Origin of the sequence: Herbaspirillum sp. YR522, from assembly GCF_000282575.1 — a bacterium.
Lineage (GTDB): Bacteria > Pseudomonadota > Gammaproteobacteria > Burkholderiales > Burkholderiaceae_D > Herbaspirillum.
This window is the reverse complement of record NZ_AKJA01000152.1, coordinates 1-49,515: the sequence shown is the minus strand read 5'-3', so window position 1 is coordinate 49,515 and position 49,515 is coordinate 1. Positions and strand designations below refer to the sequence as shown.

Genomic DNA, 49,515 nt, shown 5'->3' with positions numbered 1-49,515 from the left:
CGGCGGCCGCGTCGGCCGCCGAGCGCTCGGTATCGCGCATTTTCGGCGCCAGCTGCCAGATCCCGCTGGCCGCCTATGCCACCGTCGACGGCGAGCGCCTGCACCTGCGCGCCATGATCGCCACACCGGACGGCAGCCGCAGCGCCGCCGCCGAGGCGCGAGGCCTGGCCGCCGCGCCCGAGGCGCTGGGCGAGCAGGTCGCCGCGCTGCTCAAGGCGCAGGACGCCGACGCCATCCTGCAGGCCTGCAAGGCGCAGGCCGATGCCGCACAAGCCTGAATCGAGCCGGCCCCGGCCGGTGGTGGTGACCCGGCCGCTGCAGCAGGCGAGCACCTTGGCCGACCAGGTCAATGCGCTCGGGCGCGAGGCGGTGGTGTTTCCGCTGCTGGTCATCGAAGCGCTCGAAGACCGCGCCGAACTGTGCGCGGCCATGGCGCGGCTGCACGATTACGCGCTGGTGGTCTTCGTCAGCCCCAATGCCATCGACGCCACCTTTGCCTGTCTCGAGCGCTGGCCGAGCGAGGTGGCCATCGGCGTGGTCGGCCAGGGCAGTCGCACGGCATTGCGCGCGCACGGTGTGGAACAGGCCGATGCCACCATCTACGCGCCGCGGCGTCCCGACAAGATGGACTCCGAGGAATTGCTGGCGGCCTTGCCGCTGGCGGCGCTGCGCGGGCGCCGCGTGCTGGTGGTGCGCGCCCAGCAGGGCCGCGACCTGCTGGGCAACGCCTTGCAGCAGCATGCCATCGAGGTCGATTTCGTCACTGCCTATCGGCGCCTGGCGCCGCCGATGACGCCCGAGCGCAGCGCTCGATTGCTGGCCCTGCTCGATGACGGCGCGGACTGGGTGATCACCAGTTCGGAAGCGCTGCGGAACCTGTTGCAGATGGCAAGACTAGCCGGCGGGGCGGATCGTGTGGTAAAACTGCAACGACAACGAATCTACGTTTCGCACCATCGGATCGCCCGCACTGCCGAGTCGCTCGGTTTTGGCACCGTGATCCTGACTGGTTCGGGCGACGAACGACTAATTGCCGCGTTACAATCGACCCCATGAACGAACAGCAATCCACCCCCGAGTCGAACCTGCCGGAGCCCAAGCCGCAGGCCACCTACCAGAGTGCGCCCGCGTCTTCCTCCCCTTATATTTCCGCCCCCGATGGTACGGCCGTATTGCGCCGGCGCCAGCGGCTGCTGACGTTGCTGTTGCTGCTGGTCATTGCAGCGCTGGTGGCGCAATGGTGGTTCTCGTCGCGCGAACTGCATGGCCTGCGCGCCGAGGTCGCCCAGCGGCTGCAGACGGGCGACAACAGCAGCAACGAACTCAAGGGCGTGCTCAAGCTGGTCCAGGAAAGCACCAAGGAACTGCAGGCCAAGGTCAGCGTACTCGACAGCAAGCAGGCCGAGTCGCAGAGCCAGCAACTGGCGCTGGAGCAGATGTACCAGGACCTGAACAAGAATCGCGACGACTGGGCCCTGTCCGAGATCGAGGAAGTGCTCTCGACCGCCGACCAGCAGCTGGAATTGGCCGGCAACGTGCAGGGTGCCCTGATCGCGCTGCAGAACGCCGACAAGAGCCTGTCGCGCTCGGACAAGCCGCAGTTCATCGCCATCCGCCGTGCGCTGGCGCGTGACATCGACCGTCTCAAGGCACTGCCCAGCGTCGATATCGCCGGTATCGCCGTGCGCCTCGACAGCGTCATCGGCCAGGTCGACAGCATGCCGCTGCTGATCGATGAAAAGCCGGTCGAGTCGGCCAGCCAGCCCCGCGCTGCCCAGCCGGCGCGTACGGCCAAGGCCGCCGCCGACAAGCCTGCCGGCGCCGAGGCATCGGCCTGGTCGACCTGGCTGGCCGGCGCGCAGGACACCTGGCAGAGCATGAGTACCGAGATGTGGGCCGAGATCAAGCAGCTGGTGCGCATTCGCGAGGTGCAGACGCCGGAAGCGATCCTGCTGTCGCCGAGCCAGGCCTATTTCGTGCGCGAAAACCTCAAGCTGCGCCTGCTCAATGCCCGCCTGGCCCTGCTGTCGCGCAACGAGTTCGCCTTCCGCAACGACCTGTCGGCCGCGCAGGACTCGATTGCCAAGTACTTCGACACCCGCGCCAAGCAGGTCCAGAACACCCAGTCGTTGTTGAAGCAGGTCCAGGGCAGCAACCTGGCCATCCAGATGCCGACGCTGGCCGAGAGCATCAATGCGGTGCGCAACTACAAGGCTCGCCAGTGAGCGCATCGAGAAGAATCGCGACATGAAAATACTGCTCTGGCTCCTTACCCTGTTCGCCTCGGCCATCGGCCTGGCGGTGCTGGCCCGTTTCAACCCCGGCAACGTGGTGCTGTTCTATCCGCCTTACCGGCTCGACCTTTCGCTCAATTTCTTCATCTTCCTGGTACTGGCGGCGTTCCTGACGATCTACGTCGTCATTCGCGCCGTGCGCCTGACCCAGAAGCTGCCCGGCCGGGTGATCGCCTATCGCCGTGCCAAGCGCGAGCACGAAGGTAACGCGGCCCTGCGCGAATCGCTCAAGGCCTTCTTTGAAGGCCGCTTCGGCCAGGCCGAACGCTTGGCCACGCGGGCCTCTGAATTGCCCGAGAACGCCGGCATCTCGGCCCTGATCGCAGCGCGCGCGGCGCATCGCATGCGCCAGGGCGACCGGCGCGACATCTGGCTGGCCACCACCGAGGTCGATCCCACCCTGAAGGCGGCGCGCCTGATGACGGCGCTCGAATTGCAGGTCGACGAGCACCAGTTCAAGCAGGCCCTGGAAACGGTCGAGCAACTCAACGCCAACGGCACGCGCCACATCCAGGCGTTGCAGTGGTCGCTCAAGGCCAACCAGCAGGCCAAGAACTGGCCCGAGGTATTGCGCCTGGTGCAGACGCTGGACAAGCGCAATGCCTTGCACCCGGCATTGTCGAACCGGCTGCGCGAGATGGCCTACGACGCCTTGCTGTCGGACCGCGTCCACGACGCCGAATCGATCCGCGCGTTCTGGTCGGGTATCCCGGGCAGCGACAAGTTCAAGCCCTATATTGCGGTACGTGCGGCGCAGGCCTTCGCCAGCCGCGGCCTGCATGACGAAGCGCGTACCTTGCTCGAGCGCGCGTTGGCCGCCGACTGGGATATCCGCCTGCTGCGCGCCTATCGCGACTCGACCGGCGAGGCCGGTTCGGCCGCGCTGCTGGCCCAGATCGAACACTGCGAAGCGTGGCTGGCCAAGAACCCGACCGACGCCGAGCTGGCCTTGACGCTGGGCATGTTCTGCCTGCGCCAGAAGTTGTGGGGCAAGGCCCAGCGCCATCTCGAGCAGGCCCTCTCCGACGCCATCGAGCCACGCACCGTGCGCGAGTCGCACCTGGCGCTGGCGCAGCTGCACGAGGCGCTCGACCAGCCGGAACAGGCCAGTGCGCACTACAAGCAATGCGCCTTGGCGACCGCCATCCGCTAGACCCCGGGCAATGCTGGAGTCGTCATGGAAAGTCGCTATAATTGCGGCTTTCGACGGTTCCGGCGCGCCCGCTAGCGCCAATCGTTGCACCGATTTCTTTCCCCCGATTTCTTTCCCCTTAGCGAGAAACTCCCATGAGCCTGAACCACGTCCCCGCCGGCCGCGACCTGCCGAATGATTTCAACGTCGTCATCGAGATCCCGATGAACGCCGATCCGATCAAGTACGAAGTCGACAAGGAAAGCGGCGCCATCTTCGTGGACCGCTTCATGGGTACCGCCATGCACTATCCGTGCAACTACGGCTACATCCCGCAGACCCTGTCGCAGGACGGCGACCCGGTGGATGTGCTGGTGATCACGCCGTTCCCGCTGTTCCCGGGCGTGGTGGTGCGCTGCCGTCCGATCGGTGTGCTCAAGATGACCGACGAGTCGGGCATCGACGCCAAGCTGCTGGCCGTGCCGGTGGACAAGGTGCTGCCGATCTACAAGAACCTGCAAAAGCCGGAAGACTTGAACGAGCTGACGCTGAACCAGATCAAGCACTTCTTCGAGCACTACAAGGACCTCGAGAAGGGCAAGTGGGTCAAGGTCGAAGGCTGGGAAGGGCCGGATGCCGCGCGCGCCGAGATCGTTGCCGGCGTCGAAGCCTTCAAGAAGGGCCAGGACTGATCGCAGGCGATCGTTTGCCTGGTTGAAAAAATGCCGCCCGGTGCAGACCGGGCGGCATTTTTCGTATTGGGTCGTGCGCCGGACCCTGGCGCTGAGCAGACCCCGGGCAGGCCCGGGGTGCGGTGGCCGATTCAGTCCAGCCTGGCCGCATGCTCCCGGGTGGCATGAAACACGACGTCGGGCCAGCGTTCCTGGGTCAGGCGCAGGTTCACGCCCGAACTGGCCAGGTAGGCCAGGTTGCCGGCGGCGTCGACTGCCAGGTTGGCGCCGGCCGACGACTTCTCGAAGTCCGCCAGCTTTTTCTTGTCGTCGCAGGTGACCCAGCGCGCGCTGCTGATGCTGGTGCCTTCGAAGACGGCATCCACTCCATATTCGTTGAGCAGGCGGCTGGCCACCACTTCGAACTGCAGCACGCCGACCGCGCCCAGAATCAGGTCGCTGCCGGTGACGGGCTTGAAGACCTGCACCGCACCTTCTTCGCCCAATTGCTGCAAGCCCTTGTGCAACTGCTTGATCTTGAGCGGGTTGCGAATGCGGGCCACCCGGAAGAAGTCCGGTGCGAAGTAGGGGATGCCGGTGAATTGCAGCAATTCACCTTCCGAAAAGCTGTCGCCGATCTGCATGTTGCCGTGGTTGGGCAAGCCGATGATGTCGCCGGCATAGGCCTCTTCGACCTGTTCCCGGCTCGACGCCATGAAGGTCACCACCGATGACACCTTGATCTCGCGGTTCAGGCGCAGGTGCTTGAGCTTCATGCCGCGTTCGAAGCGCCCCGAGCAGACCCGCAGGAAGGCGATGCGGTCGCGGTGGGCCGGGTCCATGTTGGCCTGGATCTTGAACACGAAGCCCGAGAACGGCTCTTCGGTCGGATTGACGCTGCGCACGGTGGCGTCCCGCCCGCCCGGGCCGGGCGCCCAGTCCAGCAGCGCATTGAGGATCTCGCGCACGCCGAAGTTGTTGATCGCCGAGCCGAAGAACACCGGGGTCTGGATACCGGCCAGGAACTCGTCCAGGTTGAACGGATGCGAGGCGCCATGCACCAGTTCGACCTCCATCTTCAACTGCTCGATCTCCAGCGGGAACATCTCGGCCAGCTTCGGGTTATCGATGCCCTTGATGATCTCTACATCGCCATTGGCCCGTTCCTCGCCCGCCTTGAACAGCATGATCTCGTCGCGCAGCAGGTGGTACACGCCGCGGAAGTTCTTGCCCATGCCGATGGGCCAGGTCACCGGCGCGCACTGGATCTTGAGCACCGACTCGAGCTCGTCGAGCAGTTCCAGCGGATCGCGGGTTTCGCGGTCCATCTTGTTCATGAAGGTGATGATGGGGGTGTTGCGCATGCGGCAGACGTTGAGCAACTTGATGGTCTGCTCTTCGACGCCCTTGGCGGCATCGATGACCATCAGGGCGGAGTCGACCGCCGTCAGCACCCGGTAGGTATCTTCCGAGAAATCCTGGTGGCCCGGGGTGTCGAGCAGGTTCACCACGTGGTCGCGATATTCGAACTGCATCACAGAGCTGGCCACCGAGATGCCGCGCTGCTTTTCGATTTCCATCCAGTCGGAGGTGGCGTGGCGGCCGCTCTTGCGCGCCTTCACGGTACCGGCCAGCTGGATCGCGCCCGAGAACAGCAGCAGCTTTTCGGTCAGCGTGGTCTTGCCGGCGTCGGGGTGGGAGATGATGCCGAAGGTGCGGCGGCGCGCCACTTCGCGCGTGATCAGGTCGGCCGGCGCACGGCGGCTGCCGGCCTCGGACACGTCAGGCGTCTGGTCGGCGCCGTCGGCGGCGAGGTCTTGCTCGTTGCTGGGTTCTTGCATGTCGGATCAATCGGTTCGGGCAAAGCGCGGCAACCAATGAAAAAAGGGCGGGAAATCCCGACCCCCGGTTGGCCATGCCGTGCGTGGCCTTCAAGCCGGCGCGGCTTTGCGAAATGTGCTCTGGAAAGAGCGCGATTATAACTGATCCACCCACGCCGCCGCAGCTTTGAGGGCACCATGCGAGCGCCGCGGCCGGCGTGGCCTACTGCCGATCCTGGCGACGATCGTCGTTGTCCCGCTCGCGTCGATGCTCCTGTTGCCGCTGCTGGTGCTGGCGTTCCTGCTGTTGGGCTTGCTGTTGCCGCTGAAGTTGCTGTTGCTGCGCCTGCTGCTGGTGTTGCTGGCGTTCTTGCTGCTGTGCCAGCTGGTCTCGCTGCTGCTGTTCGCGTTGCTGTACCTGCTGTACCTGCTGTACCTGCTGTACCTGCTGTGCTTGTTGCCTTTGTTGCGCCTGCTGCTGGCCCTGGCGTGCCTGTTCTGCCTGTTGCTGTCGTTGCTCCTGGGCCTGGCGACGATCCTGTTCGCGGTCGCGCTGCTGCTGCTGCTGCTGGTGCAACTGCCCTTGCTGGGCCGCCTGCTGTTCGCGCTGGCGCGTCTGCGCCTGGATGCTGCGCTCGCGCTCGGCGGTCTGTTCGCGCACCATGCGTTCCCGCTCGCGGTCCTGCTCGATGACGCGTTGTTGCGGCGTCACCCCGGGCGCCGCTTGCGGACGGGAAAAATCGCGATCCGCTGGCCGTGGCGGCGGTGGCGTGCCGGCCACCGGTGCCGGTGGATGGCTGGCGGGGCGGCCATCGGCGCGGGGCTGCTCACGCCCGCCTGGCTGGCGCGGGTCGTGATGCCACACCACGGGCCGCTGGTTGATGGTGACATTGCGGTTGACGGTCACATTGTTGGTGACGTTGCTGACATTGTCGATGCGGGTGCGGGTCACCAGCACCTGGCGCTGGCGCCAGTCCGGGCGGGCGTCGCCGAACGCGGCCCGCAGCACCCCGATACCGCTGCCGAAGCTGATGCTGGCAGTGACACCCGGATCATAGTGGGGCGGTCGATAGCGCGGTGGCGGTGCCCAGTACACTGGCTGGGCGGCCGGCCACCACCAGTTGCCGTAGGCGACCACCGGATTGTAGTAGGGCACATAGACCAATTGCGGATTGACCGGCTCGATGATGATGGTGCGTTCCTCCACCAGCACCCGCTGCTGTGGGCCGGACTGCAGCGTACCAGCCATCTGCGCCCGCTCGCGCAGTTGCTGCACCGTATCCATGACCAGCGGCTGCTGCGCCAGGAAGGCCTGGCCCAACTGCTGCATCCAGTCCAGTCGGTCGTTCATCATGGCCAGCACCGACGGAAACTGCACCAACGCCTTCACGCTCGGGTCCCATGGCATGGGCGCCACGGCGCGCGCCAGGCCATCGCCCTGCAGGCCTGGGCGCGCTTCAACGAAGCGCTGTGCCTGCACCACTTCGAGGGGATAGGTCGACGCCATCAAAACCTGCGCCAAGAGCGGATCCGGGTATAGCGCCACCGGCGCCAGCATCTGGTCGAGTTGCTGTTGGGTGTAGGCAGCGGGTGGGGGTGGCGGTGCCGGGTAGGCCGATTGCGCTTGTGCCATCGGCATGCCTGACACCAGCGAAAACAGCAGGCAGGCGCTCCAGGCCAGGGATTTCTTGTTCACGTCGTTTCTCCTGTCATTGTGCAAATGCGCCGGCAGACATATTGTCGGCTATAGCATCTGTTGATGTGGTCATGGTCCGACAAGCTGATGCCATGAGGTGTAACTGAATTGCAAGCGATGTTTCAGTGCATGGACTGCGGGGGCAATATGATGATCGTCTGCGACGCTGCATGAAGCGGCTCAGCTGTGGCATGATTTCGAATATTTGCGAATGCAGCATAAGTCAGCGTTCCGACCTTTACCCTAGGGAAACCCATGAGTGAACACCTGATCTGGCGCCGCGACGAGTTTGTGATCGACACCGACCCCGCGCGACTGGATATCCCGCTGATTCATAGCGTACTGACGCGCTCGAGCTGGGCGCCCGACATCGACATCGACACGGTACGCACCTCGATTGCCCACAGTCTCTGTTTCGGTCTCTACCGCGGCAACGAGCAGGTAGGCTTCGCGCGGGTGGTGACCGACCATGCCACCTTCGGTTACCTGTGCGATGTGTTCATCGTCGAAGGCTTGCGCGGCGACGGCCTGGGGCGCTGGATGATCGAATCGGCCAACCTGCATCCGACGGTACAGAAGCTGCGCCGCGTGATGCTGACCACCAGCACCGCACCATGGTTGTATGCGCGCTGTGGCTTCGAGGCGATCAACCGGGGTGACCTGGTATGGCAGATATCGCGGCCGGATATCTATACGCTGCGCCTGAAGGCCGAGCAGGGCGAGGACGCCGCGAAACAGTAGCAGGGCGGCGGGCCGGCAAGGCCCGCCCGGCGTCGGCTGGTGAGGCTAGTGATCTGGATGGCGCGGCTGCGGCGGGCGTATGGAATATGCCATCGCTACTCGGGACGCGCCCGGTGCCTGGACTGCAAGAAAAAGTATCGGGAAAGTTGGCCTGCCCTAAGGGAATCGAACCCCTAACCTACGGCTTAGAAGGCCGTTGCTCGTTGGCTTGCATCCCTTGCGGGACGCGGCGCAGTATGCGGTTGGGCATCTGTAGTCACACTTTAGTCACACTCCGAAACCTGCAGTGGTTGGAGTGCAAGCGTGGCAACAATCAGCAAGAGAGGTAACAAGTGGCTCTGTCAAGTTCGTAGACCGGTTATCCGGCCCAAACCAAGACATTCGATACTGGCCGATGCCCAGCAATGGGGCCGAGAGATTGAATCCCAAATGGCCCGGCAACTGTTCATCGGTTCTGTCTCGGGGCAGACTATGACAGTCCGGGAAATGCTGCAACGGTATCTCGATGAGGTGTCCAGCACCAAGGCCCGCCCGAAGGACGACGTGTCCCGAGCCAAGCCGGTAGCCTTGTCGCTACTCAAGGAGATGGCCGGGGTCAAGACGGGGCCGGGGAGGGACGGCAAGCTGGAGGAGCGGGTGTTCTCACTAGCACCGGATTCAGTGACTCAAGGCTCTTCAAGCGTGCGGCGGTGCGCGTCCTGATGGGAGCGATTAATTTCCACGACCTGTGGCATGAGGCGACGAGTTGGTTGTTCGAGAAGGGACTGAATGTCATCGAGGTGGCCCGAATCACTGGGCATAAGACGCTAGCGATGTTAGATCGCTATACACACCTCGACGTGTCCAAGCTCGTGCAGAAGTTGGGTTAATTTACTCTTCGGCGGGGACTTTTGGGGTAGCGGCAGGTGTCATATCGGCACGCTTTTCATGCTTCCCCTTCGGTAGCCCCGCTTTAGCGATTTCAATAAATTTATCTCTCAGGTCGGGGACTGTTTCCATTGCTTTTTGGAACGCAGGCGAGCTAATCAGCTCATGCCATGGACTGCCATGGGTGTCATTTTCTACAAGGCGCAAAGGGGCCTCTTCAAGACGAGTGAGCGCCGACGCGAATAGTCGAGCCGCAAAGGCTTCATCAATTTTTGCCGCTTCTCTTCGATAGCCTTCATAGGCCTTAGCGACAGATGCTTTGAATGCATAGTCTTCTGCCAGACGGAAGCGCTGCCCAATTTGTTTGGTTGCTAGCCACGAGAACCATAGCGGAGAGCCAATGCTAAGGACTGAGAGAACAATGTGCATCCAAATGATGCTCCATTTGGGGTCGTCTGAGCTTACTGCGCTGGAAAGTAACGACACTCTTTCAATCCCTAGGTATGCACCGGTACCCAGAGCTACCAACAGCCCAGCTACCCATATCCACATTGAAATACCGAGTCTGAACGCTCGCTGGTCAAATGCTGCCGCGAGTCCCTTGGTCGTGGTGATACGGTATGCTTCTTCGCATTGGGAAACTAGTTGAGCTGCCTCAGATTCATACTCCATTAGCAAATCTGCGGTAGAGGCAGCTTCCTCTGAGCGGCTGCTTATCTTTGCCAACAGAGCCGCCGATTCGTCCGATATTCTCGCCACTTCCGCCCGAGCGGCTGTCAGCATCTCCAGATCAGATGGTAGTGTCTCGGCCGCTTCCACAGCATCTCGAATCAGAGTCAATTGGTTCGAGAGTGCATCTCTGTCTGGACTAAGCTGCTCTATCTGCGCGTTAATTGACCGAAGCCGACGAGCAATTCTTGGAGGTAGGAGGCTGTTATCAACCTTTTCCCATCCGAAAAGAGAGGCCACTTGTGCTTCAATGTATTCCATGGTGCAAATATATGCCGGGGCAGCTTGTGCACAATTGCCATTGAAGAGAAACGGAACCGTTTGGCTTTGTAAAAAAGTCAGTTGTTTAGGAAGGCCGAGAACTAGCTTTTCTAAGGCAGGTGATAGCGTTTCCGCGCCCGTTGCTCGAAGCCGCTCTGAAAGTCCAGAAGCGACAGCCGCCAGATCGTGTCTTGTTAGGGCTGGGCAATTCCAGCCCCAAGCCTCCGTCATTGTCCTTTCCTCTGTGGACTGAGCTAGTACCGCTCCAGCAAGGCCGTCCAAAGAGACACACAATTTTTCTAGTGCACTGTGCATAGTATTGTCCTTTCCCCGTTGTTTTTGTTGTTCAGCTAGATAACATACCACGTCGCTATCGGACAATAGAAAACGCGAGGGGAGGTGAGGCTGAAGAGGCAAGGACTATCGCCCGTACCGGCTATGCGTGCTGTGCTGCCTTCATGATGGTCGGATGCGATACGCCTTACTCCTTCGCCAGGCCTCGGGCTGTGGCTCCCGCTACGAGCTTCCCGCGTATTTCCTCATGCAACTTGGACAGAGCCACCCCGCGCTTCTCTGCCAGCACGGCAAGGGCATCCCTGCGGCCCAGTGTCTTGCCCTCTGCCTTGGCCCGAGCAAGCCCGGCATGAGTACGCTCTACCAGTTGATCCCGCTCGAACTGGGCAAAGGCGGCGAACATCCTGCGCACCAAATCCCCGGCTGCACTAGTCACTTCCATCACCGGCAAATCAAGTACCACGACCCGGACGCCCAACTGCCGCAACATCTCGACCGTGCGGTCAATATCTGAGGCATTCCGACCAGCCGATCCAACTTGGCGACCACCAACGTGTCATCCTCCTCAAGTGCAGACACAAGTTTGGCGAACACGGGCCGTTCCGTAGCTGGAATGGTACCGCTGATCGTCTCCGCCCGGACACGCTTAGGCTCTATCTCGTACCCGGCCTGTTTGGCGAGGAGCAGTTGATTGTTTGTGCTCCGGTCTACTGTGGAGACGCGGGCATAAAGGAAGGTGCGGGAGGTATGAGCAGTCATGGTCTTCCACGGAACGCTACTCTGATGCGTGTGCCATACCGGTGCGGGTGCACGGGGGCGTAGCCGCAAGCGCGTGGCGCAGTAGTCCCCACGAAAATCTGGATCAAATTTCGGTCTTGCCGCGAGTTTTTGCAGATAGAGAACTTAACTTGCTTCTGCACAGTAGTGAACCGGAGCGACAGCCGAGAAGGTCACGGTAAGGTATTACACTGTAGGCAAATAAGACAAGAAGATGATTCAGTGGGGGTATAGGACTTGAGGAAGATTTCGTTAAGTAGTTTGTCGCAGCGAGTTCGAGAGGATTTGATCTTGATTGAGGGGCACATCGCTGATGATGCTGGCTGCGACAGCTTTAGCCTGACAGATATTGAAGCGGCGGTTCTCGTTTTGGAAGATCACCGATATCTCGTACATCGAGGCATCGACTTTCATTCAGTGCTGCGTGAGCTAATCCGAATTTTCCTACGACAGCGACATGGAGGCGCGAGCACTATTGAAATGCAGTTTGTTAGGACATGCACTGGATTTCGTGAGAAAACGGTGAAGCGAAAGTTATATGAGATGCTGTTGTCTTATATTATCGCAAGGAAGTTTGGAAAGCGGCGAATCCTCAAGTCTTATCTTTCTTGTGCCTATTTTGGTACTGGATTGGAAGGGGTGGAGAGTGCATGTGTGGCCCATTTTAGTAAGGCATCTGCACAGCTCATGAAGGCGGAGGCATTGTTTGTTGCCGCCACTTTGGTGTACCCGCGCCCACTTGTTCTAACTCAAAAGTGGCGAGACAAAGTGGAGCAGCGTGCCGCTTATGGAGAGCGCGTGTATTGCCGATTAAAGAGTAAAGAAGGGTAGATATGTTTACATGGTCAGTCGTGTTTGGTCAGACGGCGGATAAGTTTTATGAACAATTTTGGCCCGGTCTAGCGGCGACTATGATCGGAGGCATTCTTCTCGCACTGCTGTTCTTCTTTTGCCGAGAGCGTTTGTGGTCCATTCCAGTGTTAGCCGGGGTTTGGGAGTGCGAGTACACGGTTGAAAGTACTGAGCACGGTCCCTTCCGAGGTATGAAGATTTTCTATCATGTAGTATTGATTCAAGCCGGCAAGGAGCTCAAAGGCACGGGTGAAAAAGATCGCGAAATATCTATCCTTAACGGAGAAATGTCTTATAGCGGGAGAGGGCGGGTCAACATCAAGGTCGGAGGTATCGTAGACCAGCGCATCTTTGGGCATGACAAGGTGAGGATTTTTTGGGATGAGGTCGGAACTAGGCGCGATTCAAGCGCGTATTTTGACTTAAGCTTGTCGGGGGAAAAGGATACCGGGGACTATGTGGGAAGGTTTTACACCACGGCAGGGAAATGTGCGGGTACATGTAAATGGACTCGGCGGACGACATAATGGTCATGAGAGCGAGCACATTTTGAGCACACTGCTCGTGTAAAATCAGTTGTCGAATCTGGCGATCGTCGTCCGCCATCGACGCAGTAAGTGACTGATTTTCAAGGGGAAAGTGCTAAAAAATCTGGCCTGCCCTAAGGGAATCGAACCCCTAACCTACGGCTTAGAAGGCCGTTGCTCTATCCGGTTGAGCTAAGGGCAGAGACGGGATCGGTCGATGTTGCCAAATCGATTCCGGAAAAGACAACGGGCTGTCCAAAAGGACAGCCCGTTTTCGTGTGGTCGGAGTACAAGGATTCGAACCTTGGACCCCCTGGTCCCAAACCAGGTGCGCTACCGGGCTGCGCTACACTCCGAAGAACGCAACTATAGCAAAGGGCCCCAATCCGGTCAACACCCCTAGGCTAAAAAATGGATTATTTTCAATTCGGGGTAGTCGGTGGCGCTTCCATCCCCTCTGCCCGCACCTCCACCAGCAGCTTCTTGATCTCCGGCACGCACGATCCGCAATTGCCGCCGGCCTTCAGGCAAGCCGTCACCTGGCTGACCTGTGCCAGGCCCTTGCTGCGGATGGCTTCGCAGATGGTATCGCGGCCCACGCCGAAGCATGAGCACACGGTCGGCCCGGCGTCGGCGCCCTTGTCTATCGGTTGGCCCACCAGCAGGCCGACGCGGTCGGCCTCATCCAGTCGAGGCTTGGCAAACAGGCTCGCCAACCAGGCGCGCGAGGGCAGGTCGGGGCGACTCGACAGGAACAGGCACATGTCGATACGGTCATCGACCAGGTGCACCGCGCGATACTGGCCGGCGCTGCGGTCGAGGTACTCCAGCCAGTCGGCATCGGGGGCGTCCACCCCCAGCAGCTGGCGGGCCCACTGACCGTGGTCGTCGATCGGCTTGCGGCCGGCCAGCTCGAAGCGGGTGAAGTCGCGACCCTGCACCCGCGTCCAGTGCGTGATGTCGTCCAGCGCCAGCGCATGGCGGGTCAGGATGAAGCCGTGCCAGGCAACCCGGAATTGCTCGATGGCCACCGGCGTGTGCTTGAATTCGGGCTCGCCCGATACCGGGTCAACCACCGGATTGACCAACGCTCCGACGCGGGCGTCGGAGGCCCACTGGTCGTTCCAGTGGATCGGTACGAACACGCTGCCACGGGCAATGCCACCGCCGTGCTGCACCCGCGCCACCATGGCGCCCCAGCGACTGCTGATGCGCGCCAGGCCGCCTTCGCGCACGCCATACAGCAGCGCATCCTGGGGATGGATGTCGATGAAGGCCTCGGGCACATGGTTGGCCAGCGTGGCCGACTTGCCGGTGCGCGTCATGGTATGCCACTGGTCGCGCACGCGCCCGGTATTGAGCACCAGGGGATAGTCATCGTCGGGGGCGTGCGCCGGCCAGCGTGGTGGCGTGGGCACCAGCCGCGCACGGCCATCGGCATGGCTGAAGCGCAGATCCTGCAGCAGGCGGGCGGTGCCGTGCACCTGGCCGTCGTCGTCGCGCAGCACCGGCCACTGTATCGGCGCCAGCGCATCGTATTGCTGGCGCGTCATGCCGCACAGGCCCGCCAGGTTGAACCGCCGCCACGCCTGGGCGGCATCGACATCGCCGTTGCGATGGGCCGACAGGCGCGCATGCTCGTCGAAGATCTGCTGCGGATGGTCGAAGGCGAAGCCGTCATGGCCCATGCGCTGGGCCACGTCGGCGATGATGCGCCAGTCCGCGCGCGCTTGGCCGGGTGCGCCCAGGAACGCACGCTGGCGCGAAATGCGGCGTTCCGAATTGGTGACGGTGCCATCCTTCTCGCCCCAGGCCAACGCCGGCAGCAAGACATGCGCCAAGGCATTGGTGTCGGTATGTTCGATCACATCCGACGACACCACCAGCTCGCACCTGGCCAGCGCCCGCCGTACCAGGTCGGCATCGGGCAGGCTGACCATCGGATTGGTGGCCATGACCCACACCGCCTTGACGCGCCCGTCGTCGATCGCCTCGAACAGGTCCACGGCCTTGTAGCCGGGGCGCTCGGCGATGCGCGGCGATTGCCAGAAGCCTTGCACGATGTCGCGATGCAGGGCGTGCTCCAGGTCCATGTGGGCGGCCAGCATGTTGGCCAGGCCGCCCACTTCGCGCCCGCCCATGGCGTTGGGTTGGCCGGTGATCGAAAAGGGCCCCATGCCGGGGCGGCCGATGCGGCCAGTAAGCAGGTGGCAATTGATGATGCTGTTGACCTTGTCGGTGCCGGCCGAGGACTGGTTCACGCCCATCGAAAAACCGGTGACGACCCGCTCGGTGCGGGCGAACAGCGCATAGAACGCCAGCAGGTCGGCCAGCTCGACCTTGCAGATGCGCGCCACCGTCGCCGGGTCGGCACAGTCGGCATCGGCCGCGGCCAGGCTGGCGTCGAGGCCATTGGTATGGGCGGCGATGAAGGCGTCATCGCGCCCGCCACGGTGGGCCAGGTAGCTCAGCAGGCCATTGAACAGCCAGACGTCGGTGCCGGCCTTGACCGGCAGGTGCAAGTCGGCCAGCTCGCAGGTGGCGGTGCGGCGGGGATCGATCACCACCAGCCTGGCATGCGGCCGGGTCTCCTTGATCCGGGCGATGCGCTGGAACAGGATCGGATGGCACCAGGCAGCGTTGGAGCCGACCAGCACCACCAGGTCCGCCAGCTCCAGGTCTTCATAGGCCAGCGGCACCAGGTCTTCGCCGAAGGCGCGCTTGTGGCCCGCCACCGCCGACGACATGCACAGGCGCGAATTGGTGTCGATGTTGGCGCTGCCGATGTAGCCCTTCATGAATTTGTTGGCCAGGTAGTAATCCTCGGTCAGCAACTGGCCCGATACGTACAGCGCGACCGCGTCCGGGCCATGCTCGGCGACGATGGCAGAGAGCTTGCCGGCCACCTTGTCGAGCGCCGCATCCCAGCTCACGCGTTGCATCACACCGTGCTCGTCGCGCACCTGCGGGTAGAGCAGGCGGCCCTCCAGGTCGACCGTCTCGCCCAGCGCCGAGCCCTTCACGCACAAGCGCCCCAGGTTGGCCGGATGTGCGGTGTCGCCGCTGACGGCAATGCCGCCATCGGGCTTCATCGAAGCCGTCACCCCGCAGCCCACGCCGCAATAGGGGCAGGTGGTGCGGGTGGTGGCGGTGGCGATCGGGATAGGCGACAGGTTCACTCTTTTTCCTTGTGCTAGGCGGCGTGTTGCGGTTGGCACATGGCCTGCCCGAACGGCAGCTCACGGCGCCAGGCCGAGACGTCGCGTGCGCTCTGTATCAACTCGAAATACCATGGTCCATCCTTGACGTCGCCGTACAGCACGGCCCCCACCAGCCGGTTGCCGCGCAATACCAGCCGCTTGTAGATGCCGCGTCGCGGGTCGCGCAGCACCAGGTCTTCGGTGTCGTCGGCGCCGATGAAGTCGCCCGCCGAATACAGGTCCACGCCGGTCACCTTGAGCTTGGTGGCGGTGGCCTGCTGCACGTAGCGACGATGGCCGGCCCCGGCCAGGTGTGCGCCGGCCACGCGCGCCTGGTCCCAGATCGGCGCCACCAGGCCGAACGTGGCACGGCGATGCTGTACGCACTCGCCCACGGCGTAGATGCGCGGATCGTAGGTCTGCAAGGTGTCGTCGACGATGATGGCGCGTTCGCAGTGCAGTCCGGCCGACTTGGCCAGTGCGATGTTGGGACGCACGCCGGCGGTCATCACCACCAGGTCGGCCGGGATCTCGCTGCCATCGGCAAAGCGCACCGCGGCCACGCGCTGGTGGCCGACGATGGCGGCAGTCTGGGTGCCGAGCAGGAAGCGCAGCCCGCGCGTCTCGAGCGCCTTCTTGAGCAGGTCGGCGGCCGGCTTGTCCAGTTGCTGGTTCATCAGGGTCTCGGCCACGTGCACCACGGTCACCGCCATGCCCTGGCGCAGCAGGCCGTTGGCCGCCTCCAGGCCCAGCAGGCCGCCGCCGATCACCACCGCGTGGCGATGGTGGCGCGCCGCCTCGAGCATGGCATGCACGTCCTGGATGTCGCGAAAGGCGATCACGCCCGGCAGGTCGTGGCCCGGCACCGGGATGATGAACGGCGTCGATCCCGTGGCCAGCAGCAGCCGGTCGTACGGCGCTTCGATACCGCTGCGCGAACGCACCACGCGGCGCCGCCGATCGATGTGCTCGACCGGGTCGCCCGCATGCAGCGTGATCTGGTTCTGCAGATACCACTGGCGGGTATTGAGCATGATGTCATCGATGCCCTTGTCGCCGGCCAGCACCGGCGAGAGCATGATGCGGTTGTAGTTGCCGTGCGGCTCGGCGCCGAACACGGTGATGTCGTAGAGGTCCGGCGCCAGCTGTCTCAGCTCCTCGACCGTGCGCATGCCGGCCATGCCATTGCCGATCACGACCAGGCGCGGTTTGCCGGGTTGGGCCACAGTCGCCATGTCAGGCGCCGATCCAGACCTGGCCCGCCTCGATGCGCGCCGGCCACGCATGCACCGAGTTGGCCGGTTCTTCCAGGCATTCGCCGGTCTGCAGGTCGAAGTGATGCTTATAGAGGGGCGAGGCCACCACGATGCGTTGGCCCAGGTTGCCCACCAGGCCGCGCGACAGCACCGCCGCCTCGGCATTGGGATCGTAGTTGCCGATGGCGAATACGCGCGCCTGGCCCCGGGCGGCGCTGTCGATGACATGGAACACCGCGACCTGCTGGCCATTGACCAGCGCGCATACGCCGGTATTGGGAACGATGTCGTCCAGGTTGCAGATGGGGGTCCAATCGGTTATTTGCTGGTCGCTGTGCATTGTTGACTCCATGGTTCGTATCGAAGGCGCGCCGATCGAGCGCGTCAAGCCGGCTGCGCGACCACCGCAATGTCCAGCAACTTCTTCTCGGCCTGGGTTGCAGGCCGTATCTGGCCCCGCTCCTCGACAAAGTGGATGTTGCCATCGGCAGCCTTGCTGTTGACGAAGTGGCGAAAGCGCTTGCGCGTCTCGGGATCGGTGACGGCCTGCTTCCATTCGCACTGGTAGCTGTCGACCACGCCCTGCATCTCGGCTTCGAGTTCGGCCGCCAGCCCCAGCTTGTCGTCGATCACCACGCCCTTGAGGTACTCGATGCCGCCTTCCAGGTTTTCACGCCAGGTGCTGGTGCGTTGCAGGCGGTCGGCGGTGCGCACGTAGAACATCAGGAAGCGGTCGACATAGCGGGTCAGGGTGGCTTCGTCCAGGTCCGACGCGATCAGCTCGGCATGGCGTGGCTTCATGCCGCCGTTGCCGCAGACGTAGAGGTTCCAGCCCTTTTCGGTGGCGATGATGCCGACATCCTTGCCTTGCGCCTCGGCGCATTCGCGGGTGCAGCCCGAGACGCCGAACTTGATCTTGTGCGGCGAGCGCAAGCCCTTGTAGCGGTTTTCCAGTCGCACCGCAAAGCCCACGCTGTCGCCCACGCCGTAGCGGCACCAGGTCGAGCCTACGCATGACTTCACGGTGCGCAGCGACTTGCCGTAGGCATGGCCGGTCTCGAAGCCGGCGGCGATCAGCTCTTCCCAGATGTCGGGCAATTGATCCACCCGTGCGCCGAACAGGTCGACCCGCTGGCCGCCGGTGATCTTGGTGTACAGCCCGTATTTCTTGGCGATGCTGCCGACCGCGATCAAGCCATCGGGCGTGACTTCGCCACCCGCCATGCGCGGCACCACCGAGTAGGTGCCATCCTTCTGGATGTTGCCCAGGAAGTAGTCATTGCTGTCCTGCAGGCTGGCGTGTTCCTTCTTGAGTACGAAATCGTTCCAGCACGACGCCAGCACGTTGGCAGCCAGCGGTTTGCAGATGTCGCAACCCAGGCCTTGTCCGTGCTTGTGCAGCAGTTCATCGAAACTCCTGATCTGGCCCACCCGCACCAGGTGATAGATTTCCTGGCGCGAAAACGGGAAGTGCTCGCACACATGGTTGTTCACGGCCAGGCCCTGCTTTTTCATCTCGGCCTTCATCACCTGCGTCACCAGCGGCACGCAGCCGCCGCAGGCGGTGCCTGCCTTGGTGCATGCCTTGAGCTCGCCGATGCTGCATACGCCCCTGGCCACGGCCGCGCACAGCTGGGCCTTCGATACGTTGTTGCACGAGCAGATCTGCGCCGAGTCGGGCAGCGCATCCACCCCCAGGCCGGGCCTGGCCTTTCCATCGGACTGCGGCAGGATCAGGAACTCCGGCGACGCCGGCAGTTCGATGCGATTCAACATCATCTGCAACAGCGTGCCGTATTCGGCGGCGTCGCCCACCATCACCGCGCCCAACAGGTGCTTGCCCGATTCGGACACCACGATCTTCTTGTAGATCTGGCGCCGCTCGTCGGTGAACTGGAACGACCGGCTGCCGGCCTGGCTGCCATGGGCGTCGCCGATGCTGGCCACATCCACGCCCATCAACTTGAGCTTGGTGCTCATGTCGGCGCCATTGAACTGCGGTACCTCGGTGGCGTCGTCGAGATGCGACAGCAGGTGACGGGCGGCGGTGCGCGCCATGTCGTAGCCGGGCGCGACCAGGCCGAAGATGCGACCGTTCCACAGGGCGCATTCGCCGATGGCGTAGACGTGCGGGTCCGATGTCAGGCAACGGTTGTCGATGGCAATGCCGCCGCGTTCTCCGACGCGCAGGCCGGCGTCGCGCGCCAGTTCGTCGCGCGGGCGGATGCCGGCCGAGAAGACGATCATGTCGGTCTCGAGATGGGTGCCGTCCTCGAAGTTCATGCGGTGCGTGTGATGCTGGCCGTCGACGATCTCCAGCGTATTCTTCCGGGTGTGCGCGGTCACGCCCAGGTCGGCGATCTTCTGGTGCAGGATGCGTCCGCCGTGTTCGTCGATCTGCACCGCCATCAGGCGCGGCGCGAACTCCACCACATGCGTGGCCAGGTCCATGTCACGCAGCGCCTTGGCGCATTCCAGGCCCAGCAACCCGCCGCCGATCACTACGCCGCTGGTCGAACGCCGACCGCATTCGAGCATCGCCTCGAGATCTTCGATGGTGCGATAGACGAAGCAGTCGCGGCGCTGGTTGCCGGCCACCGTCGGCACGAAAGGGTAGGAGCCGGTCGCCAGCACCAGGCGGTCGTAGTCCAGGGTCCGTTCGACGCCATCGATGTTGGCCGTGACGGTGCGCGCCAGGCAATCGATGCGCTGCGCCTTGGCGTTCAACCTGAGCTCGAACGCCACCGGGCTGCGGCCGCTGTCGAAGAACCCGGGCGCCACCAGCGACAGGTCGTCGGCGCTCTTGCCGGCGAAGAATTCGGACAGGTGTACCCGGTCATAGGCCGGTCGCGGTTCCTCGCACAGGATGGTGACCTTGAGCTCGGGTGCGCCACTTTCGACCAGGCATTCCAGGAATTTATGGCCGACCATGCCGTGGCCGATGACGATGATGTTCATGCAATGCTCCTCAGGCTGTGACGTTATGGTTGACGGCCACCGGGTCGTCATGGGTGTCCGCGGCAACGAAGCGCACGGCGACGGCGCACAGGGCCGATACCGTCACCAGTACCCCAAGCACCGACAAGGTCTGCTGGGTGTTGCCGATGCCCTTCATCAACAATCCGGCCAGTACCGCGCCGACGTTGCCGCCGGCGCCGATGATGCCGGCCACCCCGCCCAGTGCGCGCCGATCGATGAACGGCACCAGCGCGTAGGTGGCACCGCAGGCCATATGGGTGAACAGCCCGAAGCAGAGCATGGCCAGCACCGCGGCCACGACGCTGCCGGCGTGGGCGAACCACAGCAGTCCCAGGCCCTCGCCGATCATCAGTACGAACAGCAGGTGCGCGCGGCGATTGAGGCCGCCTGCCAGCGCCACCCGGTCAGAGATGAACCCGCCCAGCGCACGGGCAAACAACGCCAGCAGGCCGAAGCTGGCCGCAGCGATGCCGGCCGAGGCCAGCGACAGCTGGAACTGCTCGACGTAATAGATGGCGGCCATGTTGTGGATGAAGATCTCCACCCCGAAGCAGGCGCCGTAGGTGACGAACAGCATCCAGACGCGGTAGTTGGCAGCGGCCGTGCGGAAACTGGCCCAGCCGCCTTTCTTGGCGTTGTCGACTGCCACCCCGGCCGCACGCAGGGCATCGTAGTTGCCTTGCGGGCAGTCCTGGGTGAAGCGCCAGTAGAGCGCGGCCATGACCAGCATCAGGGCGCCCGGTACCAGCAGCGCCACGCGCCAGCCCCAGCCCTGCGACACGCCCAGCATCAGCAATGCCGCCACCAGCAGCGGCATGACGCCCTGCGCCACGCCGCCGCCGGCATTGCCCCAGCCGGCGGTGGCGGCATTGGCCGTGCCCACCACGTTGGGCGCGAACATGACCGAGGTATGGTATTGCGTGATCACGAAGCTGGCGCCGACGGCACCGATGAGCAGGCGGAAGAACAGGAAGCTCTCGTAGCTCTGCGCGAACGCCACGCCGATGACCGGCACCGCGCCGGCCAGCAGCAGGCCGGTGTAGGCCTTGCGAGGGCCGAAGCGGTCGCACATCGGCCCGATCACCAGGCGCACCAGGATGGTGACGGCCACCGCCGCGATATTGATATTGGCGATCTGCCCGGCGTTCAGCCCGAACTCGCCCTTGATCAGCGGCATCAGCGGCGCGCAGGCGAACCAGGCGAAGAAGCAGACGAAGAACGCCAGCCAGGTCAGGTGGAAGGCGCGCATCTGGGGCGTACCCAGCGAGAACAACGCGATACGGGTGGCTTTGCTCATTTGGTTTCCTTGAAAGCAAAACGGCGTCCGCTCGACTCCGGTCTTCACCGGTCAAGCGGACGCCATTGTCCTTGTGCGCTGCCGTTCCATCGTTAGACCGGCATCAAAAATTGGTTGGATCGCCTTTGATCCTGGAGCAGATGATGCAAAGGCCGTGCCAGGCAGCCGGCGTGGCCGTCGTGGCGGGCTTTGCAGAGGGAAGGGGGCTAGCGCGGGATGCCCGGTGGAAAGGGCGTTGCAGGTGGATGTATCACTTCATGATGAATCTGGGTGCGTGCCATGCGCGCAAATGGTGCGGGCCTGCGCACAATCGCAGCGCGTGGCGGGCCAGGTCAGCGTGGCTGGAAGGCAATCAGGCTCATCCCGACCAGGGCCAGCGCCACGCCCGCGATGTCCCACGCGCTCGGACGCACGCCGTCGACCAGCCACAGCCACACCAGGGCCACGCCGATGTACACCCCGCCGTAGGCGGCATATACCCGCCCGGAAGCCGCTTCGTGCAAGGTCAGCAGCCAGGCAAAGGCGGCCAGGCTGGCCGCCGCCGGCAGCAGCAGCCATGCGCTGCGATCCTGCCGGACCCATAGCCATGGCAAGTAGCAGCCGACCAGTTCGGCCAGGGCCGTGAGTATATAGAGCAGTAGCGTGTTCATCGGCGACTCAGTCTTCCTCGCGCGCGACGATGCGCTCACGTTCTTCATGGCTCTTGCCCATCCAGCGACGGTGCAGCATGTGCTCGATCCGGCGGCCGACGGTAAACAACAACAGGATCAGGCAGGTCGCCATCAGCGCTACCTGCCACCAGCCGACGCCGCAGACGATGCCCACGGCGGCCGTGACCCAGATCGAAGCGGCGGTGGTCAAGCCGCGCACCTTCTCCGAGGCCCGCTCGTGCACGATCACGCCGGCGCCCAGGAAACCGATCCCGGTGATGACACCCTGGATGGCGCGGCTGACCGCATCGCGATGGCTGCCATCGATATCCGGTGCGAAATTCATGCTGGCCATCGTGGCCAGCGCCGCCCCCAGCGCCACCAGTCCGAGTGTCTTCATGCCGGTGGGCTTGCCGCGCAGGTTGCGGTCGATACCGATGACGCAACCGATCAACATGGCGATCAGCAGGCGCATCAGGATGTCCAGGTGTTGGTGCATGAGGATGCCTTTTGTTGTTGTCGATACGCCTATTTTAGAGCGTCGCGCGCCACGCACCTCTTTGATGCGCAGGGCAGGTGGTCGACGCCATATTCAGCTCGACATGCGCCGCGCCAAAGATGTACTGAGCAGTTAAACCTAGTTACGCCGACAACTTTTTTTTTGATTTCGTTATTCGAATGCCAGCACCGTCTGACAGTGCACCACTGATTTTGCCGGTATGCCGCGAATTGATGCCTTTTTCGCCTTTGTTCTGCCTCACAAGTTTTCTAGACTTCTGTTGAAATCTATTGATTTCGGCGTTCAGTCTTTCAGGAGGTTGCCATGAAACGTAAAGCCCTTGCGTGCCTGTTGTTATCCCTTTCGGTGTCCGTGCAGGCCGGCGCCAACTATGCCGAAGCACCCACCCGGACCCCGGCCAGCAATGTGATCCTGTACGTGCCGTGGGAGACCCCGCAGGCCACCTGCCAGACGGTGGCCAAATGGACCAGCGACAAGCCGCGCGTGTTCAGTGCAGTCATGCGTAACACCTTCGTCGATAATTTCAACACCATGCCGGCGCTGGCCAATGGCGACGGCAGTGCCGGCAAATGGGCGCCCCATCTCGACGGCGGCTATTACAACGGCAAGTTCGCCGGTTACGACTGGGAGGTCAAGCGCTACCAGCCGGCGGCGCACGAGCAGCACGTCTATACCGATCCCAACTTCAAGGGTTCGGGGACCACCGTGCTCAATCTCAATCCCTTCAGCGTGAGCGACGGCATCCTCACCATCACGGCGGATCGCACGCCGCCGGCGCTGCTGCCCTCGGTATGGAATCACGCCTACACATCGGGCCTGTTGTCCACGCACGAGATGTTTGCCCAGACATATGGCTACTTCGAGATGAGCGCGCAAGTGCCCAGTTCGCAAGCATTGCTGCCGGCGTTCTGGATGTTGCCGATCGACCGTAGCTGGCCGCCCGAGATCGACATCATGGAAGCGCCCGCCAATCTTCCCAACGTCATCAGCCTGGCAGCGCACTGGGTCAATCCAGATACCTCCGTCATTACGTCGTCGGGTTGCAAGATTCCATCGCCCGGTTTCGCTGCGGGCTTCCATACCTACGGCGTGCTGTGGTTGCCGGACCGGATCGTCTATTACTACGATCGCCTGGCGATCGGCCAGATCGCGACTAAGCCGGGCATGGACAAGCCGTTCTACATGATGATCAACATGGCCGTCGGCGGTGATTGGCAAGGCTTCGCCACCGATGCTTCGCCTTTCCCGCAGCGCATGCTGGTGGATTGGGTCGCCGCCTTCAGCACGACCGGACCCGCCGGTTGCGCCAAGGATGCACGCGGCGTACTGCTGTGCAAATGATGCTGCGATGACCGCCGTGCGACGGCGGTAGGTGCATGCCGTGATGCCGTTCGGTGCAACGCCGGGCGGCATTTTTCTATCGAATCCGTCGACATCCATCGGCCCTTCTTCGCGCTGCCTCCGCCCTGGCCGACACAGGCAAAGCCAACGGGGCTCGCTGAGGCCTGCGCGTGCTGCTCATCGCATTGCATTGCCACGATCACCGGCGATTCGTGACGAACTGCAGCGGCGCGGACGAAAAAAAAGCCCCGCGATCAATCGCGGGGCAATCTGGCATGGCGGGAGATAGGAGGAGGCAACGCCATGCCGCTCAAGCACTTGCCCAGCGTCGCACGCCTGGCTTGACCCGCGACGCTGTCACATTCGCATACATCATCGATTACTGGGAACCGCCGCCGGCACCACCGGCACCACCTGCGCCACCACCAGCACCTGCGCCTGCACCGGCGCTACCGCCCGAACCGCCGCTATTGCCGCCCGGGGAGGTGCCCATCGGACCATCCTTCAATTCCTGGGCGTTCGGATTGGACTTGAGACTATGGTCTTTTTCAGCCTTGTGCTTGCGCGTCATCTTTTCGGACGACTTGGACGTGCCCGAAGTCGGGGCCGCGCCGTCGCTGGTAGCGCCCGGCGTGCTGGAAGTCTGCGCCAGGGCGCCGGTGCTGAAGGCGGCCGCGACAATGGCCGCGCCGATGAACTTGAGAGTCGGTTGCTTAGTCATGCCAGTCTCCTTATGAATAGCTGACTGCGGCTGCAGACAGTGACTTCATGCTAGACATGAGTGAGGGCTGGCGCAGTCGGACTGCACTTGAAAACCGTGTCGGTGTGCACCGCATGCCACTGACAGCGGATGCTGCTGAGCTGGGTGGCGATATCGGATAAAAAAAACGGACCTCCGCAGAGATCCGTTGGCTTTGCCGACACGCATTGATTGAGTTGTTACCAGGCAGGCGTCAGGCTAATTTTTTTTGCGTTACGTTACGACCGATGTGTCAGTCGCTCGAACGGTCACTTGCGTACTGCGGCGTCGATGGCGCTGACAATGGCAATTGCCTTTTCGATGACTTCGGCCTGGCTGGCCACGCGCATGCTGGTCTTGAGCAGATGCAACTGCTCCCGGGTTGTCTTGCTGACCGGTACGTTGATGAAGCCGTCCGGGTCCTGGATAAAACCTGGGTCGACTTGGTTTTCCTGGGTTTTTCTTCTGGCCACGTTGCGCTCCTCGTTGTTGAAAAATGATGGGTTGCATTATGGCGGGTTATGACCGCAGAGCACAGCAAAAGCTCCCAAAAAAATTGATGTTAAGAAAACGTTAGCTTGTTTATTCCTAACTGCTGAGAGAAAGTGGGAAAGCTGACGACTTTAGTTGGATTAATGGCACGGTCTGCTTAAATATAAATTGTTAGAACTTCAAAAGAATTTCGCTTTAAACTGCGCGGCATAGCCCCATGCCAGGCGGGCGGTACCTTGGCATCCGGCATTTTCTTAGTCCTGGCGCGATGACCTGCTGGTTCGATCGATTTACTTTTCCGGTGCGCATTCAGGCGTTGCCGGCGCGGCCCACCATGATGTGGTCGACATAGTGTCGGGCTTGGTCCAGGCCCGCCAATTCCGCAGCGCGACTGGTGCGATAGACATGGAAGGGATCGGCCAGGTGGGGCAGCAAGGTAGTGGCCCCCTTGACCACGCACAAGGCATCGACCGCCCAGCCATGGCGCTCGTGGATGCAAGTGACATGCAGTTCGTATTCCTTGTAGCTGGAAACCCGCTCGTATTGCTCCATGATGCACCTCGCAAGTGGTCGACAGCGATGGGTGGCGGTGAGATGATGGCGCCCGATAATGGCGCTGGTTCGTGGCGCTGCCGGGATCTTAAGCATAGCAAACGGCAGCGCCTGTTCAAGCTCTGCAGCGGGGGGGGGTGGCATGGTCGCCGGGCGCCGTGCACGTGCCGGGCATCGTGCCGGTGGGCAAACAATCTTGACCTGACTAAAGGAGGACCGATGTCTGAAAAGCGCTCTGCACCGTTTGTCATCGAACGTACTTTTTCTGCACCGCGGGCGCTGGTCTATGCCGCCCTTACCGAGGCCCGCCACCTAAGTCAATGGATGGCGCCGGCCGGCATGGAAATCACGCAATGCAAGGTGGATGCACGGGTCGGAGGAACATTCCATTACGCCATGAAAGCGCGCGGCTTTGCCGCCGCGCCAACCATGTGGGGCAAGTGGACCTTCCGCGAGCTGGAGGCCCCCCGACGGCTGGTGGCGGTGGTGCAGTTCAGCGACGCCGACGGCGGCGTCACGCGCCACCCGCTGGCGCCGCAATGGCCCTTGCTTACCTTGTCGACCACCACCCTCGGCGAGGCGCCGGGCGGTACCCTGATGCAGGTCGAGTGGCGCGCCCTCGACGCCAATGCCGGCGAGCAAGCCACCTTCGATGCGTCGCACGCGGCCATGACCATGGGATGGCGCGCCACGATGGATGTGCTTGACGGCTACCTGCAGCAGCACAAATAGAAGCAGCCATCGTCGCTGGCTGTACGCCCGCAGGCATGCCGCACGGCAAGGCCGCGTCGGACCATCGGTTATCATGTGGCGATCGTATTCATTGAAAAACTAAATTGACTGACGAATTGAATCAGCCGTCCCAGGCTGATGAACTGGAGCCCGGTTCCTTCGAAGGATATTTCCGCGATCCTGCAATGGCCGTGGAGTCGTCGCTTGCCTGGGGCGTGGGCCAGCGCCTGGATGTGCTCGATGCGTTGCGCGGCCTGCTGAGCGGCGGCCAGGCCGCGGCCCGCCTGCGGGTGTGGGCCTTTCTCGAATTGGCCGCGCAGCCACAGGGGCGCCTGCAGCGCGAAGACCTCAACCAGCTGTTCCATGCCCTCAAGCCCGAGGCGCTCGACGCCGTGCTCAAGCGGCTGCGCGAGCTGGCCTTGCTGGTATGGGACACCACCGCCCAGGATTACTGCCTGTCGCCGCTGGCACAGCAGGTGCAGGCGCTGCTGGCCCCGTTGACCCGTGCCGCGAGCGAGGACGACGACATGGCGGCGCTACTGGCGCAGGTTGCCGGCGCCCAGGCCATGGGCTTGTCCGACGCCGGCCAGATCCGGCATCTGCATGCGCAGCTGGCCCGCTTGTATGACGAATTCGCCGATGCCATCGCCAGTGGATCGGAAGCCCGGTTGCGCCAGGCCCAGCCGCGTTTCGAGCGCGCCTTGAAGCTGGTCGGGCGCGCCGGCGAAGCGCTGACCGCGCTCATTCGCAGCGAACACGACGATGCTCGCCTGGAGCGCGAGGCGCGCGCACTGGGCGGCGGCCAGGCGCGATTGCTGTCGATGGCCAGCCAGTTCACGCGCGCCCTGCAGCAGGCCGATCGCCAGCGGGTCACACTGGGCAGCACCGGTGTGACCAGTTCCGATGTGCGTCGTTGGTTGCAATCCCACGCTGACTTGTCCAGCCTGCTGGGTGATGCGTTATCGACCGGCGTCAAGCCGATCTTCGTCAGCGGCCACGAACTGGTCGATGTGGCCGAGGGCGAGTTCGAGCGCGACCGGCCTGATCCGTATCGCTCCCAGGGCTTGCCACCGGCGGTGCAGGCTGCCACCGGCGAGCTCGAAACCCTGAGCATGCCGCTCGAGCTGGGCGCCCTGATCGATCAGTTGGCAGCACTGGGCGCCTTGCCCGCAGGCCAGGCCGCCGTGCCCCAGCCATTGCCGGGCGTGGTGCTGGGCGGACGCTTCGCGCAAGCTGCCTATCGCATGCAATTGCTGCCTTTGCTGGGCGATCACCAGGCCCGCACCCTCAACGGGCAGACCGGGGAGTTGGCGCGCTTGCCCTGGCACACCGGTTTTCTTGCCGCCATCGAACAGGTTGACGACCCCCATGTCAGCGCACTGAGTGCGGGCGCGCTGCATCCCGATATTTCCCGAGAATCCAATGAGTGAAGTCCTAGACGAGGCCAGCCTGCTGGCCGCCGAACTGCTGGCACGTCGCTGGCTGCCGCGCAAGCATCCGCGGGTGCGGCGCGCGCTGATCGATGCCGAACTGTGGCAGGCCGTGCAAGACCGCCTGGCGCAGGTGGGCCTGCGGCTGGTCGACAATATCCATGCCGACCATATCTGCGTGGCGCTGCTGCGCGGCGCCGAGACGGCGGTGTTCGGCGAGGCCGGGCTGGATGCCAACAACAATGTCGAACTGCCGCGTGACGCGGTCTCGCTGCTGGTGCTGCTGTGGTCGCTGATCGTGCTGCCCAAGCGCGAACGCCAGTCGGCGCGTGCGGCCAGCGCCGAGGGCGATGCCCAGGAAGAAATGTTCAGCAGCGAAAAGCCGCTGCCCAGCGCCGCCTCGGTCAGCCCGGTGGTGTCCTACAAGGCGCTGCTGTCCGATTTCGGCACGCAGCTGGGCAAGAAGACCCGCATGGACGGCAACCTCAAGCGGCTCGAGGCGCACGGCTTCATCCTGCGGCGCGGCGACGACATCGCCGAAGGCCCGTTGCTGGACCTGCTGCTGGATTACGACAGCCTGGCGCCGCGCATTCTCGACGGCGCCCTGGGCGACGTCCTGGCGCGGGTACGCAGCCAGGAAAGCGAAACGCCCGCCATCACGGAAAACCACGCCGCCGGAGAAGACGCCTGATGTTCCACCTGCAATCGCTCGAACTGCTGCAATGGGATTATTGCCAGCGCCTCACCCTGCCGCTGGACGGCGCCATCATTACCGTGGCCGGCCCCAACGGTTCGGGCAAGACCACCTTGCTCGACGCCATGCGCACGCTGCTGGGCCTGGATTGCTCGGGCGGGCGCAGCTACAAGACCTATGCCCGCCACGCCAATGCCGACACCACCTGGTTGCGCGCCACGGTCGACAACCGCCCGTATGGCCGCCAGACATCGACCCGCCCGTTCGCCCGCAACCTGCTCTATGCCGACCAGGTGACGCTGGCATGTCGCATCGAACGCAATGGCGGCGACTGGCAGCGGCGCTATGCGATGGCCGACGGCGACGTCTCCATCGAAAGCATGCTGCAGCTGCCCGACAAGGAATGGCTGGGTGTGGAGCACTGGCGCCGGCGTCTCGAGAATGCCGGGCTGTCGCGCGCGATTGCCCGCGTGCTGGCGCTGGAACAAGGCCAGACCGATCGCCTGTGCGAGTTCTCGCCGCGCGAGCTGTTGCGCCTGGTGTTCGAAGTCTTCGGTGACCAGGAAGTACTGGACCGATACGAAGAGGCGCGCCGCCACCAGCGCGAACTGGCGGCCGAGGTGGAAGCGGCCGAGCGCGAGCTCACGCATGGCCAGGCACAACTGGCCACGCTGGAAGCACGCGTGAACCTGTACCGCCAATACCAGGGCAAGCTGCGTGAGCGCGAGACGCTGGCCACCGAAGTCATCCCGGTGCTCAACTGGCACGAAGAACGGCAAGCCACAGCGGGAAAATTGCGGGAGCTGCATCGCCAGCGCCTCGCCGCGCGCACCCAGCGCCGGCAACGCGCCGAGGACCACGCACGCCTGTTGCGCCTGCTGCAGGAGCGCCAGGCCGCAGCCGCCACGGTGTTGGCGCTGGAGGCCGAACGGCACGAAGCGCAGAAGCTGCAAGCGCAGGCGCGCGACGCCGAGAAGCCGGTCGAGCAACTGGTGGCGCATGCCAAAGAATTGATGGCCCTGGCCGCGGTGGAGGCCGATGGCGCCGAGCTGGCCCGGCGCCTGGAACAACTGGAGCAGCAAAAGGCGGCCCAGGACGAGCAATGGCGCGAGCTGTCGGCGCAACGCAAGGATGCCCAGGGCGCGCTGGACCGGCTGCAAGGCCAGCGCCAGGCACCGCCGCCGCCCGAGGTGCAACGCTTCGGCCGCACGCTGCGCCAGGAAGGCATCGGGCACCACTTCCTGGCCGACGTCATCGAGATCACCGATGAGCACTGGCGCGCTGCGGCCGAGGGCGTATTGCGGGGATCGCGCTGGATCGTGGTACTGGACAAGCCGGCCGACGAAAGCCGCGCCATGGCGCTGGCCGAGCGCGAGCGCTATCGTCACTATGTGGTCGCCGATGCCGCCAGTGCACCGGCGCAACCGGCATCGGACAGCCTGTTGGCGATATTGCGGTTCTCGGCCAAGGCGCCGTCCTGGTTGCTGCGCCAGTTGTCCAACATCACCCGGGTGGCCGATACCCAACAGGGCGTGCGTCAAGGCGGGGAGTGGATCACACCGCAAGCCTACTGGCGCGATGGCCGTGGTGGGCGCAGCGTCTGGAGCGATCCGGGCGATTACCAGTTCGGCGCGGCGGCCATGGCCGCGCGCAAGGCATCGATCGAAAAGCGCCTGGCCAGCCTCGACCAGCAACTGACCGAACTGGCGGTGCAGCAAAGCGCCGTGCAGCGCCAGCATGCGGCGGCCACCGAAGCCAGCAAGGGACACCTGGCTGCCGACGAACTGGCGCGGCGCGGCGAAGAGTTCGAATTGGCGCGCCGCCAGCTGCCGGCACTCACCCAGGCCAGGACCGCTGCCAGCCTGCGCTGGGATGCGCTCGACAAGGAGCACACGACGGCCGTGGCGGCCAACACCCGTGCCGACGGCAGCTACCTGGCCTTGCAGAAGCAGTTGCGCGAGGCTGAAGGTGACCTCGAACGGCATGAGCGGGAGTGGGGCGGTCGGTTGGAAGAGCAGCGCGGTCGCGCCGCCGGTTCGCGGGCGCAGAAAAAACGTTTTCCCGCCAAATGGATCGCGACGGCGGTGGTGCAGGCGCTCTATCACACCTACACCAACGCCAAGCAGGCCGAGTTGCGCATGGGCGCGGTGCAGGGCGAACTCGATACCGGTCACTGGGAAACCGATCCCGGCGTGGTCGACCGGCAAGTGCTGATGCAAGGCACGGTGGGCAAGCAGCGCAACGAGCTCGACTCGCGCAAGGCCAGCAATTCGGCCGCCGAGGAAGCGGTGGGCAACGCCCGCGAGCGCTACATCGATGTGCTGCGCGCCACCATCCGCCGCTACCGCAAGAACATCGTCGAGTTGGGCCTGTTGGCCGGGGTCGACGTCAGCGCCGACCTGCCGCACCTGGACAACGACGACACCGTATTGCGCCAGGCCGAGCTGAAGGTCAGTTTCAATTTCGACGGCAAGGGCCAGATCGGCTTGAACGACGGCGAGGCATCCGGCGGGCAGCAGGTGATCAAGTCGCTGATCCTGCTGGTGGGCTTGCTCAAGGACGACGACGTGCCGGGCGGCTTCGTATTCATCGACGAACCGTTCGCCCACCTGGACGTACGCAATATCCAGCTGGTGGGGCATTTCCTGAAATCGACCCGGGCGCAATACGTGCTGACCACGCCGATCACCCACAACGTCGAGGTGTTCGAGCCGGCCGATATCACCCTGGTCACCTCCAAGAAGCCGCGCGATGCACGTTGGGCGCCACCGATTGGCGTCTTGCAACGGCGGCCGGCGCCGGTATGAGCGGGCGTGGCAGCGGCGAGCAATGCGCATCGGTGGGCGTACCGGATCAACTGCCGCTGCTCGATGCCGAGCAGCATGCCCTGTTGGCGCGCTGGGCGCGTGGCGAGGCCAGGACGCGCTCGCGCACCACATTGCTCAAGCAGGCGCAGGGCGCCGGGGTGTCGATCGAACGTGCCGAGCAACTGTGCGACCGCCTGTTGAATGAAGGCTGGATCAGCCGCCGCGTGAAGTTGCCGGCCAGCAGCAGGATGTGGGACGCCATCACCTGGCGCGACCTGCCACGCCTGCAACGATTGCTGGGCATCGCCAGTGCCGGTGAACGGGGCCAGGCCCGCCAGCAAAGGATAGCCGGCGCCCTGGCCTGGCTCGATGGGTGGTGCGCCACCTCGGTCGATCCCGACCTGCTCGACGAACTGTCGACCGGCCGCGCCAGCCTGGAACAGGACCGCCTGCTGCGCCCGGAAAGCCTGGACATACGCCTGGCGTTGATCAAGGGCATCGCCACCTGGCACGACCATGGGCAGCAGGGTTTGCGTCGCAACTTTGCGCTGCATGCGTTAGGCAGCACCAAGGCCCTGCGGGCGGCAGACTGGCGCTGGCTGGAGTCCATCTTCGACCTCGAGCGGCTGGGCATCGCGCGTTTCGCCGAGGTCGCCTGGCTGGCCGGCGACATTGCCTTGTCGTGGCAGCGGCGCACCATCGAGGCGGCGCCATTGCACTGCCTCGGGCTGCCGCTGGAAGACGTGCAACGGGTCGACGCCATGCGCGCCCCGCAGCGCTGGTGGTTGATCGAGAACCGGGCCAGCTTCGAGCAGCAGGCGCGCCAGGTGCCGCCGGGCGTGGCCCTGTTATGGATGCCCGGACGGCCGTCGCGGGCATGGATGGCTACGTTGTCGCATCTGCTGGCCATGGCACCGGCACCGGCCTGGATCAGCGCCGATGCCGATCCGGCCGGGGTGGACATCGCCTGCGCGGTGGGTGCCCGGTGGGAACAGGCCGGACTGGCCTGGGAACCGCATCTGATGGGCTTGCCGCAGTGGCAAGCTACGTCACAGCAATGGCCGCTCAATGACCACGATCGGCGCCTGCTGGTGACGCTGCTGGCGCGACCCGGCCTGGCGCCGAGCCTGCGGGCTTTATGTGAAGCCATGCAGCGGGAGGGGCGCAAGGCGGAACAGGAAGGTTGGTTGTAACTTATCGAGGCCCCGGCGACTTTCCCCGTCCGCTACGACGCCAGCCCGTACACCTTGCCCGAGGTCTTGCCCCAGCGCTCGAAGGCGCCGCGGTCCTGGCCGAACTCCTTCAATACCGGCTTGCCCAGATGGTGGGCGTCGATCCGTAGCGGTTCTTCGTGATCATGGGGAAATGCATCCACACGATGGCTAGCGAGACAGACGGCCCGGACGCGAATCATCGGCTTGGTTAGTGATTGTGACGAGGTAATACCCGCCCCACGCCCTGGTACTTCACCGCCAGTTCCATGCAGGCGCCGGTCTCCAGCTGGCCGACGGTGCTGCGATAGATCTCCTGCCAGGGGGTCTGGCTGGCCGGCACCGCGGGTATGCCTTCGGCACGGCGCCGCGCCAGCTCTTCATCGCTGACCAGCATGTTGCAGGCACCGGTGTTGAGGTCGATGCGCACCCGGTCGCCGTCGCGCAGGTAGGCCAGGCCACCGCCGACCGCGCTTTCCGGTGAGGCGTTGAGGATCGACGGGCTGTCGGATGTGCCCGACTGGCGGCCGTCGCCCAAGGTCGGCAAGGTGTTGATGCCGCGCCGCAGCAAGGCATCGGGCGGTTGCATGTTGACCACCTCGGCCGAACCGGGCCAGCCCACCGGACCGGCGCCGCGAATGACCAGGATGGTGTTTTCATCGATGCCCAGCGCCGGGTCGTTGATGCGGGCGTGGTAGTCGTCCGAACCATCGAATACGGCTGCGGTGCATTCGAAGACGCCTTCGTTGCCGGGCGTGCTGAGGTAACGCGCACGGAAGGTGTCCGAAATGACACTGGTCTTCATGATGGCGAAATCGAACAGGTTGCCCTTCAATGCCAGGAAGCCGGCGCGCTGCAACAGTGGCGCGGCAAACGGGAAGATCACTTCGCGGTCGCCCGTTTCGCGCCCCTCCAGGTTGCTTGCCATGCTCCTGCCGGTGGCCGTGATGCGCTGCGAGCGCAGCTTGCCGGCTTGCTGCAGTTCCCACATGATGGCCGGCACGCCACCGGCGCGGTGGAAGCGCTCGCCCAGGTATTTGCCGGCCGGCTGCATGTTGAGCAGCAACGGCACATCGTAGCCGTAGGTCATCCAGTCGTCCGAATGCAGCTCCACCCCGGCGTGACGCGCCATGGCCATGATGTGCGGCTGGGCATTGGTGGAGCCGCCGATGGCGGCGTTGACCACGATCGCATCGAGGAAGGCGTCGCGCGTGAGGATGGCCGACGGGCGCAAGTCTTCATAAGCCATGCCGACGATGCGACGACCGGTTTCATAGGCCATCTGGCCGCGTTCGCGATAGGGCGCGGGAATCGCCGAGCAACCGGTGAGCGACATGCCCAATGCTTCGGCGATGGCGTTCATGGTCGAGGCCGTGCCCATGGTGTTGCAGTGGCCCGAGGAGGGCGCCGACGCCGCGGCGATCTCGAGGAACTTCTCGTTGTCGATGGCGCCGGCAGCCAGCTGGCGACGGCCTTTCCAGATGGCCGCGCCGGAACCGACCAGCTCGCCGTCGAGCCAGCCGTCGAGCATCGGACCGCCCGACAGTACGATGGCCGGGATATCGACGGTGGCCGCGGCCATGATCTGGGCTGGCGTGGTCTTGTCGCAGCCGGTGGTCAGGACCACCGCATCGATCGGGTAGCCATGCAGGATCTCGACCAATCCCATATACGACAGGTTGCGGTCGATGGCAGCGGTGGGACGGCGGCAGTTCTCGAAGATCGGATGCAGCGGAAACTCCATGGGGATGCCGCCGGCGTCACGAATGCCGTCGCGCACGCGCTTGGCCAGTTCCAGGTGGATGCGGTTGCACGGGCTGATATCGCTGCCGCTCTGGGCGATGCCGATGATGGGACGGCCCGAGCGCAGTTCCTCGGCCGTGATGCCGTAGTTCATGAAGCGCTCCAGGTACAGCGCGGTCATGTCGATATGGTCGGGATTGTCGAACCAGTCCTGGGAGCGGAACCGGCGAGGTGTGGCGTGTTGCTGGGTCATTTTTTTTGCCTCGTTCATTCATGTCGATCAGCCTGCTAGTATCGCCGATCCGCCGACATTTCATCCTTGACCGTTTTTACCGCAGTTGCCCGCATCGATTTCATGCGCCGAGCCATCCGGCGTCGACGTGATATGGTCGGACCCACAACTGGCGACAGCCGCTGGATTCGATCACTGTTACTGCCTGCGGCGCGAGGCCCGCAAGGCGGTGCGCCGGGACGTCACCTGCGGCCCTTGCGCCAGGTGGCGACCGTCTACGATCCGGGCTCGGGGGCAGCTTACCGTGTAGCCGTCGGTGAGCCGGGCGTCGCGAGGCACGTCGTGCACGGGTGCCAGCAGGACCACCATGGCGCCTGAAGCAGGCAAACAACAGGGGGGCGAGGATGTGACGGGTTGATCGAGGCAAAAAGCGTTTTCAGGGTAATATGCTGTATAAACATACAGTGTCTATTTCCATGGAATTGCTCAACAAACTCGAGATCCTGGCCGATGCGGCCAAATACGACGCCTCATGCGCCAGCGGCGCGGCGCCCAAGCGAGGCTCGCGTGGACGCGACGGGCTGGGTGCGAGCAGCGGCATGGGCATTTGCCATAGCTTCACGCCCGACGGCCGCTGCGTGTCACTGCTGAAGATACTTTTCACCAACTACTGCCAGTACGATTGCCAATATTGCATCAACCGGCGCTCCAGCAACGTGCCGCGCGCCCGCTTCACGGCGCAGGAAGTGGTCGACCTGACATTGGACTTCTACCGGCGCAACTACATCGAGGGCCTGTTTCTCAGCTCGGGCATCATTCGCTCGTCGAACTACACCATGGAGCAACTGGTGCGGGTGGCGCAATCGTTGCGCGAGGAGCACCAGTTTCGCGGCTATATCCATCTCAAGACCATCCCCGACGCCGATCCCGAGCTGATCGCGCTGGCCGGCCGCTATGCCGACCGCCTCAGCGTCAATATCGAACTGCCCACCGACACCGGCCTGCAGAAGCTGGCGCCGGAAAAAAGCGTGCGCACCATCAAGTTGGCCATGGGCACCATCCGCATGGGGCAGGAAGAAGCCCAGAGCGAAGCCGGCGCACCGCAGTTCGCTCCCGCCGGGCAAAGCACGCAGATGATGATAGGCGCCGACGCCACCGACGACCGCACCATCCTGCAAAGTGCGCAGACGCTGTATGGCGCCTACAAGCTCAAGCGCGTGTATTACTCGGCGTTCAGCCCGATCCCCGAAAGCCCGACCACGGTCCCCGCACAGCCGCCACCGTTGCTGCGCGAGCATCGGCTCTACCAGGCCGACTTCCTGCTGCGTGCCTATGGCTTCAATGCCGACGAACTGTTCGGTGGCAGCGGCGACCTGCCGCTCGATATCGATCCCAAGCTGGCCTGGGCACTGGCGCATCGGGAAGACTTTCCGGTCGACCTGAACCGTGCGCCGCCGTGGATGATCGCCCGCGTGCCCGGCATCGGCGTACGCAATGCCGAACGCCTGGTGAAGCTGCGGCGCTCGCGCGCACTCAGGTACCAGGACCTGGTGCGCTTGCGTTGCGCCATGGACAAGATCAAGCCATTCATCGTCGTGCAGGATTTCCGGCCGTCGCATGGCGAGGCGTCGTCGGACCGCCTGCGCGGCATGCTGGCACCCCAGCCGGTGCAGCTGGCACTGCTGTGACAATGGCAATGCGGGCGAGCGCGAGATGCAACTGATCGTCATCGAGGATCATTACCACGCCTGGCGCGATGCCGCCCTGCAGGCACTGGCGCAAGGCTGGTCGCCGGACATGCTGCAATGGAAGGTGCTGGCAGAGGCCGGCGCGCAGCACGACCAGGGGGCGCTCGACTATGGCAGCGCTGTGGCCGCCGGCTCATCGGCGGCTGGTGCCAGTGCGGCGGCGCCTGGCGTGCGCATTTCCAGGGAGTTGTCCGAATTGCTGCAAGAGGCCGCACTGTGTCGTGATCCGCAGCGCTGGGCTTTTCTGTACCAGGTGCTATGGCGCTGGATGCAGGGCCAGCGCGAGGTGGTGTCGCCCGCCGATGGCGATGGCGCGCGCCTGGCGCGCATGGCCAAGTCGGTGCGGCGCGACAAGCACGACATGATTGCCTACGTGCGCTTTCGCAAGCAGTCCGCAGGCCCCGACGGCCACGACGGCCCCGAGTACGTGGCCTGGTATGCGCCACAGCACGACATATTGCCGTGGGCGGCGGAGCATTTTGCGCAACGCATGGGCCGCAGCTCGTGGATGATCGCCACGCCGCTCGGAGCGGCGCTGTGGGATGGCAGCGCATTGCAGCTGACGCGCCAGCACATGCTGCAGGACGATCAGCTGGAGGCGCACGCAGACCAGGCCGAAGCGCTGTGGCTGACTTATTACCGCAGTATCTTCAACCCGGCCCGGCTGAACGAATCGGTGCTGCAGCAGCAGATGCCGGTGCGCTACTGGAAAGCGCTGCCGGAGGCGGCCCTGATCCCCGGCATGGTCAGTGCGGCCCGCAACGGTGAACGGCAATTGGCGCAGGCCGCCGAAGTGGGCAGGCGCAAAGGGCGCGCGATCGCCATCGACGCCGCCCAGGCGCAACCGCTGCGCGAGCTGCCGTCATCGCTGGACGCCTGCCGCCGTTGCGACCTGTGGCACCACGCTACGCAAGCGGTGCCCGGAGCCGGCCCGGCCCAGGCCAGGATCATGGTCATCGGCGAACAACCCGGCGACCAGGAAGACCTGGCCGGAAAGGCCTTCGTCGGGCCGGCCGGGCAGGTGCTCGACGCGGCCATAGGACATGCCGGGCTGGTGCGCGAACAGCTCTACCTGACCAATGCAGTGAAGCATTTCAAGTGGGAGCCGCGCGGCAAGCGTCGCATGCACAAGACCGCCAGCCAGCGCGAAGTGGAAGCCTGCTTTCATTGGCTCGAGCGCGAACTCGACAGCGTCAAGCCAGCCGTCATCGTCACCCTGGGTGCCACTGCGCTGAGCGCATTGCTGCAACAACGGACCAGCTTGCGCGACCACCTCGACGCGCCCTTCGAGATCGATGGCATGACGGTGATCGCCACCTATCATCCGTCGTTTGCCCTGCGCCAGCCCGATCCCGAGCAGCGCGACAAGGTCGTCGACGCCATCGTCGCGGCCTTGGAGCAGGCGCGCAAACGGGCCGCGCAGGACCACCCCGGATGAGCCGCTCGCAGCGGCACGACAGGCGTCGCCATTGCGCGGCGGCCGGCCCGCATGTTATAAGACCGATGTCGGAAAAGGCAGGCTTGGTCTGGTAAGCCCAAGTCCTTTCGGTAACGAAAGCTCTGGTCTTTGGCCTCATGCCAGGATCCCCGCGACGAGCAAACGATGCGCTCCATGCATCGACCTGTTCGTCCGTGCGGATCCAGCCTGGGAAACGCTCCGGTCGAATCGAAACTCGACAAAGGCGTTTTTCATGCACGATCATCCCACCTCCCATTCTCATCTCTACGACGTCATCATTGCCGGCGCCGGTCCGGTCGGCCTGTTGCTGGCGTGCGAATGTCGACTTCACGGTTTGTCGGTGCTGCTGATGGAGCGCGCCGCCGATCCCGCCTCCATCTGGAAGCAGCTTCCCTTCGGCATGCGCGGCTTGTCGGTACCCACCGTGGACGCCCTGGACCGCCGGGGCTTGCTCGCCGGGCTGGTCGATGCGGCGGCGCACGCAACTGGCCAGCCAGCGGCGCACTGGCTGCAACAGCGACGCCGTCCCGCAGGACATTTCGCCGGTATCCAGTTCCATCTCGACCGGGTCGACCCGCGCCAATGGCCTTACCGGCTGCCGGATTCGGCCGCTGCCCACATGGCCGTTTCGATGCAGGCGCTGGAGACGGTGTTATCGCACCGGGCCGTCGCCATCGGGGTCGACATCCGACGCGGTTGCGGTGTCGATCATTTCACGGTCGACGATGACGTCGTCACTGTCCACGCTGGCTCCCATCGCATGCGGGGCTCCTGGCTGGTCGGTTGCGACGGCGGTCGCAGCGTGGTGCGCAAGGTCGCGGGCATTGAATTCGCCGGCACCGAGCCCGAGTTCACCGGCTATTCGGTCCAGGCCGAACTGGCCGACCCCGACGCCCTGCGCCCGGGCAGGCATGTCACCCCGGGCGGGATGATCACCTATACCCATCCGGGCACCATCGCCATGGTTGAATTCGACGCTGGCGCCGGTCACCGCCAGGTGCCGCTCACCCGCGAGTACCTGCAGCAGGTTCTACGCCGCGTCGCGTGCCAGCCGCTGGTGTTATGCGGCGTCACCCACGCCAGCACCTGGAGCGACCGCGCGCGCCAGGCCACCGCCTATCGAAGTGGACGCGTGCTGCTGGCCGGTGACGCCGCGCATGTGCATTCGCCGCTGGGTGGCCAGGGCCTCAACCTGGGCCTGGCCGATGCGCTCAACCTGGGCTGGAAGCTGGCCGCGACCGTACGTGGTACTGCCCCCGACGACCTGCTCGACAGCTATCACCGCGAGCGCCACCCGGCAGGTGCGCGGATACTGGACTGGTCGCGCGCCCAGGTGGCTCTGATGCGACCCGATCCGGGCACGCGTGCGCTGGCGGCGATCGTGGGCGATCTCATGGAGATGCCCGACGGCGCAACCTATTTCGCGCGTCGCATGTGGGGCGTGGACCTGCGTTACGAACTGGGCGATGCGCATCCGCTGGGCGGGCGCAGCGTGCCCGATTTCGCGTTGGACCATGGTGCCAGATTGGGCCCGCTGCTGCGCACGGGCCGCGGCCTGCTGCTGGAGTTCGATGGTGCCGCATCGCTGCGCACGCTGGCGGGCAGGTGGGCGCCGCAGCTCTGCCATGTCACGGTGCAGGCCGGTAATCCCATGGGTGTGCGTGCCTTGCTGGTACGTCCCGATGGCGTGGTGGCCTGGGCTTGCGATGGGGAGGTCGACATGCCGCCGCTGGTACAGGCCCTCTCGCGCTGGTTCGGCCTGGCAGGCGGGGGCGGCGACGCAGTCTAGCCGGCGGCCGGCAAGCTGGCGCCAAACTCGGTTAGGCTAGCGGTCCCGACCCTTTTTCTGCGGCCGAGCCGGCCGCGTGGAGCAAGCATGGAGACTGACCCGCCGCGCGACACCGTTATCGATCCGTTCCCGATTCGCATCGGGTGTGCCGGCTGGTCCCTGTCGTCCCAGGTGGCGGACCGGTTCGCGACAGAGGGCAGCCATCTGCAACGCTATGCGCAGGTGTTCTCGATGGTCGAGATCAATAGCTCTTTCTATCGCCCGCACCAGGCCAAGACCTATGCCCGCTGGGCCGATAGCGTACCCGAGGCGTTTCGCTTCGCGGTCAAGCTGCCGCGCCAGGTGTCACATGAACTCAGGCTGCGCGATGCCGACGCGGCACTGGGCCAGTTCATGCAGCAGGTCACGGCACTGGGTGAAAAACTGGGATGCCTGCTGTTGCAGTTGCCTCCCAGCCTGGCGCTGGATCCGGACACGGCGGTCGCATTCTTCGCGCTGCTGGCCCGCCATACGGCTGTGCCGGTGGCCTGCGAACCCCGGCACGCCAGTTGGTTTTCGCCGTTGGGGGCCGAGGTACTGGAACAGGCTGGTGTCGCCTGCGTGCGCGCCCATCCACGGCCGGTGGCCGAGGGCGAGCCGCAGGGCGATTGGCGCAGGCTCTACATTCGCTTGCATGGCGCGCCGCAGATCTATTATTCGGCGTACGACGCCGCCTTCATCGCCGCCGTGGGCGCGCGCATCGTCGAGGCTCGCGAGGCCGGGCGCCAGGTCTGGTGCGTGTTCGACAATACCGCGCGCGGCGCCGCGTTGCCCAATGCGCTGGCGTTGATGGCGCTGTTGAACGGCACCGGGAAGCCGGCCTGAGGCGCCGTGCGGTTGGCCAGTCCGGTCGATCCACACGGCGCTGAAGAAATGCCTGTCGCGACAAGACGACGTGAATGCGCCCCGGCCGCGCGGCTGTAGTGGGGCGGAACTGTATGGCGTCGGTGCGCTCTGTGTTTTGTTATGACCATGTTTTTTCAACTTCCACCACTTCAATCAGGAGAACACGATGAGCCAGACAGACGTCAAGATCCTGGGTATATCCGGCAGCTTGCGCGCCAAGTCGTATAACACGGCGGCGCTGCGTGCGCTGTATGAGTTGTTGCCACCGGGCGTGAGCCTGGTCGAGGCCGACATTTCCGATCTGCCGCTTTATAACGACGATGTGCGCGAGCAGGGCTGGCCGGCGCCGGTGGCGCGCTTGCGTCAGCAGATCGCCGAGGCTGACGCCATCATCTTCGCCACGCCCGAGTACAACTACTCGGTTCCCGGTGTGCTCAAGAACGCCATCGACTGGGCCTCTCGTCCACCCGAGCCACCCTTTGCCGGGAAATTCGCCGCCATCATGGGAGCAAGCCCCGGCGCCATCGGCACGGCGCGTGCGCAATACCACCTGCGGCAGATCGGTGTATTCCTCGACCTGCAGTTCATCAATAAGCCGGAGGTGATGATCGGCGGCGCGGCCGACCGCTTCGATGCCAACGGCAAGCTCACGCATGAGCCTACCCGCGAATTCCTCAAGACCATGGTCACCGCACTGGCGGATCGGGTGCGGTTCATTCGCAAGGCCCAGCAGGGGTGATCGCCTGGCCGGTTGCGGCCGACGTCGCCGTGGCCGGTGCGGCTGCGATTAAATTATCCCGGCGTCCAGACCGGGACATGCATGCTTCGATCCGCCTAACGAGCTGACGACATTTTCCAGCCAGCGTTCTGTGCCTGCCGGCTGGAGCGATCCAAGGTTTTATTGACCAGAAAGTTGGTTTGTTGCGGCAAGCTTGCAGGTGACGCAATCGTTGCCGATGATCTCGGATGGAAGCAAAAAGGCCCGGTTGAAAACCGGGCCAAACCAAGGCAACTCTGATTGGGAGATTGAGTTACACCGGAGAAATCAGCGTATAGCGTTCGATTTTCTTTGTTTCCACCCAAGGCGCTACCAGCTTGTCGAATGCCAAGAAGTGGCTGGACTTGAGGTGAATATTGAACGCATCATCATTCGTGTAGCGCTCATACAGATAGAAGATGCCATCTGCGGCTTCACACACGTCGAAGAGATTGCATCCTTCTTCGTCTGCCAGCGATGTGGCTGCATTTTTCAGGATGGCTTCGCGAAAATCACCTACTGATTCCGGCCTTATGTTGAAAGTGACGGCGATGATGAGCATGAGGTAAGTCTTTCGAAAGGTGGCCAGGAGTTACTTGATGCCTGCCGCAGCTTGCGGCAGGGCAGCGATGACAGCATCCGTGACCGCCTTGGTACCAGCGTCACCACCGTATTCCATCGGGCGAATCTTGCCGCTACCGAGCACTGTTTCGAGTGCAGTTTCGATGATACGTGCACGTTTTTCCAATGCCGGCTGGTCGTGACGGTCGGCAAGCCAATCAAGCATCATTGCGCCAGAGAGAAACATCGCACCAGGATTTGCCTTGCCTTGACCGGCGATATCGGGCGCGGTGCCGTGGGCCGGTTGGAACAGGCCGTGGTGGTCGCCCACGTCGGCGGAAGGAGCCATACCCATGCCGCCAATCAAGCCAGCTGCCAGATCGGACAGAATGTCGCCGAACATGTTTTCGGTCACCATCACGTCCAGGGTCCATGGTTTCTTGATCATGGTCAATGCCATGGCATCCACGTAGGCATGGTCATAGGTGATGCCGGAAAAATCCTTTGCCGCTTCATTGAAGACATCGCGGAAGAATGCCATCGAAGTGAATACGTTAGCCTTGTCCACGCAAGTGACATTGGCGTTACCGCGGCGGCGCTTGCGCTGTTCTGCCAGTTTGAAGGCAAAACGGCTTACGCGGTCGGTACCGCGGCGGGTGATTTGCATGGTGTCGTAGGACTCGCCGGCTTCGTTGATGGAGCCCTTGCCGCGAGCGTAGAACAAGCCTTCGGTTTGTTCGCGGACCAGCACGAAGTCGATCTTCTCGGCGCGTTCGTCGGTCAGTACCTTGGGCAGGCCCGGGAACCAACGAATCGGGCGAACGCCGGCATATAAGTCCAATGCCATGCGCAGGTCGAGCTGTGGAATCGGCTCTGTGCCATCCGGATAACGAACGTTTGGCCATCCCATCGCGCCGAACAGCACTGCATGCGCAGAGCGAGCGGCATCAAGAGTGCGCTCGGGCAGCGCTTCTCCGTGCTTCGCATAGTGCTGCGCACCCGCGTCGTAACGTGTCAAATTCAGTTGTGGGCCCTGGTCGAATTTTTGAGCTGCCTCGAGCAGCGCGACACAGGCTTCCATGACTTCAACACCGATGCCGTCTCCTGGCAATACGGCAATTTCATAAACCGACGGGGTAATTTGGGACATATTGAGAACCTAGGTTAGTACGTATGATTTCTCATACCGAAAGCTAGAGCCGACTAAGCCCCAGCCGCTTGAGTAATAAAAGCAGTTCCGAGCCTGCTCGCTTGCGGTGAGCGCGTTGTACGCTCCCCGCTAGATTCGCGTCGCCTGCCCGAATTGCAGCGACAAGTTCAATGTGCTCCTGGGTCGAATTGACCGGTTTCGGTCGCATCCGTAGCGTCACCATTCGGGCCCTATGCGCTCGGTCCCAGAAATTCAGCACCACCCCGCGTAAATACTCATTTCCGCAAAGCGTCAGCAGATGCGCATGAAACTGCTCGTCCGCAAAGGCCCAGGCGTCCAGGTCGTCGTTTTTAAGCGCGGCATCCATGGCAGAAGTTGCGTCGCTCAGTGGCTTTAGTGCAGCGTCATCCAGGTGCCGCTCAGCCGCCAGTTCAGCCGCAGTTGACTCCAGCGACGTCAGGATCTGATAAATCTGCTCCATATCCGCAGGCGAAATCGGGAGCACCTGCATGCCATGGCGTGGCGTTACCTTGATCAGCCCTTCACCCTGAAGCTTCATCAGTGCCTCACGTACCGGCGTACGACTCATGCCCAGCTCATGTGCAACGTCCGCTTCGGTCGCCTGATAACCGGCCGACCAGACGTTATCCAATATCCTCCGGCGCATCGTCGCGTAGGCGGCGTCGCCCATCCGCCCGCTAGGAACGTCGGTTTCTGCTGTCTTCACTGGCTGCACGGTTTCGCTAATGCTCATTTCTGCCCATTTCCAAATAGAACTGTCGGGGGCCAATTGTGCATCAAGTAAAAAATAAGTTAGCGAATACTTTAACGTATACGTTAGCATGCATGTGGAATTTTTTTTCATCACAAGTGAATATTACCGAGGAGACAACAAGATGAGCCCTGATGACATCGGAGCGTCGACCGTAAGACGGGTCACGACGGTACTCATACCGTTCCTGATGATTTGCTACCTGGTATCTTTTATCGACCGGGTGAATGTCGGTTTTGCAGCCTTCCAGATGAACAAGGACATTGGTTTGACACCGGCCGTATTCGGGCTCGGTGGCGGGCTGTTCTTCATCAGCTATTTTTTGTTCGAAGTGCCCAGCAACCTGGCCATGAAGAGATTCGGTGCCAGGAAATGGATCGCACGCATCATGCTCAGCTGGGGCCTTGTTTCGGCCTGCACTGCATTGGTGACGGGGCCAAATTCCTTTTACGTCGTGCGCTTTCTGCTTGGTGCCGCGGAAGCCGGATTCTTCCCGGGTGTCATCCTTTACTTGACACAGTGGTTCCCTGCTGCGACCCGGGGACGCATCGTCAGCCTTTTCTACGTTGCCGTGCCGCTTTCGAGTTTCGTTGGTTCACCGATTTCGGCAGCTCTGCTCCAGATGGACGGAATTGGCGGCCTGTATGGCTGGCAGTGGCTGTTCCTCATCGAGGCATCACCCGCGGTGCTGTTAGCGTTGTTTACTTACTTCTGGCTGCCAGACACACCCAACGATGCAACATGGCTGACAGCTGCACAGAAGCAGTGGCTCAGCACTACCCTGGAGGCAGAACGGAAGGGTAGTAGCGCCGGCGGCGCGCCGGTGCGGGAGGGAAGAACCTGGCGCATCATGTTCCATCCTCAAGTCCTGCTTCTGTCGCTGGTGTATGCGGGGACTTCTGCAGCAAGTAACGGCTTATCGCTGTGGCAGCCCCAGATTCTCAAAAGCTTCGGGTTGAGCACCACGCAGACCGGCTGGCTTAACGCCATACCGTTCGCTGTGGCTTCGGTCATGATGATTTGGTGGGGAGGTGTTTCAGACCGACGCCGGGAGCGCGTATGGACGACGGCATTGCCGTTAGCGCTGTCTGCGTGTGCCTTGGGGGCAGGTATGCTGACCAAGGAACTGGTGCCTGCAATGCTGTTCATGGTGCTGACGCTGGTGGGTACCTACGCATTCAAGGGACCTTTTTGGGCGCTTTCAACCGAGCGTCTTGGTCCAGCAGCTTCCGCAGCCGGCCTCGCGCAGATTAATGCGGTAGGCAATCTGGCTGGCTTCGCCGGGACCTATCTGATCGGTGTTATTCGCGAGCAAACGGGGAGCTTTGCGTTGGCGCTTACCCCTATTCTTGCTCTGCAAGTAGTCGGGTTCCTGCTGCTCATTGCCAGTAACAGGAAAAAGACCGGCGCCGCATTTGAGCCACAGGAAAACATGTGAACATGAAAATGCCGGGGCAGTTCGGAGCCGGCATTTTCATTGTGCGAACGAAAATTACTTCCACAGCTGAAAGCGCATCAATTCAGCATTGGGAAATCCGGCCCAGTTGAGGTGCAATAAGCGTTCTAATTTTCTTGCCCAGTCCGCGCTGCGCGAGGGACGGCCGTGAAGAGGATTGATGACCGGGCAGGCTCAGGCTATGAAGACGTTAAACTTCCTTTTTAAATCCAATATATTGTGTATTAAATCGATATTTGGTAGTTAAGACCCAAAATTAAAGAATTATTATGCCTGTTGAGGCTATACTTAATTCCATTATTTCGTGTGTTAGCCGGTAAAAGGGACCTGGGTCACATCATGTTGGATTTAAGCTTCAGCAAGCCGAGCGAAGTCGTCAAGCGACTTTGCGAGCGTCTGCGCACCGAACGACTGGCGCAGGAGATGACGCAGGCCGATCTGGCCGGACGTGCGGGTATTGGCGTCAATACCGTTTCCAACCTGGAGGCCGGCCGTAACGTCGGATTTGACAGCGTGGTGCGCGTGGCCATGAGCCTTGGGCGAACCAAGGAGCTCGAAGGCCTGTTCTTACCGAAGGTGGACAGCCTGGAAGACATACGACGCTATGAAGACAGCGTCGGTCGACATCGCATCAAGCGCAAAGCTGGTCATGCTTGAGCAAGTGAACGTCTATTACGAAGGCTGGGGCGAGCGATGGCAATGGGGCACGTTGGTGACCTCGACTGCTCTCAGTGGCGCACGTTCCCGTCCCACTGGAACAGCTCGCCGTCGAAGTCTAGGAAGTTCCGGCCGGGGATGAACACGCCGAGGTTTGCGCTATCGAAATGGTCTACGCCGAGTGCCTGCTCATGTGCGGCATCGAGACCCCGGACACGCAATATTTCGATTTGCCCAATGGGTTGGCGGCATTTGCCAGCAAGCGTTTTGATCGACGAGATGGTGTGCGGGTACCGATGCAAAGCCTGGCGGCGTTTACGGGCGCTGATTTTCGCTCTCCAGGCGTATTGGACTACGTTAATTTTTTCCGTGCGACGCATTTGTGTACCAGCGATGTGCGGGAGGTCGCGCTGGCCTACGAGCGCGCCGTCTTCAATGTCGCATTCAATAACAGGGACGATCATCCCAAGAACTTTTCCTACCTCATGTCACGTGACGGCAATTGGAGGCTGGCCCCGGCCTATGATGTAACTTTCTGCGACGGGCCGCAGGGCTACCACCAGATGGACGTGATGGGGCAAGCGTTGGCAATTTCTCGTGTTGACCTGCTTAGGTTGGCGCAAGAGGCGGAGGTATCCCAGCAAGCGGCCAGCACAATCATCGACGGCATCTGCAGTGTGGCCCGCCAGTTTGCGGTGATCGCTGACAATCTGCTGCCTCAACGGATTACCCGGGATACGCTAAGAACGATACAAGGTCGTATTGACCAGAATGTGGCTTTGTTGGGGCAAGCTCAGAAGGGGCGTAGTCGTCGGTGAGGATTGGGAGATCAGTGGGCTTGCGATGGGCAGTTTTTGGTCTGTGCCATGTCTTTGTCTTATGCTAAATTCCTTGCCATTATTAAAACTAAAGGGGAAGTCATGCATTTTGAGATCGCGGAGAATAGCAAGGTCGACGAATCCAAACCGTTAATCTACGCATGGGACATCATAGACCGCGAGACTGGCGAACTGAAAGGTCGGTATGTCGGCAAAGCGATGGGCGGATCGGGACGGCCCAGAAAACAATATCGCCGCAATGTCGTTCGCATGCTTGCCGGCAAGCGGTATCGCCTAGCTAAGCCGGACGCATTTCGTGCGATTCACGTTGCGCTTGGCGCAGCGGTCACGGCAGGTGACCGAATCGTTCTAAGTTTTCTCTGCAACGTGGCTGACGGCGAAGACATTAACAAGATTGAACGAAGCTACATTCAGTCGCACGCCCCGACGCTCAATAGAATCTAAAGCGACTAACACAAATCTCCGTGCTGCCTGACCCTACAAGCTTTAAATCTATTGCCTTATAGCATTAAATTGAATGACTTTTTGTTTAAAATAACTTCTCGAATTATCAGGGGAGGGGAAAATGGCAAGGCATCGCATTGGCAATTCGTATCTTTCAGATGACGAACTGGAGGATCATAACTTCGGGCAATGGGCTCTTTGGGTTTTTATCATCGGGGCCATTTTTGGTGGCGCCACAGTGCATTCATTTTTAAAGCCGCTCGGTTTGCCGAAATGGTTGGTGTTCATGAGCGTAATATTAAGTGGGGCGGGCCTAGGCACCTTGGCTGCGTATCTCACACCGTATATCAGGATGGCGGTCGGCTTGATTTTCAGCGCTGCGATCCTGTTCGGTATTGGGTGGCTGATCTGGAAAGTTATTTGACTCGAAGATGATATTTGCCGGCCCCGCCTGGAAAACAGCCTGGGTGCTTTCGTAGTTGGAGGTTTCTGAGGTTGGATTTTTCTCTATCGATGCTTTGCCAGAACTGTGCCTGGACCGGATCGTGAAGGAAGATCTTGAGCGAGCGTTCCAACGGGCTTCCTAGTCACTCTTGTTTCGGTGATTTCGCAATCGGCCAATAACGGACTTTAGGTGCATCGTACTGTCCAGGTTGCCGCCGCGCTATCCAGTTCGTTCCGGTTTGAATGTATCTAATGCTCGGCCTACTCGTATCCGGAGATCGACGTATCGACTTCGATGGCCACGCTTTCGTTGGTAAAGTCATCTGAATGCGTCGGTACCGCAAATCGGCGGGGGCAGGTCAATAGCCTCGAACTAGGAAGGATAGAGTAACGAAGGGGATGGGCTAAGTGTCTTGTCGTTCATGAATAATCGGGGCAGATCTAAGGACATTCTTATTGAGTTAATGGTCGCGATTAGCGCCTCAGGGTCTTCCAATTCAGCTAAACGGACAATTTTCAGCAGATAAATAATCGAACTCAGACAAAAGAGGAAGATCCCTACTGCGATGACACATTGCAGCACCATCGCAGGAAAAAAATATTGTTGTTGGATCATTGCGACGGCCGGGCCGTCTGTCGCATTTCTCGCGGCGTTGATAAGTCTGATTACATTTTCTGGATTGCGCTCTTGTAACTCCTTTAATATCACCCCCAGCGTCAAAAAACCTTGACACACGAGCATTGTCAAGGAGCCGGAGAGGATCAGTGTCACTCGAAGCAACACAAAATGAAGCCGCTGGCCTAGAGTCGCGGATTCCCAATAAATGAACATGCGCAGTCGCCGTTCAAGTAACTTGAGATAACTCCGGTTTTTTCTCTTCTCATCTAGGGTCACTCGGCGGGCGTAGCTCCAGCTTTGCAACACCACGCGCAACGTAAGCGAAATGAATATGGCCGCCAAGATAGATCCAATGGCGCCCAATAGTACGTTATGGGTCGCATTGGCGGAGTTGAACCAGGGGAAGACGGTTTTATTAATCCAAGAGACAGCAAGCTCAAACATAAGATTTTATTCGTCGGCACGTGGATCATTGACGATGAATCTTCATCGTTTGTCATTGGTGAAATACACACAACAGACAAAATAAAGCCCCGAGTTCAATAGAAATCGGGGCTCTCGGCAATTCTGGCGGAGGCTGTGAGATTCGAACTCACGGACGGGTCACCCCGTCGGCAGTTTTCAAGACTGCTGGTTTAAACCGCTCACCCAAACCTCCTGATCGGCACTGCCGCCCGAAGGCAGCAGCGCGAGGGCCGAATTATACAACAATTGCCCGTCATCACGGACTTTCTCTCGGGAAATCTTCCTTCAGAACGTACCCGGATAGGCACCGCCATCGAGCAACATGTTCTGGCCCGTGATGAAACCGGCCTGGGCGCTGCACAGGTAGGAGCAGGCGTCGCCGAATTCGGCCGGGTCGCCGAAGCGGCCCGCGGGATTCTGCGTGCGGCGCTCGGCCAGTACTTCGTCCACCGTCCTGCCGCTGTCCTTGGCCGCTCCCTGCGCCGTCGAGCGCAGGCGATCGGTCTCGAACGGGCCCGGCAACAGGTTGTTGATGGTGACGTTGTGACGCACCGTCTTGCGCGACAGGCCCGCCACGAAGCCGGTCAGGCCCGACCGCGCGCCATTGGACAATCCCAGGATGTCGATCGGTGCCCGCACGGCGCTGGAGGTGATGTTGACGATGCGCCCGAAACCGCGCGAGATCATGCCGTCGACCGTGGACTTGATCAATTCGATCGGGGTCAGCATGTTGGCGTCGACCGCCGCGATCCAGTCGTCCCGCGTCCACTCGCGGAAGTCGCCCGGCTTGGGGCCGCCCGCGTTGGTGACCAGGATGTCGGGTTGCGGGCAGGCGGCCAGCGCCTTGGCGCGGCCCTCGGGCGTGGTGATGTCGCAGGCGACCGTGGTAATGGTGGCGCCCGTCTCGGCACGGATCTCGGCGGCTGCCGCTTCC

At 62.5% G+C, this 49,515-nt stretch carries 41 protein-coding genes, 3 tRNA genes and 4 pseudogenes; 24 read left to right on the top strand and 24 right to left on the bottom strand.

Going from position 1 to position 49,515, the window contains the following annotated elements:
• The 5 genes and pseudogenes from PMI40_RS20985 to ppa all read left to right on the top strand — a co-directional run.
• Positions 1–278: pseudogene (locus tag PMI40_RS20985) on the top strand (hydroxymethylbilane synthase); the annotation flags it as partial.
• On the top strand, positions 262–1,056 hold the full coding sequence (locus PMI40_RS20980) for a uroporphyrinogen-III synthase (protein WP_008119615.1): 795 nt from the start codon (positions 262–264) through the stop codon (positions 1,054–1,056). The pseudogene PMI40_RS20985 and the gene PMI40_RS20980, both read left to right, overlap by 17 nt.
• A complete protein-coding gene (locus PMI40_RS20975; RefSeq protein ID WP_008119612.1) occupies positions 1,053–2,225 on the top strand; it encodes a uroporphyrinogen-III C-methyltransferase in 1,173 nt (390 codons plus the stop codon). Before PMI40_RS20980 ends, PMI40_RS20975 begins: the two co-directional genes overlap by 4 nt.
• Positions 2,226–2,247: 22 nt before the next feature.
• Positions 2,248–3,447 carry a heme biosynthesis protein HemY gene (locus tag PMI40_RS20970; RefSeq protein WP_040502607.1) on the top strand — a complete coding sequence of 400 codons (1,200 nt, stop codon included), beginning with the start codon at positions 2,248–2,250 and terminating at the stop codon, positions 3,445–3,447.
• Between the two features lie 134 nt (positions 3,448–3,581).
• Positions 3,582–4,118 carry an inorganic diphosphatase gene (gene ppa / locus PMI40_RS20965; protein ID WP_008119607.1) on the top strand — a complete coding sequence of 179 codons (537 nt, stop codon included), beginning with the start codon at positions 3,582–3,584 and terminating at the stop codon, positions 4,116–4,118.
• Positions 4,119–4,249: 131 nt separating this feature from the next.
• On the opposite strand, the gene PMI40_RS20960 is transcribed toward ppa, so the two are convergent.
• Together PMI40_RS20960 and PMI40_RS20955 are read right to left on the bottom strand one after the other, a co-directional pair.
• A complete protein-coding gene (locus PMI40_RS20960; RefSeq protein ID WP_008119605.1) occupies positions 4,250–5,938 on the bottom strand; it encodes a peptide chain release factor 3 in 1,689 nt (562 codons plus the stop codon).
• Positions 5,939–6,140: 202 nt separating this feature from the next.
• Entirely contained in the window at positions 6,141–7,613 is a 1,473-nt protein-coding gene (locus PMI40_RS20955) for a DUF3300 domain-containing protein (RefSeq protein WP_008119603.1), read from the bottom strand.
• Positions 7,614–7,868: 255 nt separating this feature from the next.
• Here PMI40_RS20955 and PMI40_RS20950 point away from each other — a divergent pair, with 255 nt between their 5' ends.
• Positions 7,869–8,354 carry a GNAT family N-acetyltransferase gene (locus PMI40_RS20950; RefSeq protein ID WP_008119602.1) on the top strand — a complete coding sequence of 162 codons (486 nt, stop codon included), beginning with the start codon at positions 7,869–7,871 and terminating at the stop codon, positions 8,352–8,354.
• A 686-nt stretch (positions 8,355–9,040) separates the two neighbouring features.
• Positions 9,041–9,223 (top strand): annotated as a pseudogene (locus PMI40_RS20935) (tyrosine-type recombinase/integrase); the annotation flags it as partial.
• A 1-nt stretch (position 9,224) separates the two neighbouring features.
• Here the strand turns inward: PMI40_RS20935 and PMI40_RS24145 are convergent.
• Positions 9,225–10,442, bottom strand: a complete 1,218-nt coding sequence (locus tag PMI40_RS24145) for a hypothetical protein (protein ID WP_157221640.1) — start codon at positions 10,440–10,442, stop codon at positions 9,225–9,227.
• 250 nt (positions 10,443–10,692) lie between these two features.
• Positions 10,693–11,264: pseudogene (locus PMI40_RS20925) on the bottom strand (recombinase family protein).
• A gap of 309 nt (positions 11,265–11,573) precedes the next feature.
• On the opposite strand from PMI40_RS20925, the gene PMI40_RS23485 reads away from it, so the two are divergent.
• A complete protein-coding gene (locus PMI40_RS23485) occupies positions 11,574–12,113 on the top strand; it encodes a biosynthetic peptidoglycan transglycosylase (protein ID WP_157221639.1) in 540 nt (179 codons plus the stop codon).
• Positions 12,114–12,786: 673 nt separating this feature from the next.
• Here PMI40_RS23485 and PMI40_RS20915 read toward each other — a convergent pair.
• The 9 genes from PMI40_RS20915 to PMI40_RS20875 all read right to left on the bottom strand — a co-directional run bounded on the left by PMI40_RS20915 (position 12,787) and on the right by PMI40_RS20875 (position 22,542).
• Positions 12,787–12,863 (bottom strand) — tRNA-Arg (locus PMI40_RS20915).
• Positions 12,864–12,940: 77 nt separating this feature from the next.
• Positions 12,941–13,017 (bottom strand) — tRNA-Pro (locus PMI40_RS20910).
• Between the two features lie 66 nt (positions 13,018–13,083).
• Positions 13,084–15,840, bottom strand: a complete 2,757-nt coding sequence (locus PMI40_RS20905; protein ID WP_008119596.1) for a nitrate reductase — start codon at positions 15,838–15,840, stop codon at positions 13,084–13,086.
• 14 nt (positions 15,841–15,854) lie between these two features.
• A complete protein-coding gene (locus tag PMI40_RS20900; RefSeq protein WP_008119594.1) occupies positions 15,855–17,096 on the bottom strand; it encodes an NAD(P)/FAD-dependent oxidoreductase in 1,242 nt (413 codons plus the stop codon).
• 1 nt (position 17,097) lies between these two features.
• Complete coding sequence (gene nirD / locus PMI40_RS20895) at positions 17,098–17,457, bottom strand: nitrite reductase small subunit NirD (protein ID WP_008119593.1); 360 nt, start codon at positions 17,455–17,457, stop codon at positions 17,098–17,100.
• Positions 17,458–17,501: 44 nt separating this feature from the next.
• Positions 17,502–20,075, bottom strand: a complete 2,574-nt coding sequence (gene nirB, locus PMI40_RS20890; protein WP_008119591.1) for a nitrite reductase large subunit NirB — start codon at positions 20,073–20,075, stop codon at positions 17,502–17,504.
• A 10-nt stretch (positions 20,076–20,085) separates the two neighbouring features.
• Complete coding sequence (locus PMI40_RS20885) at positions 20,086–21,393, bottom strand: MFS transporter (protein ID WP_008119589.1); 1,308 nt, start codon at positions 21,391–21,393, stop codon at positions 20,086–20,088.
• A gap of 332 nt (positions 21,394–21,725) precedes the next feature.
• Positions 21,726–22,043: a YnfA family protein gene (locus PMI40_RS20880; protein ID WP_008119587.1), complete on the bottom strand. Its 318-nt coding sequence runs from the start codon at positions 22,041–22,043 to the stop codon at positions 21,726–21,728.
• 7 nt (positions 22,044–22,050) lie between these two features.
• Positions 22,051–22,542 carry an MgtC/SapB family protein gene (locus tag PMI40_RS20875; protein WP_008119585.1) on the bottom strand — a complete coding sequence of 164 codons (492 nt, stop codon included), beginning with the start codon at positions 22,540–22,542 and terminating at the stop codon, positions 22,051–22,053.
• Positions 22,543–22,866: 324 nt separating this feature from the next.
• Between PMI40_RS20875 and PMI40_RS20870 the strand changes: the two genes are divergently transcribed.
• Positions 22,867–23,904, top strand: a complete 1,038-nt coding sequence (locus PMI40_RS20870) for a family 16 glycosylhydrolase (protein WP_008119583.1) — start codon at positions 22,867–22,869, stop codon at positions 23,902–23,904.
• Between the two features lie 379 nt (positions 23,905–24,283).
• Here PMI40_RS20870 and PMI40_RS23550 read toward each other — a convergent pair whose 3' ends face one another.
• The 3 genes from PMI40_RS23550 to PMI40_RS20855 all read right to left on the bottom strand — a co-directional run bounded on the left by PMI40_RS23550 (position 24,284) and on the right by PMI40_RS20855 (position 25,687).
• Entirely contained in the window at positions 24,284–24,625 is a 342-nt protein-coding gene (locus PMI40_RS23550; RefSeq protein ID WP_008119581.1) for a hypothetical protein, read from the bottom strand.
• 287 nt (positions 24,626–24,912) lie between these two features.
• On the bottom strand, positions 24,913–25,116 hold the full coding sequence (locus PMI40_RS20860; RefSeq protein ID WP_008119579.1) for a hypothetical protein: 204 nt from the start codon (positions 25,114–25,116) through the stop codon (positions 24,913–24,915).
• A 328-nt stretch (positions 25,117–25,444) separates the two neighbouring features.
• Entirely contained in the window at positions 25,445–25,687 is a 243-nt protein-coding gene (locus tag PMI40_RS20855; RefSeq protein WP_008119577.1) for a hypothetical protein, read from the bottom strand.
• A gap of 219 nt (positions 25,688–25,906) precedes the next feature.
• On the opposite strand from PMI40_RS20855, the gene PMI40_RS20850 reads away from it, so the two are divergent.
• The 5 genes from PMI40_RS20850 to PMI40_RS20830 all read left to right on the top strand — a co-directional run bounded on the left by PMI40_RS20850 (position 25,907) and on the right by PMI40_RS20830 (position 32,543).
• Entirely contained in the window at positions 25,907–26,419 is a 513-nt protein-coding gene (locus PMI40_RS20850) for an SRPBCC domain-containing protein (protein WP_008119575.1), read from the top strand.
• A gap of 185 nt (positions 26,420–26,604) precedes the next feature.
• Positions 26,605–27,849: a hypothetical protein gene (locus PMI40_RS20845; protein WP_008119572.1), complete on the top strand. Its 1,245-nt coding sequence runs from the start codon at positions 26,605–26,607 to the stop codon at positions 27,847–27,849.
• Entirely contained in the window at positions 27,842–28,540 is a 699-nt protein-coding gene (locus PMI40_RS20840) for a hypothetical protein (RefSeq protein WP_008119571.1), read from the top strand. The genes PMI40_RS20845 and PMI40_RS20840 overlap by 8 nt, the downstream gene beginning before the upstream one ends.
• The gene (locus PMI40_RS20835; RefSeq protein ID WP_008119569.1) at positions 28,540–31,350 is read left to right on the top strand and encodes an ATP-binding protein; all 2,811 of its coding nucleotides are present in this window, start codon (positions 28,540–28,542) and stop codon (positions 31,348–31,350) included. Before PMI40_RS20840 ends, PMI40_RS20835 begins: the two co-directional genes overlap by 1 nt.
• The gene (locus PMI40_RS20830; protein ID WP_008119567.1) at positions 31,347–32,543 is read left to right on the top strand and encodes a DUF2399 domain-containing protein; all 1,197 of its coding nucleotides are present in this window, start codon (positions 31,347–31,349) and stop codon (positions 32,541–32,543) included. The genes PMI40_RS20835 and PMI40_RS20830 overlap by 4 nt, the downstream gene beginning before the upstream one ends.
• Before the next feature lie 32 nt (positions 32,544–32,575).
• Here PMI40_RS20830 and PMI40_RS24140 read toward each other — a convergent pair whose 3' ends face one another.
• Together PMI40_RS24140 and PMI40_RS20825 are read right to left on the bottom strand one after the other, a co-directional pair.
• Positions 32,576–32,725, bottom strand: a complete 150-nt coding sequence (locus PMI40_RS24140; RefSeq protein WP_157221638.1) for a hypothetical protein — start codon at positions 32,723–32,725, stop codon at positions 32,576–32,578.
• 47 nt (positions 32,726–32,772) lie between these two features.
• The gene (locus PMI40_RS20825; RefSeq protein ID WP_008119563.1) at positions 32,773–34,557 is read right to left on the bottom strand and encodes an IlvD/Edd family dehydratase; all 1,785 of its coding nucleotides are present in this window, start codon (positions 34,555–34,557) and stop codon (positions 32,773–32,775) included.
• A 455-nt stretch (positions 34,558–35,012) separates the two neighbouring features.
• Between PMI40_RS20825 and PMI40_RS20820 the strand changes: the two genes are divergently transcribed.
• The 5 genes from PMI40_RS20820 (at position 35,013) to PMI40_RS20800 (ending at position 41,156) form a co-directional block, all read left to right on the top strand.
• A complete protein-coding gene (locus PMI40_RS20820) occupies positions 35,013–36,224 on the top strand; it encodes a putative DNA modification/repair radical SAM protein (RefSeq protein WP_008119558.1) in 1,212 nt (403 codons plus the stop codon).
• A 25-nt stretch (positions 36,225–36,249) separates the two neighbouring features.
• Positions 36,250–37,722, top strand: a complete 1,473-nt coding sequence (locus tag PMI40_RS20815; RefSeq protein WP_008119556.1) for a UdgX family uracil-DNA binding protein — start codon at positions 36,250–36,252, stop codon at positions 37,720–37,722.
• Positions 37,723–37,975: 253 nt separating this feature from the next.
• Positions 37,976–39,532 carry an FAD-dependent monooxygenase gene (locus PMI40_RS20810; protein ID WP_008119554.1) on the top strand — a complete coding sequence of 519 codons (1,557 nt, stop codon included), beginning with the start codon at positions 37,976–37,978 and terminating at the stop codon, positions 39,530–39,532.
• An 87-nt stretch (positions 39,533–39,619) separates the two neighbouring features.
• Positions 39,620–40,396 (top strand): DUF72 domain-containing protein, encoded by a 777-nt coding sequence (locus PMI40_RS20805; protein WP_008119552.1) that lies wholly within the window; start codon positions 39,620–39,622, stop codon positions 40,394–40,396.
• A gap of 187 nt (positions 40,397–40,583) precedes the next feature.
• Positions 40,584–41,156, top strand: a complete 573-nt coding sequence (locus PMI40_RS20800) for an NADPH-dependent FMN reductase (protein WP_008119550.1) — start codon at positions 40,584–40,586, stop codon at positions 41,154–41,156.
• A 292-nt stretch (positions 41,157–41,448) separates the two neighbouring features.
• Here PMI40_RS20800 and PMI40_RS20795 read toward each other — a convergent pair whose 3' ends face one another.
• Genes PMI40_RS20795 through PMI40_RS20785 form a run of 3 tightly spaced genes read right to left on the bottom strand, consistent with a single transcriptional unit; the run spans position 41,449 to position 43,639 of the window.
• Positions 41,449–41,736, bottom strand: coding sequence for a putative quinol monooxygenase (locus PMI40_RS20795; RefSeq protein ID WP_008119548.1), 288 nt, complete (start codon positions 41,734–41,736; stop codon positions 41,449–41,451).
• A 30-nt stretch (positions 41,737–41,766) separates the two neighbouring features.
• Entirely contained in the window at positions 41,767–42,885 is a 1,119-nt protein-coding gene (locus tag PMI40_RS20790; RefSeq protein ID WP_008119546.1) for an isocitrate/isopropylmalate dehydrogenase family protein, read from the bottom strand.
• A 43-nt stretch (positions 42,886–42,928) separates the two neighbouring features.
• A complete protein-coding gene (locus tag PMI40_RS20785; RefSeq protein WP_157221637.1) occupies positions 42,929–43,639 on the bottom strand; it encodes a GntR family transcriptional regulator in 711 nt (236 codons plus the stop codon).
• A gap of 142 nt (positions 43,640–43,781) precedes the next feature.
• On the opposite strand from PMI40_RS20785, the gene PMI40_RS20780 reads away from it, so the two are divergent.
• From PMI40_RS20780 to PMI40_RS20760, 5 genes and pseudogenes are all read left to right on the top strand, one after another.
• Positions 43,782–45,095, top strand: a complete 1,314-nt coding sequence (locus PMI40_RS20780) for an MFS transporter (RefSeq protein ID WP_008119543.1) — start codon at positions 43,782–43,784, stop codon at positions 45,093–45,095.
• Between the two features lie 357 nt (positions 45,096–45,452).
• A complete protein-coding gene (locus tag PMI40_RS20775) occupies positions 45,453–45,770 on the top strand; it encodes a helix-turn-helix domain-containing protein (protein WP_008119540.1) in 318 nt (105 codons plus the stop codon).
• A 158-nt stretch (positions 45,771–45,928) separates the two neighbouring features.
• Positions 45,929–46,588 (top strand): annotated as a pseudogene (locus PMI40_RS20770) (type II toxin-antitoxin system HipA family toxin); the annotation flags it as partial.
• A 48-nt stretch (positions 46,589–46,636) separates the two neighbouring features.
• Positions 46,637–47,053 carry a hypothetical protein gene (locus PMI40_RS20765; protein ID WP_157221636.1) on the top strand — a complete coding sequence of 139 codons (417 nt, stop codon included), beginning with the start codon at positions 46,637–46,639 and terminating at the stop codon, positions 47,051–47,053.
• Positions 47,054–47,174: 121 nt separating this feature from the next.
• A complete protein-coding gene (locus PMI40_RS20760; RefSeq protein ID WP_008119532.1) occupies positions 47,175–47,477 on the top strand; it encodes a hypothetical protein in 303 nt (100 codons plus the stop codon).
• Between the two features lie 393 nt (positions 47,478–47,870).
• Here the strand turns inward: PMI40_RS20760 and PMI40_RS20755 are convergent, their stop codons facing one another.
• The 3 genes from PMI40_RS20755 to PMI40_RS20745 form a co-directional block, all read right to left on the bottom strand.
• Positions 47,871–48,560 carry a hypothetical protein gene (locus PMI40_RS20755; RefSeq protein ID WP_008119530.1) on the bottom strand — a complete coding sequence of 230 codons (690 nt, stop codon included), beginning with the start codon at positions 48,558–48,560 and terminating at the stop codon, positions 47,871–47,873.
• 124 nt (positions 48,561–48,684) lie between these two features.
• Positions 48,685–48,774, bottom strand: a tRNA-Ser gene (locus tag PMI40_RS20750).
• Positions 48,775–48,866: 92 nt separating this feature from the next.
• Positions 48,867–49,515 (bottom strand): SDR family oxidoreductase (locus PMI40_RS20745; RefSeq protein WP_008119528.1); only part of this gene is annotated, 649 nt, incomplete at its 5' end.

What these genes read in the sequence shown, in the direction of transcription:
- PMI40_RS20960 (WP_008119605.1), bottom strand. Translation starts at nt 5,938, where the DNA reads ATGCAAGAACCCAGCAACGAGCAAGACCTCGCCGCCGACGGCGCCGAC.
- PMI40_RS20800 (WP_008119550.1), top strand. Translation starts at nt 40,584, where the DNA reads ATGAGCCAGACAGACGTCAAGATCCTGGGTATATCCGGCAGCTTGCGC.
- PMI40_RS20825 (WP_008119563.1), bottom strand. Translation starts at nt 34,557, where the DNA reads ATGACCCAGCAACACGCCACACCTCGCCGGTTCCGCTCCCAGGACTGG.
- PMI40_RS20855 (WP_008119577.1), bottom strand. Translation starts at nt 25,687, where the DNA reads ATGGAGCAATACGAGCGGGTTTCCAGCTACAAGGAATACGAACTGCAT.
- PMI40_RS20875 (WP_008119585.1), bottom strand. Translation starts at nt 22,542, where the DNA reads ATGCACCAACACCTGGACATCCTGATGCGCCTGCTGATCGCCATGTTG.
- PMI40_RS20830 (WP_008119567.1), top strand. Translation starts at nt 31,347, where the DNA reads ATGAGCGGGCGTGGCAGCGGCGAGCAATGCGCATCGGTGGGCGTACCG.
- PMI40_RS20845 (WP_008119572.1), top strand. Translation starts at nt 26,605, where the DNA reads ATGGCCGTGGAGTCGTCGCTTGCCTGGGGCGTGGGCCAGCGCCTGGAT.
- PMI40_RS20810 (WP_008119554.1), top strand. Translation starts at nt 37,976, where the DNA reads ATGCACGATCATCCCACCTCCCATTCTCATCTCTACGACGTCATCATT.
- PMI40_RS20820 (WP_008119558.1), top strand. Translation starts at nt 35,013, where the DNA reads ATGGAATTGCTCAACAAACTCGAGATCCTGGCCGATGCGGCCAAATAC.
- PMI40_RS20765 (WP_157221636.1), top strand. Translation starts at nt 46,637, where the DNA reads ATGTCTTTGTCTTATGCTAAATTCCTTGCCATTATTAAAACTAAAGGG.
- PMI40_RS20975 (WP_008119612.1), top strand. Translation starts at nt 1,053, where the DNA reads ATGAACGAACAGCAATCCACCCCCGAGTCGAACCTGCCGGAGCCCAAG.
- PMI40_RS20790 (WP_008119546.1), bottom strand. Translation starts at nt 42,885, where the DNA reads ATGTCCCAAATTACCCCGTCGGTTTATGAAATTGCCGTATTGCCAGGA.
- PMI40_RS20870 (WP_008119583.1), top strand. Translation starts at nt 22,867, where the DNA reads ATGAAACGTAAAGCCCTTGCGTGCCTGTTGTTATCCCTTTCGGTGTCC.
- PMI40_RS20755 (WP_008119530.1), bottom strand. Translation starts at nt 48,560, where the DNA reads ATGTTTGAGCTTGCTGTCTCTTGGATTAATAAAACCGTCTTCCCCTGG.
- PMI40_RS20805 (WP_008119552.1), top strand. Translation starts at nt 39,620, where the DNA reads ATGGAGACTGACCCGCCGCGCGACACCGTTATCGATCCGTTCCCGATT.
- PMI40_RS20835 (WP_008119569.1), top strand. Translation starts at nt 28,540, where the DNA reads ATGTTCCACCTGCAATCGCTCGAACTGCTGCAATGGGATTATTGCCAG.
- PMI40_RS20970 (WP_040502607.1), top strand. Translation starts at nt 2,248, where the DNA reads ATGAAAATACTGCTCTGGCTCCTTACCCTGTTCGCCTCGGCCATCGGC.
- PMI40_RS20795 (WP_008119548.1), bottom strand. Translation starts at nt 41,736, where the DNA reads ATGCTCATCATCGCCGTCACTTTCAACATAAGGCCGGAATCAGTAGGT.
- nirD (WP_008119593.1), bottom strand. Translation starts at nt 17,457, where the DNA reads ATGCACAGCGACCAGCAAATAACCGATTGGACCCCCATCTGCAACCTG.
- PMI40_RS20880 (WP_008119587.1), bottom strand. Translation starts at nt 22,043, where the DNA reads ATGAACACGCTACTGCTCTATATACTCACGGCCCTGGCCGAACTGGTC.
- PMI40_RS24145 (WP_157221640.1), bottom strand. Translation starts at nt 10,442, where the DNA reads ATGACGGAGGCTTGGGGCTGGAATTGCCCAGCCCTAACAAGACACGAT.
- PMI40_RS20850 (WP_008119575.1), top strand. Translation starts at nt 25,907, where the DNA reads ATGTCTGAAAAGCGCTCTGCACCGTTTGTCATCGAACGTACTTTTTCT.
- PMI40_RS20840 (WP_008119571.1), top strand. Translation starts at nt 27,842, where the DNA reads ATGAGTGAAGTCCTAGACGAGGCCAGCCTGCTGGCCGCCGAACTGCTG.
- PMI40_RS20815 (WP_008119556.1), top strand. Translation starts at nt 36,250, where the DNA reads ATGCAACTGATCGTCATCGAGGATCATTACCACGCCTGGCGCGATGCC.
- PMI40_RS20760 (WP_008119532.1), top strand. Translation starts at nt 47,175, where the DNA reads ATGGCAAGGCATCGCATTGGCAATTCGTATCTTTCAGATGACGAACTG.
- nirB (WP_008119591.1), bottom strand. Translation starts at nt 20,075, where the DNA reads ATGAACATCATCGTCATCGGCCACGGCATGGTCGGCCATAAATTCCTG.
- PMI40_RS20950 (WP_008119602.1), top strand. Translation starts at nt 7,869, where the DNA reads ATGAGTGAACACCTGATCTGGCGCCGCGACGAGTTTGTGATCGACACC.
- PMI40_RS20785 (WP_157221637.1), bottom strand. Translation starts at nt 43,639, where the DNA reads ATGAGCATTAGCGAAACCGTGCAGCCAGTGAAGACAGCAGAAACCGAC.
- PMI40_RS20780 (WP_008119543.1), top strand. Translation starts at nt 43,782, where the DNA reads ATGAGCCCTGATGACATCGGAGCGTCGACCGTAAGACGGGTCACGACG.
- ppa (WP_008119607.1), top strand. Translation starts at nt 3,582, where the DNA reads ATGAGCCTGAACCACGTCCCCGCCGGCCGCGACCTGCCGAATGATTTC.
- PMI40_RS20885 (WP_008119589.1), bottom strand. Translation starts at nt 21,393, where the DNA reads ATGAGCAAAGCCACCCGTATCGCGTTGTTCTCGCTGGGTACGCCCCAG.
- PMI40_RS20775 (WP_008119540.1), top strand. Translation starts at nt 45,453, where the DNA reads ATGTTGGATTTAAGCTTCAGCAAGCCGAGCGAAGTCGTCAAGCGACTT.
- PMI40_RS23550 (WP_008119581.1), bottom strand. Translation starts at nt 24,625, where the DNA reads ATGACTAAGCAACCGACTCTCAAGTTCATCGGCGCGGCCATTGTCGCG.
- PMI40_RS20980 (WP_008119615.1), top strand. Translation starts at nt 262, where the DNA reads ATGCCGCACAAGCCTGAATCGAGCCGGCCCCGGCCGGTGGTGGTGACC.
- PMI40_RS20900 (WP_008119594.1), bottom strand. Translation starts at nt 17,096, where the DNA reads ATGGCGACTGTGGCCCAACCCGGCAAACCGCGCCTGGTCGTGATCGGC.